This is a genomic window from Ruegeria sp. TASC047 (genome assembly GCF_059612445.1).
This window is the reverse complement of sequence record NZ_JBXWQP010000027.1, coordinates 1-53157: the sequence shown is the minus strand read 5'-3', so window position 1 is coordinate 53157 and position 53157 is coordinate 1. Positions and strand designations below refer to the sequence as shown.

At 60.9% G+C, this 53157-nt stretch carries 70 protein-coding genes; 39 read left to right on the top strand and 31 right to left on the bottom strand.

The window, feature by feature from the left end:
• Nucleotides 1-195: 195 nt before the first annotated feature.
• Nucleotides 196-996 (top strand): glycoside hydrolase family 25 protein, encoded by an 801-nt coding sequence (locus AC2FLO_RS06330; protein ID WP_496753834.1) that lies wholly within the window; start codon nt 196-198, stop codon nt 994-996.
• Between the two features lie 125 nt (nt 997-1121).
• Here AC2FLO_RS06330 and trmD read toward each other — a convergent pair whose 3' ends face one another.
• The 11 genes from trmD to ffh form a co-directional block, all read right to left on the bottom strand.
• Nucleotides 1122-1931: a tRNA (guanosine(37)-N1)-methyltransferase TrmD gene (trmD, locus tag AC2FLO_RS06325; protein WP_496753836.1), complete on the bottom strand. Its 810-nt coding sequence runs from the start codon at nt 1929-1931 to the stop codon at nt 1122-1124.
• A complete protein-coding gene (locus AC2FLO_RS06320; RefSeq protein WP_496753837.1) occupies nt 1928-2743 on the bottom strand; it encodes a hypothetical protein in 816 nt (271 codons plus the stop codon). The genes trmD and AC2FLO_RS06320 overlap by 4 nt, the downstream gene beginning before the upstream one ends.
• Nucleotides 2743-3246, bottom strand: coding sequence for a ribosome maturation factor RimM (gene rimM / locus AC2FLO_RS06315; RefSeq protein ID WP_496753838.1), 504 nt, complete (start codon nt 3244-3246; stop codon nt 2743-2745). The genes AC2FLO_RS06320 and rimM overlap by 1 nt, the downstream gene beginning before the upstream one ends.
• The gene (locus AC2FLO_RS06310; protein ID WP_209506115.1) at nt 3239-3388 is read right to left on the bottom strand and encodes a hypothetical protein; all 150 of its coding nucleotides are present in this window, start codon (nt 3386-3388) and stop codon (nt 3239-3241) included. The genes rimM and AC2FLO_RS06310 overlap by 8 nt, the downstream gene beginning before the upstream one ends.
• Nucleotides 3389-3394: 6 nt before the next feature.
• On the bottom strand, nt 3395-4030 hold the full coding sequence (gene bluB, locus AC2FLO_RS06305; protein ID WP_496753840.1) for a 5,6-dimethylbenzimidazole synthase: 636 nt from the start codon (nt 4028-4030) through the stop codon (nt 3395-3397).
• Between the two features lie 12 nt (nt 4031-4042).
• Nucleotides 4043-4432 (bottom strand): 30S ribosomal protein S16, encoded by a 390-nt coding sequence (rpsP, locus tag AC2FLO_RS06300; RefSeq protein ID WP_209506119.1) that lies wholly within the window; start codon nt 4430-4432, stop codon nt 4043-4045.
• Between the two features lie 122 nt (nt 4433-4554).
• Nucleotides 4555-4851, bottom strand: coding sequence for a chorismate mutase (locus AC2FLO_RS06295; RefSeq protein WP_209506121.1), 297 nt, complete (start codon nt 4849-4851; stop codon nt 4555-4557).
• Nucleotides 4848-5390, bottom strand: coding sequence for a GNAT family N-acetyltransferase (locus AC2FLO_RS06290; RefSeq protein WP_496753841.1), 543 nt, complete (start codon nt 5388-5390; stop codon nt 4848-4850). The genes AC2FLO_RS06295 and AC2FLO_RS06290 overlap by 4 nt, the downstream gene beginning before the upstream one ends.
• Complete coding sequence (locus tag AC2FLO_RS06285; protein WP_496753843.1) at nt 5387-5938, bottom strand: GNAT family N-acetyltransferase; 552 nt, start codon at nt 5936-5938, stop codon at nt 5387-5389. The genes AC2FLO_RS06290 and AC2FLO_RS06285 overlap by 4 nt, the downstream gene beginning before the upstream one ends.
• On the bottom strand, nt 5935-6447 hold the full coding sequence (locus AC2FLO_RS06280) for a GNAT family N-acetyltransferase (RefSeq protein ID WP_496806820.1): 513 nt from the start codon (nt 6445-6447) through the stop codon (nt 5935-5937). Before AC2FLO_RS06280 ends, AC2FLO_RS06285 begins: the two co-directional genes overlap by 4 nt.
• 41 nt (nt 6448-6488) lie before the next feature.
• Nucleotides 6489-7997: a signal recognition particle protein gene (gene ffh / locus AC2FLO_RS06275; RefSeq protein ID WP_209506127.1), complete on the bottom strand. Its 1509-nt coding sequence runs from the start codon at nt 7995-7997 to the stop codon at nt 6489-6491.
• Nucleotides 7998-8256: 259 nt separating this feature from the next.
• Between ffh and AC2FLO_RS06270 the strand changes: the two genes are divergently transcribed.
• Nucleotides 8257-9144, top strand: coding sequence for a sulfotransferase domain-containing protein (locus AC2FLO_RS06270; protein WP_496753846.1), 888 nt, complete (start codon nt 8257-8259; stop codon nt 9142-9144).
• A gap of 3 nt (nt 9145-9147) precedes the next feature.
• Here AC2FLO_RS06270 and AC2FLO_RS06265 read toward each other — a convergent pair whose 3' ends face one another.
• A complete protein-coding gene (locus tag AC2FLO_RS06265) occupies nt 9148-9663 on the bottom strand; it encodes a hypothetical protein (protein WP_496753848.1) in 516 nt (171 codons plus the stop codon).
• An 87-nt stretch (nt 9664-9750) separates the two neighbouring features.
• Here AC2FLO_RS06265 and AC2FLO_RS06260 point away from each other — a divergent pair, with 87 nt between their 5' ends.
• Entirely contained in the window at nt 9751-10281 is a 531-nt protein-coding gene (locus AC2FLO_RS06260; RefSeq protein ID WP_480586461.1) for a prolyl-tRNA synthetase associated domain-containing protein, read from the top strand.
• On the opposite strand, the gene AC2FLO_RS06255 is transcribed toward AC2FLO_RS06260, so the two are convergent.
• Nucleotides 10282-11019 carry an aspartate/glutamate racemase family protein gene (locus AC2FLO_RS06255; RefSeq protein WP_496753906.1) on the bottom strand — a complete coding sequence of 246 codons (738 nt, stop codon included), beginning with the start codon at nt 11017-11019 and terminating at the stop codon, nt 10282-10284.
• 72 nt (nt 11020-11091) lie between these two features.
• Nucleotides 11092-11673, bottom strand: a complete 582-nt coding sequence (locus tag AC2FLO_RS06250; protein WP_480487184.1) for an FMN-dependent NADH-azoreductase — start codon at nt 11671-11673, stop codon at nt 11092-11094.
• 119 nt (nt 11674-11792) lie between these two features.
• Between AC2FLO_RS06250 and AC2FLO_RS06245 the strand changes: the two genes are divergently transcribed.
• The 3 genes from AC2FLO_RS06245 to AC2FLO_RS06235 all read left to right on the top strand — a co-directional run bounded on the left by AC2FLO_RS06245 (nt 11793) and on the right by AC2FLO_RS06235 (nt 14121).
• Nucleotides 11793-12671 carry a LysR family transcriptional regulator gene (locus AC2FLO_RS06245; protein ID WP_209506137.1) on the top strand — a complete coding sequence of 293 codons (879 nt, stop codon included), beginning with the start codon at nt 11793-11795 and terminating at the stop codon, nt 12669-12671.
• Nucleotides 12668-13582 carry a DMT family transporter gene (locus AC2FLO_RS06240; protein ID WP_496753850.1) on the top strand — a complete coding sequence of 305 codons (915 nt, stop codon included), beginning with the start codon at nt 12668-12670 and terminating at the stop codon, nt 13580-13582. The genes AC2FLO_RS06245 and AC2FLO_RS06240 overlap by 4 nt, the downstream gene beginning before the upstream one ends.
• Before the next feature lie 125 nt (nt 13583-13707).
• Complete coding sequence (locus AC2FLO_RS06235) at nt 13708-14121, top strand: universal stress protein (RefSeq protein WP_267367733.1); 414 nt, start codon at nt 13708-13710, stop codon at nt 14119-14121.
• On the opposite strand, the gene AC2FLO_RS06230 is transcribed toward AC2FLO_RS06235, so the two are convergent.
• On the bottom strand, nt 14118-14453 hold the full coding sequence (locus tag AC2FLO_RS06230) for an ArsR/SmtB family transcription factor (RefSeq protein ID WP_480507349.1): 336 nt from the start codon (nt 14451-14453) through the stop codon (nt 14118-14120). The two genes, AC2FLO_RS06235 and AC2FLO_RS06230, sit on opposite strands and share 4 nt — an antisense overlap.
• Nucleotides 14454-14537: 84 nt before the next feature.
• Here AC2FLO_RS06230 and AC2FLO_RS06225 point away from each other — a divergent pair, with 84 nt between their 5' ends.
• From AC2FLO_RS06225 to AC2FLO_RS06195, 7 genes are all read left to right on the top strand, one after another.
• Entirely contained in the window at nt 14538-15449 is a 912-nt protein-coding gene (locus tag AC2FLO_RS06225) for a DMT family transporter (protein WP_480559643.1), read from the top strand.
• A gap of 184 nt (nt 15450-15633) precedes the next feature.
• Entirely contained in the window at nt 15634-15966 is a 333-nt protein-coding gene (locus tag AC2FLO_RS06220) for an AtpZ/AtpI family protein (protein ID WP_480483780.1), read from the top strand.
• A gap of 2 nt (nt 15967-15968) precedes the next feature.
• On the top strand, nt 15969-16757 hold the full coding sequence (locus AC2FLO_RS06215; protein ID WP_496753853.1) for a F0F1 ATP synthase subunit A: 789 nt from the start codon (nt 15969-15971) through the stop codon (nt 16755-16757).
• 48 nt (nt 16758-16805) lie between these two features.
• A complete protein-coding gene (locus AC2FLO_RS06210) occupies nt 16806-17030 on the top strand; it encodes a F0F1 ATP synthase subunit C (RefSeq protein ID WP_005981269.1) in 225 nt (74 codons plus the stop codon).
• An 86-nt stretch (nt 17031-17116) separates the two neighbouring features.
• Nucleotides 17117-17668, top strand: a complete 552-nt coding sequence (locus tag AC2FLO_RS06205) for a F0F1 ATP synthase subunit B' (protein ID WP_496753854.1) — start codon at nt 17117-17119, stop codon at nt 17666-17668.
• 5 nt (nt 17669-17673) lie between these two features.
• Nucleotides 17674-18234 (top strand): F0F1 ATP synthase subunit B, encoded by a 561-nt coding sequence (locus tag AC2FLO_RS06200; RefSeq protein ID WP_480586452.1) that lies wholly within the window; start codon nt 17674-17676, stop codon nt 18232-18234.
• Nucleotides 18235-18435: 201 nt separating this feature from the next.
• Nucleotides 18436-19269: a hypothetical protein gene (locus AC2FLO_RS06195; RefSeq protein ID WP_480586449.1), complete on the top strand. Its 834-nt coding sequence runs from the start codon at nt 18436-18438 to the stop codon at nt 19267-19269.
• 23 nt (nt 19270-19292) lie between these two features.
• Here AC2FLO_RS06195 and AC2FLO_RS06190 read toward each other — a convergent pair whose 3' ends face one another.
• Nucleotides 19293-20063 (bottom strand): FCD domain-containing protein, encoded by a 771-nt coding sequence (locus tag AC2FLO_RS06190; RefSeq protein WP_496753856.1) that lies wholly within the window; start codon nt 20061-20063, stop codon nt 19293-19295.
• Nucleotides 20064-20213: 150 nt separating this feature from the next.
• Between AC2FLO_RS06190 and AC2FLO_RS06185 the strand changes: the two genes are divergently transcribed.
• The 5 genes from AC2FLO_RS06185 (at nt 20214) to AC2FLO_RS06165 (ending at nt 26928) form a co-directional block, all read left to right on the top strand.
• Complete coding sequence (locus AC2FLO_RS06185; RefSeq protein WP_496753858.1) at nt 20214-21407, top strand: aminotransferase-like domain-containing protein; 1194 nt, start codon at nt 20214-20216, stop codon at nt 21405-21407.
• A 44-nt stretch (nt 21408-21451) separates the two neighbouring features.
• Nucleotides 21452-21859 (top strand): hypothetical protein, encoded by a 408-nt coding sequence (locus tag AC2FLO_RS06180; RefSeq protein ID WP_496753860.1) that lies wholly within the window; start codon nt 21452-21454, stop codon nt 21857-21859.
• Between the two features lie 140 nt (nt 21860-21999).
• Nucleotides 22000-25455 carry a chromosome segregation SMC family protein gene (locus tag AC2FLO_RS06175; protein WP_496753862.1) on the top strand — a complete coding sequence of 1152 codons (3456 nt, stop codon included), beginning with the start codon at nt 22000-22002 and terminating at the stop codon, nt 25453-25455.
• A gap of 53 nt (nt 25456-25508) precedes the next feature.
• Entirely contained in the window at nt 25509-25859 is a 351-nt protein-coding gene (locus tag AC2FLO_RS06170) for a hypothetical protein (RefSeq protein ID WP_480538723.1), read from the top strand.
• Nucleotides 25860-26241: 382 nt separating this feature from the next.
• Nucleotides 26242-26928: a hypothetical protein gene (locus AC2FLO_RS06165; protein WP_496806819.1), complete on the top strand. Its 687-nt coding sequence runs from the start codon at nt 26242-26244 to the stop codon at nt 26926-26928.
• 75 nt (nt 26929-27003) lie between these two features.
• Here the strand turns inward: AC2FLO_RS06165 and AC2FLO_RS06160 are convergent, their stop codons facing one another.
• From AC2FLO_RS06160 to cobD, 3 genes are read right to left on the bottom strand one after another with little or no spacing between them, the layout of a single operon-like run.
• Nucleotides 27004-28167 (bottom strand): lytic murein transglycosylase, encoded by a 1164-nt coding sequence (locus AC2FLO_RS06160; protein ID WP_496804413.1) that lies wholly within the window; start codon nt 28165-28167, stop codon nt 27004-27006.
• Nucleotides 28168-28178: 11 nt separating this feature from the next.
• Nucleotides 28179-29099 (bottom strand): adenosylcobinamide-phosphate synthase CbiB, encoded by a 921-nt coding sequence (gene cbiB, locus AC2FLO_RS06155; protein WP_496753867.1) that lies wholly within the window; start codon nt 29097-29099, stop codon nt 28179-28181.
• Nucleotides 29096-30061: a threonine-phosphate decarboxylase CobD gene (gene cobD / locus AC2FLO_RS06150; RefSeq protein ID WP_496753869.1), complete on the bottom strand. Its 966-nt coding sequence runs from the start codon at nt 30059-30061 to the stop codon at nt 29096-29098. The genes cbiB and cobD overlap by 4 nt, the downstream gene beginning before the upstream one ends.
• Before the next feature lie 185 nt (nt 30062-30246).
• On the opposite strand from cobD, the gene AC2FLO_RS06145 reads away from it, so the two are divergent.
• Nucleotides 30247-30609 carry a response regulator transcription factor gene (locus AC2FLO_RS06145; RefSeq protein ID WP_209506176.1) on the top strand — a complete coding sequence of 121 codons (363 nt, stop codon included), beginning with the start codon at nt 30247-30249 and terminating at the stop codon, nt 30607-30609.
• On the opposite strand, the gene AC2FLO_RS06140 is transcribed toward AC2FLO_RS06145, so the two are convergent.
• A complete protein-coding gene (locus tag AC2FLO_RS06140) occupies nt 30591-31580 on the bottom strand; it encodes a glutathione S-transferase family protein (RefSeq protein WP_496753871.1) in 990 nt (329 codons plus the stop codon). The two genes, AC2FLO_RS06145 and AC2FLO_RS06140, sit on opposite strands and share 19 nt — an antisense overlap.
• A 212-nt stretch (nt 31581-31792) precedes the next feature.
• Between AC2FLO_RS06140 and AC2FLO_RS06135 the strand changes: the two genes are divergently transcribed.
• Nucleotides 31793-32146: a hypothetical protein gene (locus tag AC2FLO_RS06135; RefSeq protein WP_496753873.1), complete on the top strand. Its 354-nt coding sequence runs from the start codon at nt 31793-31795 to the stop codon at nt 32144-32146.
• A gap of 151 nt (nt 32147-32297) precedes the next feature.
• Here the strand turns inward: AC2FLO_RS06135 and AC2FLO_RS06130 are convergent, their stop codons facing one another.
• Complete coding sequence (locus tag AC2FLO_RS06130) at nt 32298-33470, bottom strand: MalY/PatB family protein (protein ID WP_496811651.1); 1173 nt, start codon at nt 33468-33470, stop codon at nt 32298-32300.
• Between the two features lie 94 nt (nt 33471-33564).
• On the opposite strand from AC2FLO_RS06130, the gene def (AC2FLO_RS06125) reads away from it, so the two are divergent.
• The 5 genes from def (AC2FLO_RS06125) to AC2FLO_RS06105 are packed head-to-tail and all read left to right on the top strand — an operon-like array spanning nt 33565 to nt 36021.
• Nucleotides 33565-34083, top strand: coding sequence for a peptide deformylase (def, locus tag AC2FLO_RS06125; RefSeq protein WP_267364061.1), 519 nt, complete (start codon nt 33565-33567; stop codon nt 34081-34083).
• On the top strand, nt 34080-34574 hold the full coding sequence (gene def / locus AC2FLO_RS06120) for a peptide deformylase (RefSeq protein ID WP_496753876.1): 495 nt from the start codon (nt 34080-34082) through the stop codon (nt 34572-34574). Before def (AC2FLO_RS06125) ends, def (AC2FLO_RS06120) begins: the two co-directional genes overlap by 4 nt.
• A 53-nt stretch (nt 34575-34627) precedes the next feature.
• Nucleotides 34628-35536 carry a methionyl-tRNA formyltransferase gene (gene fmt, locus AC2FLO_RS06115; RefSeq protein ID WP_496753878.1) on the top strand — a complete coding sequence of 303 codons (909 nt, stop codon included), beginning with the start codon at nt 34628-34630 and terminating at the stop codon, nt 35534-35536.
• Between the two features lie 10 nt (nt 35537-35546).
• Complete coding sequence (locus tag AC2FLO_RS06110; protein ID WP_496753880.1) at nt 35547-35783, top strand: hypothetical protein; 237 nt, start codon at nt 35547-35549, stop codon at nt 35781-35783.
• Nucleotide 35784: 1 nt separating this feature from the next.
• On the top strand, nt 35785-36021 hold the full coding sequence (locus AC2FLO_RS06105; protein WP_267364067.1) for a GlsB/YeaQ/YmgE family stress response membrane protein: 237 nt from the start codon (nt 35785-35787) through the stop codon (nt 36019-36021).
• A gap of 60 nt (nt 36022-36081) precedes the next feature.
• Here the strand turns inward: AC2FLO_RS06105 and AC2FLO_RS06100 are convergent, their stop codons facing one another.
• From AC2FLO_RS06100 to AC2FLO_RS06070, 7 genes are all read right to left on the bottom strand, one after another.
• Nucleotides 36082-36684 (bottom strand): COG3904 family protein, encoded by a 603-nt coding sequence (locus tag AC2FLO_RS06100; RefSeq protein WP_496753882.1) that lies wholly within the window; start codon nt 36682-36684, stop codon nt 36082-36084.
• 65 nt (nt 36685-36749) lie between these two features.
• Complete coding sequence (locus tag AC2FLO_RS06095) at nt 36750-37373, bottom strand: trimeric intracellular cation channel family protein (RefSeq protein ID WP_496753883.1); 624 nt, start codon at nt 37371-37373, stop codon at nt 36750-36752.
• Complete coding sequence (rnhA, locus tag AC2FLO_RS06090; protein ID WP_480559673.1) at nt 37370-37837, bottom strand: ribonuclease HI; 468 nt, start codon at nt 37835-37837, stop codon at nt 37370-37372. The genes AC2FLO_RS06095 and rnhA overlap by 4 nt, the downstream gene beginning before the upstream one ends.
• A complete protein-coding gene (locus AC2FLO_RS06085) occupies nt 37830-38417 on the bottom strand; it encodes a class I SAM-dependent methyltransferase (protein WP_496753885.1) in 588 nt (195 codons plus the stop codon). The genes rnhA and AC2FLO_RS06085 overlap by 8 nt, the downstream gene beginning before the upstream one ends.
• The gene (locus AC2FLO_RS06080) at nt 38414-38866 is read right to left on the bottom strand and encodes a DUF3429 domain-containing protein (RefSeq protein ID WP_496753886.1); all 453 of its coding nucleotides are present in this window, start codon (nt 38864-38866) and stop codon (nt 38414-38416) included. Before AC2FLO_RS06080 ends, AC2FLO_RS06085 begins: the two co-directional genes overlap by 4 nt.
• Nucleotides 38863-39813: a 4-hydroxy-3-methylbut-2-enyl diphosphate reductase gene (gene ispH / locus AC2FLO_RS06075; protein ID WP_480483764.1), complete on the bottom strand. Its 951-nt coding sequence runs from the start codon at nt 39811-39813 to the stop codon at nt 38863-38865. Before ispH ends, AC2FLO_RS06080 begins: the two co-directional genes overlap by 4 nt.
• A gap of 189 nt (nt 39814-40002) precedes the next feature.
• A complete protein-coding gene (locus AC2FLO_RS06070) occupies nt 40003-40578 on the bottom strand; it encodes a LabA-like NYN domain-containing protein (protein ID WP_209506211.1) in 576 nt (191 codons plus the stop codon).
• A 141-nt stretch (nt 40579-40719) separates the two neighbouring features.
• Here AC2FLO_RS06070 and folK point away from each other — a divergent pair, with 141 nt between their 5' ends.
• The 7 genes from folK to AC2FLO_RS06035 all read left to right on the top strand — a co-directional run bounded on the left by folK (nt 40720) and on the right by AC2FLO_RS06035 (nt 46444).
• Nucleotides 40720-41289, top strand: a complete 570-nt coding sequence (gene folK / locus AC2FLO_RS06065) for a 2-amino-4-hydroxy-6-hydroxymethyldihydropteridine diphosphokinase (protein ID WP_496753888.1) — start codon at nt 40720-40722, stop codon at nt 41287-41289.
• A gap of 94 nt (nt 41290-41383) precedes the next feature.
• Entirely contained in the window at nt 41384-41737 is a 354-nt protein-coding gene (rpoZ, locus tag AC2FLO_RS06060) for a DNA-directed RNA polymerase subunit omega (RefSeq protein ID WP_209506215.1), read from the top strand.
• A gap of 26 nt (nt 41738-41763) precedes the next feature.
• On the top strand, nt 41764-43896 hold the full coding sequence (locus AC2FLO_RS06055) for a RelA/SpoT family protein (RefSeq protein WP_496753890.1): 2133 nt from the start codon (nt 41764-41766) through the stop codon (nt 43894-43896).
• A 16-nt stretch (nt 43897-43912) separates the two neighbouring features.
• Entirely contained in the window at nt 43913-44605 is a 693-nt protein-coding gene (locus tag AC2FLO_RS06050; protein ID WP_496753892.1) for a DUF2062 domain-containing protein, read from the top strand.
• On the top strand, nt 44605-45351 hold the full coding sequence (locus AC2FLO_RS06045; protein WP_480483761.1) for a pyridoxine 5'-phosphate synthase: 747 nt from the start codon (nt 44605-44607) through the stop codon (nt 45349-45351). Before AC2FLO_RS06050 ends, AC2FLO_RS06045 begins: the two co-directional genes overlap by 1 nt.
• Nucleotides 45348-45974 carry a LysE family translocator gene (locus AC2FLO_RS06040; RefSeq protein ID WP_496753894.1) on the top strand — a complete coding sequence of 209 codons (627 nt, stop codon included), beginning with the start codon at nt 45348-45350 and terminating at the stop codon, nt 45972-45974. The genes AC2FLO_RS06045 and AC2FLO_RS06040 overlap by 4 nt, the downstream gene beginning before the upstream one ends.
• Entirely contained in the window at nt 45971-46444 is a 474-nt protein-coding gene (locus tag AC2FLO_RS06035; protein WP_496753896.1) for a hypothetical protein, read from the top strand. Before AC2FLO_RS06040 ends, AC2FLO_RS06035 begins: the two co-directional genes overlap by 4 nt.
• 75 nt (nt 46445-46519) lie before the next feature.
• On the opposite strand, the gene AC2FLO_RS06030 is transcribed toward AC2FLO_RS06035, so the two are convergent.
• Entirely contained in the window at nt 46520-47368 is an 849-nt protein-coding gene (locus AC2FLO_RS06030; RefSeq protein ID WP_496753898.1) for a CE1 family esterase, read from the bottom strand.
• A 126-nt stretch (nt 47369-47494) separates the two neighbouring features.
• Here AC2FLO_RS06030 and acpS point away from each other — a divergent pair, with 126 nt between their 5' ends.
• The 4 genes from acpS to AC2FLO_RS06010 all read left to right on the top strand — a co-directional run bounded on the left by acpS (nt 47495) and on the right by AC2FLO_RS06010 (nt 50031).
• Nucleotides 47495-47914: a holo-ACP synthase gene (gene acpS, locus AC2FLO_RS06025; RefSeq protein ID WP_209506227.1), complete on the top strand. Its 420-nt coding sequence runs from the start codon at nt 47495-47497 to the stop codon at nt 47912-47914.
• A gap of 62 nt (nt 47915-47976) precedes the next feature.
• A complete protein-coding gene (gene lepB, locus AC2FLO_RS06020) occupies nt 47977-48816 on the top strand; it encodes a signal peptidase I (RefSeq protein WP_480870920.1) in 840 nt (279 codons plus the stop codon).
• A complete protein-coding gene (rnc, locus tag AC2FLO_RS06015) occupies nt 48813-49490 on the top strand; it encodes a ribonuclease III (protein WP_496753900.1) in 678 nt (225 codons plus the stop codon). The genes lepB and rnc overlap by 4 nt, the downstream gene beginning before the upstream one ends.
• Before the next feature lie 22 nt (nt 49491-49512).
• Nucleotides 49513-50031, top strand: a complete 519-nt coding sequence (locus tag AC2FLO_RS06010; RefSeq protein ID WP_480586384.1) for a GNAT family N-acetyltransferase — start codon at nt 49513-49515, stop codon at nt 50029-50031.
• Nucleotides 50032-50033: 2 nt separating this feature from the next.
• Here the strand turns inward: AC2FLO_RS06010 and AC2FLO_RS06005 are convergent, their stop codons facing one another.
• A complete protein-coding gene (locus AC2FLO_RS06005; protein WP_496753902.1) occupies nt 50034-51416 on the bottom strand; it encodes a multicopper oxidase family protein in 1383 nt (460 codons plus the stop codon).
• Here AC2FLO_RS06005 and AC2FLO_RS06000 point away from each other — a divergent pair.
• The 3 genes from AC2FLO_RS06000 to AC2FLO_RS05990 are packed head-to-tail and all read left to right on the top strand — an operon-like array spanning nt 51415 to nt 52811.
• Complete coding sequence (locus tag AC2FLO_RS06000; protein WP_480586378.1) at nt 51415-51543, top strand: hypothetical protein; 129 nt, start codon at nt 51415-51417, stop codon at nt 51541-51543. The genes AC2FLO_RS06005 and AC2FLO_RS06000 overlap by 2 nt on opposite strands.
• 33 nt (nt 51544-51576) lie before the next feature.
• Complete coding sequence (gene era / locus AC2FLO_RS05995) at nt 51577-52485, top strand: GTPase Era (protein ID WP_209506233.1); 909 nt, start codon at nt 51577-51579, stop codon at nt 52483-52485.
• Nucleotides 52482-52811 (top strand): DUF1491 family protein, encoded by a 330-nt coding sequence (locus AC2FLO_RS05990; RefSeq protein ID WP_209598772.1) that lies wholly within the window; start codon nt 52482-52484, stop codon nt 52809-52811. Before era ends, AC2FLO_RS05990 begins: the two co-directional genes overlap by 4 nt.
• Nucleotides 52812-52894: 83 nt before the next feature.
• On the opposite strand, the gene AC2FLO_RS05985 is transcribed toward AC2FLO_RS05990, so the two are convergent.
• Complete coding sequence (locus tag AC2FLO_RS05985) at nt 52895-53053, bottom strand: carbohydrate porin (protein ID WP_480586717.1); 159 nt, start codon at nt 53051-53053, stop codon at nt 52895-52897.
• Nucleotides 53054-53157: the final 104 nt, after the last annotated feature.

Genomic DNA, 53157 nt, shown 5'->3' with positions numbered 1-53157 from the left:
ACCGGAGTCGCGGAACGCGGCACCGGATTGCGGTCGTTTAAGGGTATTGCCGGCAGGGATCAAGGGAAAAACGCCCTGTCTTGCCCAAGGGGCCGGTAGGAATCCGCCAGCCTGAAAGTAAGGCGTTGCCATGCGGCCCAGATCAGGCATTCTGAGGCAAATAATATGAGCAGATATTTCAGACAGGACCCTATGATGCGATTGGCATTCATGCTGGCCATAACGGCCGTCGCGCTGATGTCTTGCGGGCGGGGCGGCCCGAAACCTCAGGCCGTCGAACCCGTTCCGGGCGTGGACAGGACAGCACCGCTTGTGATCTACCCCGATTTCGGCGACGCGGATCCCCATGACTGGGAAGGGCTTCACCCCGGACAATACCCGATCCATGGCCTTGACGTTTCACGCTGGCAGGGGCCGATTGACTGGCGCACGGCCCGGGCATCAGGCGTCAGCTTTGTTTTTTTGAAGGCGACCGAAGGCGGCGACGTGGCCGATCCCCTGTTCGATGATCACCGCCGCGGCGCACAGTCGGCCGGTGTGCCCTGGGGCGCCTATCACTATTACTATTTCTGCCGCTCGGCCCGGGAACAGGCCCGCTGGTTCATCCAGAACGTGCCCAAAGGGGCAGACCTGCCGCATGTGCTGGATATGGAATGGACACCGCATTCCAAGACTTGCACGCTGCGCCCCGATGGCGGAACCGTCCGCGCCGAGGCGCAGCGTTTTCTGGACATTCTCGAACGACATTATGGCCGCCGCCCGATCGTCTATACCACGGTGGATTTCTTTGAAGACACTGATATCGGGCGCTTGCCCAAGACCGAGTTCTGGCTGAGATCGGTTGCGGGCCACCCCCGCACTGTCTATCCCCGCGCGGTCTGGCGGTTCTGGCAATATACCGGCACCGGTCTGGTGCCGGGCGTTCAGGGTCGGGTAGACATCAATACCTTCAACGGCACGCCAGACGTCTGGGCCAGATGGAGGGCCGGGGGTTAGGTCTTAGGAGTAACGTAGGTTTCCATAGTGCCGCCGCCAACCAGATGGTCCAACCGGCGCTCCCGCTCTTCCCCAAAGGCGTTGCGCACACTAGACCTGCGGCAAGTGCGCAACAATCCGGCCTGTCACTCAGACGAATCCGATCGGGATTTTGCATAGTCGGCCCAGATATCCGGGCGCCGCTCGCGGGTAATGTCCTCAGCCATCTTGTGACGCCATTCGGCGATGCGGCCGTGGTGGCCCGACATCAGAACCTCTGGTATCGGGCGGCCTTTCCAATCCGCAGGGCGGGTGTACTGCGGATGCTCCAGCAGGCCCGAGGAAAAGCTTTCCTCTTCGGTCGAGGCCTGATTGCCCAGAACGCCGGGGATCAGGCGCACCGTGGCATCGATCAGGGCCTGTGCTGCAATTTCACCGCCGGTCATCACGAAATCCCCCAACGAGACCTCCTGCACACCGTAATGCTCCAGCACACGCTCATCCACGCCTTCGAACCGGCCACACAGCAGGGTCATGCCATCGCAGCGTGCAAGGGTCTGCATCATGCGCTGGTCCATGCGCCGCCCGCGCGGGCTGAGGTAAATCAGCGGCCAGTTGCCCTGAATGTCCGCCATGGTGTGCTCGATGGCTTCGCCCAACACATCGGGCCGCAAAACCATACCCGCGCCACCCCCGGCAGGCGTGTCATCCACGTTGCGATGTCTGCCGACGCCGAATTGCCGCAAATCCACGGTTTCCAGCTGCCACAACCCCTCCTGCAGGGCCTTGCCGGTCAGGCTTTCCCCCAGAACGCCCGGAAAGGCGGTTGGAAATAGGGTGATGATCTTGGCCTTCCAGACGCCGTGCAGGTCCGGGGTGGGTGTTATCAGCTCACGCGGTTTCAGCGTGGCCCGGATCGCCTTGCGACCATGGGATTTGCCGGGATTGTCAGTCATTTCTGGCGGGCCAGTTCATGTTGGGCGGTTCGAATCAGGGCCTTTTTCTGAGTGATCAATGCCGCTTCGTCCAGCGATGATCGATTCAGGGCCAGCAGTTCCCTCAGGACGTCGTCGGACAGCTGAGGACTTTCATGCGCGGGCTTCACAAGCTGCGCAGATTTCGCGGGTGGCAGGTCGAGAAATTCGGCAAATGGTGCGCCCAATCCAAGGTGGTGGCCCTTCAGCGCTTCCATCCACGCGGTCCGTACCGTGACAGTTGGCAACCGGTCCCTGATCCGGTCTGCCGTGTCCTGTGGCGATGGCATATGCGCAAGATCGGCGCAAAAGCCGTCCAGGTCCTGTACCATGCGCGACAGTTGCAGATCATGCGCCCAAAGGCTGCGCAACCACGCATCGCGATTGCGCAACGACAGGTAGACGGAGATGTCGGTTTCCTCGCCCATCAGACGGCGGCGCAGCACGCTGACGACCGTTTCCGCCAGTTCGGGTGCGGCCCCGTATCCTTCGATTTTGTTCCTGCTGGGGCGCAGGCCCAGAAAATTCTCCTCGCTCAGGATCAATCCCCGGCGTGCTCCGAAATCCAGACCGTCGAAAAAATTGTGCAACTGACCGCCAAAACCCGCCAGCGTGTCATCCAGACGATAGATCGAATGGCGCGTGGCCGCTTCGTTCAACCCAGCCTTCCGGGTCTTATACGGAAGGACCAGAGCGAAATGCGGCCAGATCAGCTCGCGGTTTTCGTGCAGAAAGGACTGTGCTGCCGCCATACCGGTTTTGTGAAAACCCATATGCAGCAGAACACGTCGCATCAGATCAGGCCTTCGGGCGGGTCGGCCACGATACGGCCCTGTTCCAGATCGACGGTTGGCACCACCTGCATCGTGAACGGCAGAAGAACCGTCGCCTTCAGGCCCGGTCCGTGTAGTTCCAGCAGGTCCGTGGCCCCATGGTTCTGCACGGATTTGACCTTGCCCAGAAGGGTGCCACCGGTGTCATAGACATCAAGCCCAATCAGGTCTGTGTGGTAGAACTCGTCATCGGGCAACGAGGGCAACTGATCGCGCCGCGCAAACAGGCGCAAACCGTTCAGTGCATCCGCCTGCTCCTTGGTTTCGACCCCGCCAAGACGGGCTGCAAAACCGTTCTTGATCGTACGCGTCAGAACCACCGGATAGCGTTCCTTGCCGGTTTCATCCGTCAGTGGCGAATACGTCTCGATATCTTCGGGAACGGCGCAGAAGCTTTTCAGGCGCACTTCACCGCGTACACCATAAGACCCCGCGACGCTGCCGACGCAGATCAGATCACTCATTGGCAGCCCCCGTCGTCAAACAGATCCCGTTTCTCCATTCGCCAAGCCCTTCGCAGGCTTCGCGCTGATTGTTGCGCTCAAAGAACACGCCCACAATAAAGGCGATCAGCAGCAGAATGGGAAGGCGTATCAATCCGAACATGCGGCCCTACCTTGTTTCGATCTTCAGGCTGTCGTCCCGGTTTTCCCAGCCAACCTGCTCAAGTTCGGGGGTGTCGGACACCTGTTCGGGCCATCCGACGCAGAAATACCCGATCAGACGCCAGTTGCCCGGCACATCCAGATCGCGCGCCATCTGTTCGGGGTCCAGAATGGATACCCAGCCCAGCCCCAGCCCCTCGGCCCGCAGGGCCAGCCAGAACAGGGTGATGGCAGAGACCACGGAATAGCGCCGCATCTCGGGCATCGAGCCCGCGCCAAGACCCATCCCCTTGTCGGTGCTGTCGTCGCAGAAGACGGCCAGTTGCACCGGCGCTTCCTGCATCCCCGACAGTTTCAGGCGGCTGTAAAGCCGCGCCCTGTCGCCGGAATAGCCCGCCAGGGCGTCATCATTGGCGATTTGGAAATTCCTTAGCGCCGCAGCCCGGGCCGCCGCGCTTTCGACGCGGATCACGCGCCACGGCTCGCTCAGCCCCACGGATGGGGCCAGCCGAAACGCGTCGAGGCAGCGCGCAAGCACTGGCTCGTCTACCGCGTCGCCGCGGAACCGGCGCACATCGCGCCGGAGCCGCAACAACAGATCGAACTGCGTGCGAAATGCGTCAGTAAAGGTCTGATCCCGCACGCTTCGGCCTGCTTATTCTTCTGCAGCCGCTTCTTCAGCCGGTGCAGCAGCCGCTTCGGCAGCTTCCGCAGCCTTTGCAGCTTTCTCTTCCGCGCGTTCCTGAGCTTTCTTGCCCGGGGTTCCCTTGTTGGGGTTGTTGCGCTCGGCCTTGTCACGGGTGCCGGCTGCTTCCAGCATACGCGCGATACGGTCGGTGGGCTGGGCGCCCTGATCCAGCCAGTGCTGAACGCGTTCCATATCCATTTTCACACGCTCTTCGCTGTCTTTCGGCAACAGCGGGTTGTAGGTGCCCAGTTTCTCGATGAAACGGCCGTCGCGCGGCATCCGGCTGTCAGCCGCTACGATGCGGTAAAACGGACGTTTTTTCGAGCCTGCGCGGGCGAGACGAATTTTCATTGCCATGGTGGTATCTCCTTTGAATGGCATCACGCCGGAGGCGTGTATTTGATTGGCCGGTGTCTTTTCCGGTTAATTCTGGTGTTTGTTGAACCTCTGGTTCACTTTCAACTTGTTGAACCTCTGGTTCACCCTTGGTGTTTCCTGTGGTGTCGGATGACTTCCTGAATGATGAAATTCAGAAAAGCCTTGGCGAAATCGGGGTCCAGATCGGCCTCTTTCGCCAGGTCTTCAAGCCGTGCGATCTGCGTGGCCTCACGCGAGGGATCGGACGGGGGAAGGTTGTGTTCGGCCTTGAGCTTGCCAACGGCCTGTGTGTGTTTGAACCGCTCGCCCAGCGTATAGACAAGGATCGCATCCAGCCGGTCGATGCTTTCGCGATGCTCTTTCAGCAATGCAGCCGCGCGTGTCACGGGGTTGTTCATTGGCCAGTCCTTTCGGCTGTCAAAACGTCAATCTTGGGGTGCCGCCACACCTGGCAGGACTGGCCCAGCAGTTCGGCATTGTCACGCTCCAGCGTTGCACCCAACCGCTCGGCCAAAGCGCGCGAACGGTCGTTTTCGTGGGCGATATACGAAATCACCCCGTTCAGGCCCTGATGCCGCGCCGCATAGGACCGGGCGGCAAGCGCCGCCTCGTAGGCAAAGCCTTTGCCTTCGAAATCTTCCATCACGGTCCAGCCCAGTTCAGGCTCGTCCCAGCCGGGGACGTCAATCAGGCCGACGCCGCCAGCGAACCGACCGCTGGATTTCTCGGTCAGGTGCCAAAGGCCAAATCCTTTCAACGCCCAGTGCCCAAGGCGTCTGGCCAACATGCCCCAGTTTTCCAGCGCGTCCCGGGGTCCGCCCACCATATGGCTGCGCTCGGTCGCAAAGAATGCGGTCAGCGCAGGCAGATCATCCAGATGCGGGGCACGCAGGATCAGGCGTTCGGTTTCAACGGTGGGGATGGTGAACGCGGTCATGCGTAGGCCTCCATCCCGCCATTCACCAGATCGGCAGGCGCGGGGTGCCGCCAAATCTCGGACTTGCCGAATTTGGGGTGGTCATAGTGATACTCGAACTGCGCGCCCAGCCGTTTCGCCACCGCCTTGCTGGCATGATTGTCCAGATCAATCAGCGAGATCGCCGTTTCCCACCCCAGAACATCATACGCATAAGACCGTGCGGCCAGTGCCGCCTCGGTCGCGTAACCCTTGCCGGTGGCATGGTTCATCAGTGCCCAGCCGATCTCGGGTTCGGGCCAGCCTTCGGGGTACCAAAGCCCGATCCGCCCGACATAAGTGCCCGAGGCTTTTTCCTCAGCGCTCCAGAACCCGTAACCGCGCAGGGACCAGTGGCCCAGCAGCGAAGCGATCAGTCGCCATACCTCATCCCGGCGCAGTGGCCCGCCGACGAATTTTGCCGCATCGCTGGCAAAGAACGCGGTATCGGCGTCCAGATCAGCCTCGGACGGCGCGCGCAGGATCAGGCGCTCGGTTTCGAGGGTCGGTATAGCCAAGCCAAGTGTCATGCCTGCACCTCGCTGTACCGCCAGACATACTGGGATGGACCAAAGGTGCTTTCGGCAGCGGAGTCGCGCGTCGCACCCAGACGCTGAGCCAAGGCGTTCGAACGTGTATTGGACTGCGAAACGTAGCTTACGAACCGGCCTGATCCGAGCAAGTCAAATCCGAAATCGCGCACGGCGCCACACGCTTCGGTCGCGTAGCCTTGCATGCGGGACTTGCTCTCGAACAAATAACCAAGCTCGGGCTCGTGATCGTCCCATTCGAGACCAAGAATGACGAAGCCAATGACCTGATCGTCGTCTTTTAACGTGACCGTAAACAGGCCATGTCCATGCAAAAGCCAGCCCGATGTGTAGTAGGAAAACTCGGTCCACGCCTCTTGTGCGCTATCATCAAAGCTTTCCTGACAGATTGATGTCCACACCTGCAGGTCATCCAGAGTGGGCGCACGCAGTACCAGCCGCCGGGTCTGAATGACCGGCAGGGCGGCGCGATATTGCCCTGCTGCCATCGCCGCCTTTCCGGACGGGGGCTGGGTGCAGCGTGCTGGTGTCACTTCTTCTTGCCAAACCCGCTCAGGCCCTGAGGCAGCCCCATGCCGCCGCCTAGGCCGGGCAGTCCGCCGGGCATTTTGCCGCCCATCGCCTTGGCCGCCTGTTCCAGTGCCTTGGGGTCCATGCCGGCTGCCATGTCTTCGGGGCTGGGGCCGCCTTTGCCGAACATGCCCTTCATGGCCTGTTTCAGCATCTTGCCTTTGCCCATCTTGCCCATCTTTTTCATCATGTCCGACATCTGCCGGTGCATCTTGAGCAGCTTGTTGAGGTCGCTGACTTCCATCCCCGAACCGGCTGCAATCCGTTTCTTGCGGCTGGCTTGCAGCAGCTGCGGGTTGGCGCGTTCGCGTTTGGTCATGGACTGGATCAAGGCGATCTGCTGGCGCAGGATCTTGTCGTCCAGACCCGCCTGATCCATTTGCTTGGCCATTTTACCCATGCCCGGCATCATGCCCATCATGCCCTGCATGCCGCCCATCTGGATCATCTGTTCCAGCTGCATCTTCAGGTCGTTCATGTTGAACTGACCTTTGACCATGCGCTTCATCATGCGCTCGGTCTGTTCCATCTCCATCGTTTCCTGGGCCTTTTCGACCAGGGCAACGATGTCGCCCATGCCCAGAATACGTCCGGCGATCCGGTCCGGCTCGAAGGTCTCCAGCGCGTCCATCTTCTCGCCCAGACCGACAAAGCGAATAGGCTTGCCAGTCACTGCGCGCATCGACAGCGCCGCACCACCGCGCCCGTCCCCGTCCATCCGGGTCAGGACCACGCCCGAGATGCCGACCTTGGCGTCGAATTCTTCGGCCACTTCAACGGCGACCTGACCGGTCAGGCCGTCAACCACCAGCAGGGTCTCGCGCGGGTCAACCGCATTGCGGACCTGCTCGACCTCGTCCATCAGCACTTCGTCGATATGCAGGCGACCGGCGGTATCCAGCATATAGACGTCATAGCCGCCCAATGTGGCTTGCTGCTTGGCGCGCTTGGCGATGTCGACGGGTTTCTGGCCCGGTACTATCGGCAGCGTATCAACGCCAACCTGCGCGCCCAGAACCGCCAGCTGGTCCATCGCCGCCGGGCGATAAACGTCGAGCGAGGCCATCAGGACCTTCTTGCCCTCTTTCTCTTTGAGGCGCTTGGCCAGTTTACCAGTGGTGGTGGTCTTACCCGAACCCTGCAAACCGACCATCAGGATCGGGGCAGGCGGGTTGTCGATCTTCAGCTTGCCGGGGTCTTCCTCACCACGCAGGGTATCGACCAGCGCGTCATGTACGATCTTGACGACCTGCTGACCGGGGGTGATCGACTTGGTCACCGCCTGACCGGTTGCTTGGTCCTGCACCTTCTTGACGAATTCACGCGCCACCGGCAGCGAGACGTCGGCCTCAAGCAGGGCAACACGGACCTCGCGCAGGGCGGTCTTGACGTCTTCTTCAGACAGGGCACCCTGTTTGGTCAGCCGGTCAAAGACGCCGGAAAGGCGTTCGGATAGATTTTCAAACATGCCTTCGGCCTCCTTAGCCGGTTATCTGGTGGCGCGTCCTAGATAGGATGCGTCGGTTAAATGCACAAACGCCCCCACGGGCGATACTCGCTGGTGGGGGGCGATCCCTGAACGACTCAAGGGACCGGAAGATCAAGACGCTTCCGGATGTTTGGCGGTCATCTACGCCTCTGGGCTCTGCGAGTCAAGGCAAACGCTTTGAGCATCTGGCCACTTGGTGTAGCGTCCAAAGGTCGGGGTCAGTTTTTGGAGATTGGTCATGAGTCAACCATTGCCGCAGCGCACCAGGGATTATGTCGGTGAAGTCACGAATACCGATATCTGGTCCGACTTCGCGCTCCGTCCCGACGACATCTTTGTCTGCACGCCTCCCAAATGCGGCACCACGTGGACGCAGACGCTGGTACGAATGCTGATCACCAAAACCGCGGATCCAGCCGTGTACAACAACGCGGTCTCACCCTGGCTGGATTGCGGTTTCAGAAATCGTGAGGAGCAGGACAGAATACTTGCCGCACAGACGCACAGGCGATGCATCAAGACCCACACGCCATTGGACGGGATCACCTATTCACCGGATGCGACCTATCTGGTGGTGCATCGTCATCCGGTTGACGTGCATTTCTCGCTGCGCCGCCATGTGGAAAACATGAAAGACGACTGGCTGGACTACCTGTTTCCCGATGATCTGTCCGAAGCCTTCGCGATGTTCCTCGACCGGCCCGCCTCGTCAAAGGGCACTGACGATCTGACACTGGCCTCATACGTCCACCATTACCGTTCATTCCGCGCGTTCCGGCATCTGCCAAACATCCATTTCCTACATTACGCCGAACTCAGCCGCGATTTGCCGGGACAGGTGGCGCGGATCGCAAACATCTTGGGGACCGAGATCGCGCCAGAAATGATCGACGATATCGCTGAGGCCGCAAGCTTTGGTTCGATGAAGGAAAACGCCCGGCGCGCTTCGCAGCAGCCCGGTTTCAAAAGCGCGTTTCAGGATTACGCGCAGTTCTTCTCGTCCGGGACCAGCAACAAATGGGAGGGCAAGCTGACCGCCGATGACATGGCCCGATACGACGCGCGCCTGTCCGAAATGGTGACACCGGCCGATCGGGCCTGGCTGGAGCATGGACAAGTCCTGTAATCGTCAGGCCTGTTCCTTCGTGTCTTCCTGCTGCGCGGGCAGCCATGCGTTGACCGCGTCAACCAGTTTATGCGCGCCGTGCCCGTTCGAGTACGCATCGACAATCGGATGACGCCCTTCGCTCATTCCCTTGTCCAGCACCAGAACCGGGCGATACAGCGTCGAACTGCTGCTGTCGCTGCGGAAAGTCGAGCTTTCAACTTCGGCATGAGACAGGCTGGACAGCTGATGCTCAACCGCTTCATAGCCAAAGACAGACTGCCTGCGGATCAGAATGCGGTTCTTTGTGCGGTCCAGAATGACCTGAACCCGCCGCACGAAAAAGCAGAACGCCCCGACACCTAGCCCGCCGCCGATTAGTGCAAAGAACAGCCCGAACCAGATATTCTCGCCGCCGTCACTTACCATGACCAGCCCTGCGCCGACAAAGGTCAGTATGAAAAAGACCAGCATGATCCCGATGAACCAGGGCGAGTCGGCAAGGATCAGTTGGGTCGGAGTGTTTCGTGTGACTTTCATGGCGGCACGCTAGCACCGTTTTCTGCTCTGCCCCAGCTTGAATTCGCCGCCATGTTGCGCGATGAGCGCTACAAACAGGAGGGCCCCATGGACGCATCATCCACATTTCAGGATACATTGCCGCTCAGTTCTGACGCGCTGTTGGCGCAGCTGGATGACTGGGGGCTGCCCTACCGCCTGCATACCCATGTTCCTTTGCGTACGGTCGAGGACTCCAAGGCCGTAGAAGGCCAGTTCATGGTGCCGGGCGAGAACGCGTTGCGGGTCAAGAACCTGTACCTGCGCGACAAGAAAAAGCGCAACTACTTGGTGACGCTGGAACAAAGCCGCGAGATTGACCTCAAGGCGCTGGGCGCAGAACTGGGTGTCGGCACCCTGTCTTTCGGTTCGGCAGACCGGCTGTTGCAGAACCTTGGTATTCGCCCCGGTGCGGTCAGCCCGCTGGCGATGATCAACGGTGTGCAGAACAATGTGCAATTCTTCATGGACGCCGCCGCCCAAGGGGCCGAGGTGATTTATATGCACCCGTTGGTCAATGACCGTACCGTTGTGATGAAACAATCCGACGTGATGGCGTTCTTCGATCGCATCGGTTGCACCATTACGTGGCTGCACTGATCACTCAAGCGCCAGTTTCAGCGCGGCGGCGACATGCGCGGCGGACGGGTTGATGAACAGGTGCCCATCGGCCTCGAATACCGGGTCATCTAGATACTTTGGAAAGGCCAGCGGCAGCTCGGTACAGGCCAGCAGAATGGCGGTTCCGGGACGGGCATGTTTGTTGCAAAAGGCCAGCAGTCTTGCGCGGGCCGCATCAGAGGCACCACCGTAGAAATCACTGTCGATCATCGCCTGCATCTGGGAAATCTCGGGGTCGGGCAGCCGCGCATTTGCGGTGATGCCCTCGGCCGCCAGACGATCCGCATAGTTGGTGGCCTGCATCGTCACGGTTGTTCCCAGCACCAATGCGTTTGTCACGCCTGTGCTGGCCGTGGCCTCTGCCGTTGCATCGAAAATGCTGAGGATGGGCATGGAAACACCCTGTCTGATCGCGTGCAGCCGCGCGTGCGGGGTGTTGGACGCTATGATACCAAAATCGCATCCTGCGCGCTCCAGCGTCAGCAGCGCGTCGCGAAACACCGCATCAAACGCCGCCCAGCTGGCTTCGTCCCCCGCGACACCTCGCAAGGCGCGGGTCTTGGCCTGTGTGACGGACTCGATGGTCATGGCAGGGATCGGCAAGGGCGCGCCGTGGCCGCGCGCCGCAAAGTGACGCCCGGCACCCTCGGCAATGGCACGGTAATAGTCCACGGTCGAGGCCCAACCCACACCGCCCAGAATTCCGATCTTTTTCATGCGCGCCATCCAGTCCGCCAGTTCCATCTGACCAGCAGACTGGACGTTTCAGGGCTCAATGACCAGAGGCGATCAGGCCGCCAATTCTGTCACCGCCTTTTTGGCGCTTTCCAGCGCGGCTTCGGGGTTCACCGCCATCTGATCCGCAGCGATGACCGCTACATCATGGATGCCGATAAAGCCCAGAACGTGACGCACATAGTTGGTGGCAAAGTCGATCTCTGATCCGACGGCAGTACCGCCCGACGCGATTGCCAGAATGGCGCGTTTACCCTCCAGCAACCCTTTTGGGCCGTTCTCCGAATAGGAAAAGGTCAGGCCCGCGCGGGCGACCAGGTCGATCCAGGCCTTGAACGCAGCGGGGACCGAGAAGTTGTAGATCGGCAGGCCGATAACGATGGTATCGGCCTCTTGCAATTCGGTCACCAGCGCGTCCGAAAGGGCCAGCCGGTCGCGCTGCAGGTCGTCGCGCTGCTCGGCCGGGGTAAAGTTGGCGGCGATCCAGTCTTCGGTCAGCAGGGGCAGGGGGGTAGCCAGGTCGCGGCGGATGATGCGGTCCGCACCCAACTGCCGGACGATGCTGTCAGACAGGTCGCGGGTGGTCGAAGCCACGCGGCGGGCAGAGGCGTCGATATGCAGGATGGTTTTAGCCATTTTCTGGGTCCTTAAGGTCAGGGTAATCTTGTTCTGATCCCAATATGGCTGTTGCGTTTGCGAACAAAACTCGGATACATCAACAGTTATTGTTGGAAATTGCACAGAACGGTGTGACGATGGACAATTGGGATGAGGTGAGGACCGCCTATCAGGTGGCGCGTATGGGAACCGTCAGCGGTGCGGCCGAGGTTCTGGGCGTGCACCACGCCACGGTGATCCGCCACATCGACGCGATCGAGGCCCGGTTGGGTGTCAAACTGTTCCAGCGCCATGCGCGGGGATACACCCCGACCGAAGCGGGCGACGATTTGCTGCGCGTGGCGCAGGCTACCGAAGACCAGTTCAACCAGCTTGTCGGCCGGATGAAGGGGCGCGGTGACGATGTATCGGGCGAACTGGTGGTGACGTCGCTGGGCTCCATCGCGCCATTGGTGGTGCCGACGCTGACCGAATTTCAAAAGATGCACCCCGAGCTGATCGTGCGCTACCTGACCGGAGACCGCCTGTTCCGGCTGGAATATGGCGAGGCGCATGTTGCAATCCGTGCGGGATCGGCCCCGGATCAGCCCGACAACGTTGTGCAACCTTTCCGGCAGGAAGAAGTCGGCCTCTATGCCAGCACCTCGTATATCGAACGGCACGGCAAACCTTCGGGCATCGAGGATTTCGGAAACCACCACTTCGTCAGCTCTGACGATGAAAGCAGCCGTGCGCCGTTCACCCGGTGGCTGCGCAACACGGTATCCGCCGACCGCATCACCTTTCGCTGCACCAACAATTTCTGTATGCGCGAGGCCGTTCTGGCCGGGGCCGGTATCGGCTTTATGGCCCGTTGGGAGGCCGCCCGTCATGACACTCTGGTCGAAGTGATCGACCCGCTTCCGGAATGGTTCGGCAACCTTTGGCTGGTGACCCATGTGGACCTGCACCGAACGACCAAGGTGCAAGCGTTCCTGAGTTTTCTGAAAGAAGCCTCCAAAGGCTGGTGTCCATGAACCCGCAGATGCGTGGCCATCTGGCCATGCTGGCCTTTTCGGCCCTAGTCGCAGGCAGCTTCTCGCTGGGGTCGATGATTGCCAACGAAATTGCCCCTGCTGCCTTGAATGCGGTGCGCTTTGCCATTGCGGCTGTGGTGATTGGTGTGGCGGCATTGGCGACAACCGGTCTGTCCCGCAGTGCCGCACAGGCGCCCTGGCGGTATCTGGTGCTGGGCGGGTTGTTCGCCACCTACTTTGTCCTGATGTTTTACGGGCTGCAAACCGCCCCGCCGGTCAGCGCTGCCGCGGTTTTCACCCTGACCCCCGTTGTCTCGGCCATTGCGGGCTGGGTCCTGCTGCGCCAGATCACCACGCCGCGCATGGCAATGGCCCTGACCATCGGTGCGATTGGGGCGCTATGGGTGATCTTTCGGGCCGACTGGCAGATGTTCCGCGCCTTCCAGATCGGCGGGGGCGAGATCATCTATTTCTGGGGATGTGTCGCGCACGCGATTTACACCCCCATGATCCGCAGGCTGAACCGCGGAGAACCTGCCGTCGTGTTCACGTTCGGAACGCTGGTTGCCGGGTGCCTGTTATTGGTCCTGTTCGGCTGGTCCGACCTGAAGGCGACCGATTGGGCAGCCCTTCCCGCCATTGTCTGGATCGGGTTGTTCTATATCTCATTCTTCGCAACAGCGGCCAGTTTCGTTCTGGTGCAATTCTCCTCGCTTCGGCTGCCGTCGGCCAAGGTCATGGCCTATACCTATCTGGTGCCAAGCTGGGTGATCCTGTGGGAAATCGCGCTGGGCAAACCTGTCCCGACGGGATTGATCCTGGGCGGTGTTGCGCTGACGGTCATTGCCCTGCTGATGCTGCTGAAAGAAGAGGCCCCGCGCCCCAGCCCTCAACGCCGGGCAGCTGAATAAGGCCGCTTCCGGTCTGAAACCGGTACGGATTGCCCATGAATTCCAAAGGCAAAATCTGTTGAGCCAGATCAAGGCAGGCCTTTGGTCTCAGGACTACCTTGGAAGGCGGACAAAAGGAGGAGATTATGTTCAAACATATCATGCTGCCAATTGACCGCCATCTGCCGCCCGAGGTTCGCAAGGCCGCAGATGTCGCCGCGCAGGTGGCAAAATGGCAGGGCGCCAAGATCACTCTGGTCAGTGTCAGCGGGGCCCATATGGGTGCATCCTCGGAAACCGAGGCCGAGATAGACAAGCAACTGGCCGACTTCACCGAACAGCTTGCATCAGAAGGCGCGGCCGAAGTTGCGGTGCGCAAGATACACTCGGTCGATGTTGCTGCCGAAGTGGACAGCGACCTGACCCGCGCAGCGGAAGAGATCGGTGCAGACCTGATTATCGTGGGCACCCATGCGCCCCGGATCACCGACTACATCTTTTCCAGCCACGCCGGATATCTGGCCAAACATGCCAGCATGTCGGTCTTTGTGGTGCGCTAGGTCTCGTCCGAGATCGGAAGCTCGACTTCCAGAAACCGTTCGAACGCATCCAGGTTGATGGGTTCGAACTGACCGAACCCCTGCATCCAGACCGAAGCGGTGCGCAGCGCGTCGGGTTCCAGCTTGCACCATTTCACCCGGCCGCGCTTTTCCTGTGATATCAGCCCGGCTTTGGTCAGGATGACCAGATGTTTCGAGATCGCCGCCAGCGACATCTCAAACGGCTCGGCCACATCCGTCACGGCCATATCGTCCTCCAGCAGCATCGCCAGAATGGCGCGGCGGGTGGGGTCGGCAAGGGCTGCAAACACGGTGTCGAGATCGTTGGACATGGGTCTTTCCTAATGGGCGAGAACCCGTTTGACAATTTCCCCCATCACGTCACTGTTCAGCGGCGATGCGCAAAGGGGGCGGCTATGGCGCTGAAATACTGGCTGGTGATCTGCGTCCTTGGCATCGGGTGGGGCATGTCTTTCATGTTCAACGCCATATTGCTGCGCGAACTTGGGCCGCTATCCGTATCGTTGGGACGCGTTGCATTTGGGGCGCTGGGCTGTTGGATCTATGTGATTGCAGCCCGCATGCCGGTTCACCTGACACTCCGGCGCGCCATCGGTCTGCTGGGATTCGGGGCGCTCAGCTATGCAGCACCATTTGCGTTCTATGCGCTTGGGCAGCAGCATATCGCGTCCGGCGTGGCAGGGATCGTGAATGCGACAACACCGGCCTTTGCCGTCATCGTTTCGCATTTCTGGCCGGGAAGCGAGCGTGCGACGCTGTTGAAATCCCTTGGTGTGTTGTGCGGCTTCATCGGGATTGTCGTGTTGTCCGTCCCGATTTTGCACAATGGCCAAACCTCTCAGTTCTGGGCGGTTTTGCTGACCCTGTGCGCGCCGATCTGTTACGCGTTTTCCGTCAACATTGCGCGGGCCTTCCGTGACATGCAGCCGGTGGTGCTGGTCGCCCTTGCCCTGACAGGAGCGACATTGGCGATTTTACCCCTGGCGCTTTGGCGTGAAGGCCTGCCGGTGATCGAGCACACTGAAACCTGGCTTTCGTTGCTGATGATCGGTTTTGTGCTGACCTCGGCCGCTTTCATTGCCTTCTACTGGTTGCTGCCCAGAGTCGGGCCAACCAACATTTCGACCGTCACGCTGATCGCGCCGGTTTCTGCCCTGATACTTGGAACCTGGGTTCTGGGGGAAACTCTGCAACCCGAACATTTGATGGGCATGGCGGCAATTTTTGCCGGGCTCTTGCTGATCGACGGACGTCTTGTTCGACACTTGTGGCCTCAGCGCACGCACAAAGATCAACCAAAAGGTTGAATATGGGTTTTTGGGTGATTGTTGCCGTTCAGGGCATGGGCAAGTAATTTGGCTGGACGAGTTAACCAGTAATAACAGTTTAAAAACAACACACTAACCTGCGTCATTTCACGCCATCAACGCCGTTGACTCTGCGCCTTTCGCGCCTTAGCACCATGCGCAAGACAGCGCGAGGATTCCGTCCGTGACCGATGACGACCAAAAGCAGCGTATGGCGCAGCTTGAGGCCAAGATCGACGCGGCGAAAAAGGCCAGACAACCGGCTGCCCGCGCTGACAGTGACATATCCGGGGGCGAGCTTGCCTGGAGGATGGTCATCGAAATGGTTTCCGGTCTGGGGATCGGATTTGGCATCGGATACGGGCTGGACAGCCTGCTCGGGACGATCCCGATCTTTCTGGTGTTGTTCACATTGCTGGGCCTTGTCGCGGGCGTGAAGGTTATGCTCCGCAGCGCGAAAGAGGTTCAAGATAAACAAGCGGCCCATATGCAGGCCGAAAAGGACGAGAGGGACTGAACGTGGCAAGCGAGACCACCGCAGCACACGGCGCCGAAGGCGCAGACCACGCAGCAGAAGCCAGCAGCCTGGTATTTCACCCGATGGACCAGTTCATCGTCAAGCCGCTGTTCGGCGACGGTTCTATTGCCTGGTACACACCCACCAACGTGACCCTGTGGCTGTTCCTGGCCATCGTGGCGATCTTTGGCCTGCTGGTTCTCAGCACGTCAAAGCGCGCCATCGTCCCGACTCGGATGCAGTCGATTGCGGAACTGGCCTATGGCTTCATCTACAAGATGCTGGAAGACATCTGCGGCAAGGACGGCGTCAAGTTCTTCCCCTACGTCATGACCCTGTTCATGTTCATTGTGACCGCGAACTTCCTGGGCCTGATCCCGACCTCGTTCACCACCACATCGCATTTCGCCGTGACCATCCCGCTGGCGCTGGCCGTGTTCCTGACCGTGACCATTCTGGGTTTTGTCAAGAACGGCGCCGCGTTCCTAGGTCTGTTCTGGGTCTCCAGCGCGCCGCTGGCGCTGCGCCCGATCCTGGCGATTATCGAGCTGATCTCGTACTTCGTGCGCCCCGTCAGCCACTCCATTCGTCTTGCCGGTAACGTCATGGCGGGCCACGCGGTGATCAAGGTGTTTGCGGGCTTTGCCGCAATTTCCCTGATTTCGCCCGTGTCGGTTCTGGCGATCACCGCAATGTACGGTCTCGAGGTCCTGGTGGCCTTCATTCAGGCCTACGTATTCACCATTCTGACCTGTGTTTATCTGAAAGATGCGCTGCATCCTTCGCACTAAGGTCCGATAACCCAACATCGAAACTTCCAATTCGTAAGGAGATACATCATGGAAGGCGATCTCGCACACATCGGCGCAGGCCTGGCAGCAATCGGTTCCGGCGCAGCCGCAATCGGGGTGGGCAACGTTGCAGGCAACTTCCTGGCCGGCGCCCTGCGCAACCCTTCGGCGGCTGCTTCGCAGACCGCAACCCTGTTCATCGGTATCGCATTCGCAGAAGCCCTGGGGATCTTCGCATTCCTGGTCTCGCTGCTGCTGATGTTCGCCGTCTAATCTGCGGAACCTGATCCTTACGCGCAGGTGGGTCCAAGCCATAGCGGCCCACCTGTTGTAAAGACAACGTTCCGACGGAGGACATCATGGCGACTGAACCCATTAGCGAAGAAGTAGTTGGCGCGTGCGTTGACTCGCATGGCTCTGCCATCGGGATGCCGCAGCTCTGCTTCGATTGGTTCCCCAACCAGATTTTCTGGCTGGTCATTACGCTGGTCGTCATCTTTCTGGTCCTGTCTCGCGTGGCTCTGCCCCGCATCGCGGCAATCCTGGCCGAGCGCCGGGGGACCATTACAAATGACCTGGCTGCGGCCGAAGATCTGAAGGCCAAAGCGGTCGAGGCCGAAGAGGCCTATAACAAGGCGCTGGCCGATGCCCGTGCCGAAGCGCAGCGTATCGCGGCCGAAGCACGCGCAGAAATCCAGACTGGTCTGGATGATGCGATTGCCAGAGCGGATGCGGAAATCGCTGCAAAGGCGGCTGAATCGGAAAAGGCAATTGCCGAAATCCGTGCCGGTGCGCTGGAAAGCATTCAAGTGGTCGCCAAGGATACGGCGGCTGAACTGGTCACCGCGCTGGGCGGCGAGGCGGATGCCAAAGCCATCGACAGTGCCATTGACGCGCAGATGAAAGGATAAGTGACATGCGGAACACTCTTGCCCTTATCCTGACCGTTGGTGCCGCCAGCCCCGCGCTGGCTGCAAGCGGCCCGTTCTTCTCGCTTGGCAACACAGACTTTGTCGTCCTTCTGGGCTTCATCGTTTTCATCGCGGTCCTGTTCTACTTCAAAGTGCCGGGCATGATCGGCGGAGCGCTGGACAACCGTGCCGAAGGCATCAAGGCCGAGCTGGACGAAGCCCGCGCCCTGCATGAAGAAGCACGCAGCCTGCTGGCCTCGTACGAGCGCAAGCAGCGTGAAGTGCAGGCACAGGCCGATGCGATTGTCGAGGCGGCCAAACAGGACGCGGTTCTGGCTGCGGACCAGGCGAAAGTCGATCTCGAAAAGTCGATCGAACGCCGTCTGGCTGCTGCGCAGGACCAGATTGCCTCGGCCGAAGCCTCGGCTGTGAAAGACGTGCGCGATCAGGCCGTTTCGGTTGCGATTGCCGCTGCCAGCTCGGTTCTGGCCAAGCAGATGACAGCCGCGCAGGCGAACAAGCTGATCGAGGCCTCGATCGCAGATGTGGGCGCCAAGCTGCACTGACGGGGACACCGACCGGTAAAAAACGCAGATGACCCGAGAGCATTGCGCTGTCGGGTCTTTTGTTTTGGTGACGGGGCTGATTGTATTGACCGCAACATCACCCGGATTCTGTACCCTTCTGAGGGTCTGAAGGTCCCCTTCGGGATCCACGGGTGCAAAAAGAACAGGGAAAGACGGGCCGTGGCAGGCGAAGACGTTTCGATGAATATTGTTGGAGTGGTCAGGAACGGCGGGGCCGCGCTGATCGAAAGCATCAACAGGATCGAAGACCTGACCACCCGCTTGCACCGCTATTCCGTGACCATCGCGACAAACGACAACACTGATCGCACAGATCGGGTTTTGTCCGAATTCGCGCGCCGCGACCCGAAAGTGGACCTTGTCCGCATGGACGGTCTGGCCTCCAGACTGCCAGACCGCGTCGAGCGGATTACGGCGGCCAGAAACGCTGTCCTCAACAGGCTGGAAGAACGCGACAGCGGTCACGACCTGACATTGGTGCTTGATCTGAACGGGCCGAATGTCTGTCTGGACGCTCAGACGGTTCTGACGGCTGCACAACGGTCCGTACCACGCTGGGAAGGTGTCTTTGCCAATTCCAAACCGGCTTATTACGATATTTATGCTCTGCGCTGTGCGGGCTGGTGTGACGAAGACGTCTGGCAAAGAATTCGGACAACGCGCAAGCCCCTGTTCGGGCGCCGTAAGTGGCGGAAAGTTCTGCTGAAATCAGCAGTTTTCGACCGCCAGTACCACATTCCGTCCGATATGCCCCTGATACCGGTCGACAGCGCCTTTGGCGGTGCAGGATTGTACAAGACCCGCGCCTTGCGTGGCCTGCGCTATTCCTGCCGGGATGAAAAAGGCGACCTCGTGTGCGAACATGTGATGCTGCACAAACACCTCAGGGACCGGGGCGCGCGGCTGTTCATCGACCCGGCCCTGACAACCATCGCCCCGAATGACGATCTGGGCGAAGGCAGCGGCGCACCTTTCCCGTCACACCTGATCCAGCCCGAGACCGGGGCCGCCTGATCCCTGAGGGCACTTGGAAAGCGCTAGGCCTGACGGGTTTCGTGCTGCAACCTTTGCTGCGCAACGGCCTCGTTCCGCTCGGCCTTCTGCTGATCGATCATGCAGCGTTCGACAAAGCTCAGATGCGTTTCGACGGCCTGACGTGCGGCTGCCGGATCGCGGGCCTGAAGGGCCGCGTTGATAGTGCTGTGCTGGTCCAGAATGGCCTCGCGGGTCGCGCGCTGCCGGAACATTGTTCGTCGGTTATAGAACACGCCTTGCACCAGTAGGTCATACATCGACCGCATCATATGCAGCATCACCACATTGTGGCTGGCTTCGATGATGGCCATATGAAACTCGGCATCCAGCTGCGCCTCTTGGTCCGCGGCGTTCCGGTTATGGGCCGCCCGCATCTTGTCATAGATCGCCTGAACAACCTTCAGGTCGCTTTCTGATCCCAGCCGCGCGGCCCGTTCCGCCGCCAGCCCCTCCATGTCGCGGCGAAAGGACAGGTAATCGAATACGGCCTCGTCATGGCTGCTGAACAACCGGATCAGCGCCGGCGAAAAGGCCGAGCCCAAAACCTCGGCCACATAGATCCCGGAGCCGGCTTTTGTTGTCAGCAACCCCTGTTCCTGAAGCTCGGACACCGCATCGCGCAGAGACGGGCGCGACACGCCCATCCGTTCGGCCAACTCACGCTCGGGCGGCAGGCGCTCCCCGGGGCGCAGGATGCCGCGCAGGATCAACAGCTCGATCTGGCGAACGACCGCAAGCGACAGTTTTTCCGTCTGAACTTTCTGAAAAGGCATGGTCCGTTCCGAAATTGGTCAACTCATTTGACCATGGACAAGGGGGCTGTTCAAGAATGCCCGGTCACATCCGCTGAAATATTAGGTCAGAAGTGTTGACTTTAATTTGAGAAAGCATAGGCTGCGCCGAAATGAGATCGGAGGAGCCTCATGTCCCATCACCCTTTGTTTGCCACCCGGGCTTCCCGGATGAAGGCGTCAGAAATCCGCGAGCTGCTGAAACTGCTCGATCAGCCCGGCATCATTTCCTTTGCCGGTGGCATTCCGGACCCCGCGCTTTTTCCCGCCGAGGCTTTCGCGCAGGCGTTTCAGCAGGCATTGGGGCCGGACATGCAGGCGCAGGCGCTGCAATATTCGGTCAGCGAAGGCTATGCCCCCCTGCGCTGGTGGTTGGTGCAGCACATGCGCGAGATCGGAGTGGAATGTGACATGGACAACGTCCTGATCACCTCGGGCTCGCAGCAGGCGCTGGATTATCTGGGCAAGCTGTTCCTGTCCCCCGGCGACACGGCCTTGGTCGGGTGGCCCACTTATCTGGGTGCTCTTGCCGCGTTCAACGCGTATGAGCCGCGCTTTGACCGGCTTAATGGCAACAAGGGGGCCGATGAATTCAAGGCTGCGGCAGGGGATGGCGCCGTGAAATTCGCCTATCTGTCGCCCGATTTTGCCAATCCGACAGGCGAAACCCTGACCCGCCCGGGTCGTGAGGCATTGCTGGACCTGACCGACGAACTGGACTGCGCGTTGATCGAAGACGGCGCCTATCAGGCACTGCGCTATGACGGTGATCCGATCCCGCCGATCCTGGCTTTGGAACAGGCACGAAAGGGGTCGATCGAAAACTGCCGGACGATCTATTGTGGCAGCTTCTCGAAAACCCTGTCACCGGGTCTGCGCATGGGGTGGGTGGTTGCGGCCAAGCCGATCATCTCGCAGATGGTTCTGCTGAAACAGGCGGCGGATCTGCATTCGGCGACCATCAACCAGATGGCCGTGCATCAGGTGGCGGAAGCGTGCTTTGACACCCATATCCCGAAAGTGCGCGACACTTACCGCGCGCGCCGTGATGCGATGCTGGATGCGCTGCAACAGCACATGCCCGACGGGGTGGCGTGGACGCGCCCCGAAGGCGGCATGTTCGTCTGGGTGACACTCCCCGCCGGGATCAGTGGGTCTGACCTGCTGGCGCATGCGCTGGATACGGTGAAAGTGGCCTTTGTGCCGGGGCAGGCGTTTTTCCCAGACGGCAGCGGGGCAAACACGATCCGGCTCAGCTTCTCGAACTCGGACGAGGCGACGATCCGCGAAGGTATCCGCCGGTTAGGCGAAGTTCTGCGCGCCTGACGTCCAGAAAGGTTCTGTTAACCAAATTGCTGCAACTCTGCGGCATGATCCGGTTTCTCGCTCCGTTCCTGCTGGCCGCCTGCGCCGCCGGGACCCCGCATTTCCGCGACGTTCCGGCCACCCGCGTGGCGGTGAACGGTAGTGTGTTCGACGTGCGCGTGCGCGGCGATCTGGCCGAGGCGGTGCGGATCAACGCGCAATACGCCCCGCGGCTTGGCCCTGTTCGGGATCGCGCCGCGCTGGCCATGGCGCAGGTTTCAGGCTGCCCGATCCTCGACGTGCTGGGCGACGCGGCTGTCGCGGTTGGTGTACTGGGGTGTGACCGCGAGGCGGGGGAACGGCTGCTGCTGACTGCCGTCTCGACGCCCCGATATGAATGTATCGACTATGGTATCTATGAAAATGTCGGGGACGACAGCGGCTATCAGGTCTTTGAATGCAGCCCATACTGACATACGCGTGTTCCTGCGCATTTCGGCAAGATGTTGTGGATAACTTGCACTGATCTCCCATATCCTGCGCAACTGCGTTGACTCGGACCCCATCCCTTGCGCAGACTTTCAATTCATAGGAATCACGGGACACGCGGCCATTGCGTTTCAGCAAGCTCAAACTGACCGGCTTCAAAAGCTTTGTTGATCCGACCGATCTGATCATCGCGGACGGGTTGACCGGTGTGGTGGGTCCGAACGGCTGTGGCAAGTCCAACCTTCTGGAAGCCTTGCGCTGGGTGATGGGGGAAAACCGCCCTAAATCCATGCGCGGCGGCGCGATGGAGGATGTGATCTTTGCCGGTGCCGCCACACGGCCCGCCCGCAATTTCGCCGAAGTTGTCCTGACCATGGACAATTCCGAACGTCTGGCGCCTGCGGGGTTCAACGACACCGATCAGCTTGAAATCGTGCGCCGGATCACCCGCGATGTCGGCAGCGCCTACAAGACCAACGGTAAGGATGTGCGCGCGCGCGATGTGCAGATGCTGTTCGCGGATGCCTCGACCGGTGCCCATTCCCCCGCGCTTGTGGGGCAGAACCGCATCGCCGAGCTGATCAGCGCCAAACCCCGCGCCCGCCGCCGCATTCTGGAAGAGGCCGCCGGGATCTCGGGGCTCTATCAACGCCGGCATGAGGCCGAGCTGAAGCTGAAAGCGACCGAGTCCAACCTGACCCGCGTCGATGACGTGCTCGAGCAGTTGGGCGGGCAGCTTGCGCAACTGGCCCGTCAGGCCCGTCAGGCCGCACGCTATCGCGAAATCGGCGAACAGCTGCGTCAGGCCGAGGGAATGCTGCTCTATCGCCGCTGGAAAGAGGCCGACATGGCCCGCCAGCAGGCCGAAGACAAGCTAAGGGACCGGATTTCCGAGGCCTCCCGCGCCGAGGCCGAAGCCCGCGCGGCCGCCGCGAAAAGGGCCGGGATCGAAGAAACCCTGCCGCCCCTGCGCGAGGAAGAGGCCATCGCCGCCGCTGTCCTGCAACGCCAGCAGGTGCAGCGCGATCAACTGACCGATCAGGAAACCCGCGCGCGCCAGACAATTGAAACGCTGACCAGCCGCATCCATCAGCTCGGCAAGGATATCGAACGGGAAACCGGCCTGAACCGCGATGCGGGCCAGATGATCGAAAGGCTGGAATGGGAAGCCCGCGGACTGGCCAAGGCCGCCGAAGGGCATGACGCGAAGGTGGCGGAAGCCGCAGAAATCGCCCGCGAAGCGGCTTCGATCCTTCAGGACCGCGAAGACCACCTGTCGCAGCAGACCGAGGATATGGCGCGTCTTGTCGCCCGTCACCAGTCAGCGCAGCGTCTGGTCGAAGACAGCCGCAAGACGCTGGCCCGCTCTGAGGGGGAAGAGGAAAAAGCCCGGCTGGCGGTGGATGAGGCCAAAACAGCCCTGACCCGTGCCAGCGAGGCGTTCGAAACCGCGCAGGAAAGCGAGGAAGAAGCCCGCGAAGCCGCCGAGGTCGCCGAAGAGGCGCTGGCCGCCGCGGATGAGCTGCGCAATGAAACGCAGGCCCGCGAAGCCGAGGCGCGCGCGCAACGGTCCGAGGCCGAAGGCGAATTGGGTGCAATCCGCGCCGAAACCACTGCGCTTGCCAAGCTGGTGGACCGCGACACGGCCGAGGGCGGGCAGGTGATGGACCTGCTGCGCGTGGAACCGGGTTTTGAGAAGGCGCTGGGTGCTGCGCTTGCCGATGACCTCCGTGCGCCGCTGGTCGAAGGTGACGGCCCGTCCGGCTGGGTTCAGGTGGCAGGGTATGACAGCGATCAGCCCTTGCCCGATGGGGTCGACCCGCTGGCGCTGCACGTGTCAGGGCCGGACAGGCTCAGCCGTCGCATCGCGCAGATCGGGCTGGTCGATGCGGATCAGGGCGCGCGGTTGCAGGCGTCGTTGAAGCCGGGCCAGCGTCTTGTGTCCCGCTCGGGCGACCTGTGGCGCTGGGACGGGTTCCGTGCCTGGGCCGAGGATGCGCCAAGTGCGGCGGCGCTGCGGCTGGAGCAGCTCAACAAGCTTGAGGCGCTGAAACAGGAACTGGCCCGCACCGAGGCGCAGGCCGACGGTGCCCGCGCCGCGCATGAAACCCTGTCGCGGCAACTGGCGGACGTGACCGAGGCCGACCGCCGTGCGCGCGAAGCCCGTCGTGCCGCTGATCAGCGCATGGCCGAAACCGCACGCCAGCTCAGCCGTGCCGAGGCGGATCGCAACCTTGCGCAGGGCAAGCTGGAAACACTGGCCCTTGCCGTGGATCGCCACAAAGAAGATGCCATGTCCGCCCGCGTGCAGCTGCGCGAGGCCGAGGCGGCGCTGAACGATCTGGGTGATCTCGCCAGCGCCCGCGCCGAGGTTGAGGACATCAAACAGACGGTCGAGGCGGCGCGGATCACCATGTTGACCCACCGCTCGACCCATGATGAGCTGCGCCGTGAAGGCGACGCCCGCACCCGTCGCACGCAGGAGGTCACCAAGGACCTGAGTGGCTGGCGGCACCGTCTGGAAACGGCTGAGAAGCGGATATCGGAACTGGCCGAGCGCAAGGAAAGTTCGGAAGAGGAACTGACCGAGGCCATGGCCGCCCCCGGCGAAATCGCCGAGGCGCGGGAAGAGTTGAACGAGTTGATCGAAGCCGCCGAAGCCCGTCGGGCCGACGCCGCCGACAAGCTGGCCGAAGCAGAAACACAGTTGCGCGAAGTGGTGACGGCCGAGCGTGAGGCGGAACGCCTGGCCTCGGAAGCTCGCGAAAACCGCGCCGCAGCCGAGGCGCGCAGTGACGCAGCAAAGGAAAGCGTGCTTGCGGCAGCAGAACGAATTGCCGAAGACCAGCAACTGACCCCGAACCAGCTGCTGAACCAGCTGGACGTAAACCCCGACCAGATGCCCGCCGCGGATGCGCTAGAGGCCGAAGTGAACCGCCACAAGCGCCAGCGTGACGCCATGGGCGCAGTGAACCTGCGGGCCGAGGAAGACAGCAAGGACGTTCAGGAAGAATTCGACACGCTCAGCAGTGAAAAGGCCGATCTGGAAGAGGCGATCAAAGCCCTGCGCAGCGGCATCTCCAGCCTCAACCGCGAAGGCCGCGAACGTCTGCTGACCGCTTTTGAACAGGTGAACTCGAACTTCGCGATGCTGTTCAAGCACCTCTTTGGCGGGGGCGAGGCCAATCTGGTCATGGTCGAAAGCGACGACCCGCTGGATGCGGGACTGGAAATCATGTGCCAGCCGCCGGGCAAGAAGCTCTCGACCCTCAGCCTGCTGTCGGGCGGCGAACAGACGCTGACCGCGACCGCGCTGATCTTTGGCGTTTTCCTGGCCAACCCGGCCCCGATCTGTGTGTTGGACGAGGTTGACGCGCCGCTGGACGATGCCAATGTCACCCGTTTTTGTGACCTGCTGGACGAGATGTGCCGCCAGACCGACACCCGTTTCCTGATCATCACCCACCACGCGGTGACCATGGCACGCATGGATCGTCTGTTCGGCGTCACCATGCAGGAACAGGGCGTCAGCCAGCTGGTTTCGGTCGACCTGAAAAAGGCCGAGCAGATGGTGGCCTGACCGCTCACCGCAACGTTATGATGATTGCAGGCATAACGCGCTACCTTGGCCTCATGACGCGTTTCCTGATCCCCGCCCTCATCGCCGCCACTTCGGTTGTCGCCGCTGAATGGCCCGTCAAATCCGGCGATGTCCCGCTGACAGTGGCCGAGCTTGACGCCCTCGCGGGCCAGACGCTGACCTTCTACGATGATGGTCAGGCCAAGTTTTCGGCGGGGGGCGCTTATTCCTATACCTACGCGGGCGGGGGGTCTGCATTCGGAACCTACTCCATCGCCGATGACGGTTCCGTCTGCATCGCGTATCGCAACGGGTTCAGCCGCTGCGACCTGTATGTCCACAGTGGCGAGCGGCTGATCCTGATCGATCAGAAAGGGGATAGGTACCCGGTGCGGCCCAAATAAAGAAGTCACAATTTGGGCCGGCCATGTTGGCAACGGACCAACCCGCGCAGCAATCTGAACCCGCGGCAGACGTCAACGGCCATGCCGGGAACAACGCAAATACACGCGCCCAATGAGGGGCCAGAACCAAACTGTGGGCACCTCGACACAACGCGCTGGCGCAAGGCAGGGTAAGTCGCGCCAAAACAGCAGCCGCGGTTGACGAGCCACACACCGCTTCGTTAGTGCAGCAGCGATCCCGTTTTGGCTTTGGGCAAGAGGTGCTGTTTTGGATTTTCAAGTTGCAAGTTTCTGGTTTGGTGCGCCGTTATCTTGCGTTGAAAGAGTATGCATTCAGTCCTTTCTGGATCATGGCTATGTCTTCCATCTGTACGTGCTGGATATGAACATAGATGTTCCCGACGGCGTTGTTGTTCATGACGCCCGCGAAATCTATGCGGATGAAACCACCGAAAACCTGACCGGTGGCCGGAGACGGATGGCGGTCTATTCAGACATCTTCCGGATCCACATGTTGCAAAAAACCGACTTTGTGTGGGTTGATCTGGATATCTACTGCGTCCGGCCGCTGGATGTTCCACCGGACTATCTGTTTGGTGTCGTCTGGCGCAACAAGGCGATGAACAATTGCGTCTTGCGCCTTCCCAAGACATCTCTGGCCTTGAAGCTGATCCTGAATTTCCTTGAGTCAGAAGTCCCGATCCCGTTTTGGTTGGGCAGTGATCGCATCGAAAAACTGGTCAAACGCTATGAGGCGGGCGAGACAATCACGCTCTACGATCTTCCGTGGACGACAACCGGCCCTAGTGTGACCCGCTGGGCGCTGGGGGTCACCGGTGAAATCGACCGAGGCCAGCATTGGCATTTGTATTGGCCGCGTCGCGGGTTTCTGGACCCGGTCGAGAACATTGAAGACTACGAACCCGATTGGGCCCGGTTTCACCACTTCCAGGGCGAAACCCGCAGTGGTATTCGCAGCAAATTCGGCGGTATTCCTCCAAAGGGAAGTTACATTGATATTGTCTGTCAAAGACATGGAATTGACCCCAAGAAATATCCGGTCACATAATCAGCGGCGACGGTGCCGATATCGTCAAATAATCTTGGGGGTTCGCGTCATACCACAGAAGTGCGGGCCGCTGGCTCAGAGTTTTTCCAGCAACTCCATCGTTGGCCACGCATCCGCAGGCAGGCCCAAACGGTTCTGTTCGGCCTGCGTTGCATCCCGCGTTCCGGCCCCCAGGATCCCGTCGATCTTGCCTACATCATATCCTTTGGCCTGAAGCTTGGTCTGCAACTGTTTCATCTGTGCGCCACTCAGGCCCTGCGTGGGATTGCCCGCATCATAAATCTGGCCGCCCTCAAGCCGTGTTCCGAAATAAGCGGCGGTCAGAACATAGACAAAGCTCTGGTTCCATTCGAAATAGACGTCGAAATTGGGGTAAGCCAGAAAGGCAGGCCCGTTGCGCCCCTGTGGCAGGATCAGCGAGGCGGGCAGGTTGGCCAAGGACCCGCCGCGCGCCTGAACGCCCATCGCCTGCCATTCCGCCACCGAACGCGGTTTGCCGGGGCCGGACAAGGACCAGTCCATCTGCGCGGGCACGGTGACCTCCTGCAACCAAGGCTCACCCGCGCGCCATCCCAGATGAGACAGCATTCTGGCCCCCGACATCAGCGCATCAGGGGCCGAGCTTTTCAGGCGGACATGCCCGTCACCGTCACCATCGACGCCGTTTTCCAGTATGTCACGCGGCAGCATCTGCACCATGCCGATCTCTCCGGCCCAAGCCCCGGTGGTGCGGGCCGGGTCGAAATCACCGTTCTGATACAGCTCGATGGCGGCGAAGATCTGCGGTCGGAACAGCTCCGGGCGGCGGCAGTCATGGGCCAGCGTCACCAAGGCGTTGCGGGTGTTGAAGTCGCCTTGAAACGATCCGTAATCGGTTTCAAATGCCCAGAAGGCCAGCAGCACCCCGCGGGAAATGCCATACTCGCGCTCGATCCGATCAAAGACCGCATCGTATTTGCGCGACATCGCTTGCCCGCGTTCGATCCGGTTTTGCGAAATCAGACGACGGGAAAACTCAATAAAGGGCTTCTGAAACACGCCCTGCGCCCGGTCAGCCTTCAGCACGGCGCTGTCCTGCTGCACCCCGTCAAAAAAACCGTTCACCGCTGATTTGTCCAAACCCTGCTGCACGGCTTCGGTCTTCAGCCCTTTGACAAAGGAGTTAAATCCACCTCCACATTGCGCCAGCGCAGGTGAGGTAAACAGGGCGGCGGCGATCAGGCCAGAGAGTATACGCATGAAAGGGTCCGTCAGAATATCAGTTCGGCCCCAACCCACACTGACACGAGCGCAAGCGCAAGCCCCCAAACCCGCCAGAGCATGTCACATGCGCGAAAAACTTCTGATGCACCGATCTCGCGCGGGGCGTCGCCATTGACCCAGGCCAGATCGCGCACCTGCCCGTCATAGCTGCGCGGCCCTGCCAGCGCGACATTCAGGGCGCGGGCCATGGCGGCTTCGGGCCAGCCAGCGTTGGGCGAGATATGACGCCGCGCATCCCGCACCATCTCAAACCAGCGCGACCATTGGCCGGACAGTGCCACGATCATCACGCAGGTCAGGCGGGCAGGGATCAGGTTCAGCAGGTCGTCGAACCGGGCCGCGGCCCAGCCAAAATCACGGTACGTTTCGGTGCGATAGCCGATCATGCTGTCGGCGGTGTTCACCGCCTTGTACACCAGCAACCCCGGAAGCCCGGCGACCAGAAACCAGAATGCAGGGGCAATGACCCCGTCGCTCAGGTTCTCTGCCGCGCTTTCGATGGCGGAACGCGCCACCTGTGCTTCGGTCATATCCTGCGTGTCGCGCGAGACGATCATAGCCACCTGCGCCCGCCCGTCTTCCAGCGAGGTTTGCAACCCGTCACCAACCGCGCGGACATGGGCAACCAGCGACTTTTGCGCCAGCAGAATCGCGCAGCCAAGAATTTCAACCACCGGCCCCAGCAGGGACAGACCCCACCCAAGGCCCCATGCGCCGCAGATCAGAAGGGCAAGCACCACCACCCCCTTCAACCGCCGACCGCGCCCGTAATTCAGGCGTTTGTCCAGCCATCCGATCAGGTTGCCGATCATCACCGCCGGGTGTTTGACGCGGGACCAGAGCCAGTCGGGCTCTCCCAGAGTGGCGTCCAGGCACATGGCGCAGACCAGCATCAGGGCAGGGCTCACAGCGCGGCCTCCAGCCTGTCCCACCCCTTTTCCGGTGGCAGACCCAGACGCAGAAAGGTTGTTGAATAAGGAAAGATACGGCTCCAGATATGGGCGCGGGCCAGCCGGTCCTGCCACTCCAAGGCGTCATCAAACCGATACAGACGAAACAGGCTGGTGCCACCGACGATATCTGCGCCCCTGGTCAGCATCAGCGTATCCAGCCGGGCCGCTTCATCCGCCAGCCGCGCGCGCGTGGCATCGGCCCAGTCATCGTCCGACAGGGCTTGCGTTCCAACCCGCAGGGCCGGGCCGGACACCGACCAGGGTCCGGTCAGGTCGCTCAGGCGGTTGATCAACTCAGGTCGCCCGATGGCAAACCCAAGCCGCATCCCGGCCAGCCCCCAGAACTTGCCAAAGCTCTTCAGCACGATCACGCCGGGACGTTCCGCTATATGGATCAACGATGCCTCTGGCGTGACATCGCAAAAGCTCTCGTCGATCACGGTCAGCGGGGCCGAGACATCGCGTTCCTGCCAGATGCGCCCGTCCGGGTTATTGGGATGCACGATCACGCGGGCGTCAACCGCGCCCTCAGGCTGAACACGCCACCCCTGCGCCGAAAAGGCGGCGGCGTGTTCGTTATAGGTGGGCGGCGTGATCTGGACACGCCCTGGCGCGGCCAGCGCAGGGATACGAGAGATGACAGCCGATGCACCGGGCGCCGGCAGGATTGCAGCCCCCTGCGGCACGTTCCAGAACCTGCGGGCCGCATCACTCAGCCGTTCAAAGGCACCGTGATCCGGCAATTCGGCCCAATCCCCGGCGGTCAGGCCCGCAACGGCGTAAGGATGCGGATTGATTCCGGTCGACAGATCGATCCAATCTGCACGCGCTCCGCCATACCTGACAATCGCCCTGTCCAGCCCCCCGCCGTGGTCGCGAACTGCGCGGGGGTCCAAGCCGTGATCAAGTGTACTCATCTGCTCTCTCTGCGGGGATTGACCGGTTTCGGGGTGCTTCAAGCGGATTTTTGCCATTTACACAAGCAAATCCGCCCGAACACGCAAGCGTGCGGCTGCTGTTAACACTTTGTTAAGGAAATAACGAGATCACGGACCACGGGGGTCGGCACCACTCACCATACCAAGTGCCGAGGTTGTTGCAAATGAAAGTTCTGATTGTTGAGAGTAACCCCGACCTTGGTCGGGTCTGGAAAAGACATCTGGAGCGGCAAGACGCCGAAGTCACGCTGGTTGACGCTCAGGAGGCCGCCATTCTGGCGCTCTATGGCACGGATTTTGATATCATCGTGCTGGATCTGGTTCTGGAAACCGGAAGCGCATTGGCTGTGGCCGATTTTGCCAGCTATCGCCGCCCCGAGGCGCGGGTGATTTTTGTCACCAACACCACCTTCTTTTCCGACGGGTCGATTTTTGCGCACAGTCCCAATGCCTGTGCCTATGTTCAAAGCGAAACGCCGCCAGAGGATCTGGCGGCGATGGTCGAACATTACGCCGCCGGGCGCTGATCGCGCCCATGCGGCTCCATGTAATCCAGCACCGGGTTCACCGGAATGATGCGGTGCGGATTGATGCTGTCATGGCTGTAGTGATAGTGGCGCACGATGTGATCCATGTTCACGGTCTCGGCGACACCGGGCCATTGATACAGCTCCCGCGTATAGGCCCATAGGTTTGGATAATCGATCAGGCGCTGCCTGTTGCACTTGAAATGCAGATGATAGACCGGGTCGAAGCGGATCAGGGTTGTGAACAACCGCCAATCGGCCTCGGTGATCCGGTCCCCCATCAGATACCGGTTCCGCGCCAAACGCCCTTCCAGCCAGTCCAGCGTGTCGAACAACGGGCCCACGGCGGCGTCGTAGGCCGCTTGGGAGGTGGCAAAGCCCGACTTGTAGACGCCGTTGTTGACGTCTGAATAGACTCGCGCATTGACCTCCTCGATCTCGTCCTGCATCGCCTCGGGCCAGTAATCGTCCGTATTGCCAGTGATGTCGTTGAAGGCCGAATTGAACATGCGGATGATTTCCGAACTTTCGTTCGAAACAATGGTCTCTTGCGCCTTGTCCCACAGGATCGGCACTGTGACGCGACCGGAATAGGACGGATCCGCCTTGGTATAGATCTGATGTGCATAGCTCAGCCCGTAAAGACGGTCACCCGTGGCACCGTGATCATCCGCCTCAAAGGTCCAGCCGTGATCCAGCATGTCGGGATGTACGACCGAAACCGGAACCAGATCGCTCAGCCCCTTCAACGCGCGAAAGATCAGGGTGCGATGCGCCCAGGGGCAGGCGTGGCTGACATACAGGTGATACCGCCCGGCTTCGGCCCGGAACCCGCTTTTGCCCGACGGTCCCGCGCGGCCATCAGCGGTCAGCCAGTTGCGAAACTGCGCCGCGCTGCGTTTGAATGCGCCACCCGTGGATTTGGTGTCATACCAGGTGTCTTGCCATTTTCCATCGACCAGCAGGCCCATATCTCATCCTCCGCATAGGCGTTTGGCCAAAGATAGGTCCAAGCCCCGCCTGTTCCTATGCATTTGCCCGCGCACAAGACCTGCATGCGCGCACAGGCAATGCTGGGATTTCTGTGCAACAAACCGCAGGCACAGCCCGTTGCGTGAACGCGTTCACTGGATTTTTACAACAGTTCCCGCACAATAGAGGTCATTAGCGGGGGAATGATTTAATGAGTACTTATGTTTCAAAGGAAATACGCGCCGAGTTGGACGCCGCCCGAATCGCCACATTGAAAAAGGCCAGTCGCCTTCGCGTCCAGATGGGCGACAATACCTATAAAATTCTCAAATTGTGGAAAGATGGTTTCACGGTTGAGGCGGAAACGACACCGCGTCTGCGCGGGTTGGTCGATATCTATGACGGGGCCAATCTTCTGTATCAATGCCTGATCATTGCCGATGAGGATGAAGGCGGCGAGATGCGGTATGAATTCAAACGCAGCACCGCCGCCCATGACAAGGCACCGCTGGATTTCTACCGCGCCCCGGATGCGCCCATCGCGTTGCTGGGCAACGAAGACTAAGCTCGGAGTTCTATCGTAGTACCGGGTTAGGTCGGGGTAACGCCCAACAGGCCGTTAGGCTGGCTATCGCTATGGATTTCGCCATTCAGGTCCGCGCCCGGACAACAGGCGCGGTCCATCGTGAGGCCAGTCAAACCAGACACCGCTTGGATTATTGCAGGTCGCCAAAGGCCCGTTTCAGCCGCGCGCAGGCGTCCTCGACCCGCGCTCGTTGCGTGGCCAGGTTGAACCGTTCAAACGTTTCTCCGCCAGTGCCAAAGCCCGGTCCTGACGAGGTTGCAATCCGCGCATCCTCGCGCAATCGGCGGACAAATTCAGCGTGATCCATGCCGGTGCCGGAAAAGTCGACCCAGGCCAGATAGGTCGCCTGCAAGGGCATCGACCACAGGCCCGGAATCTCGGCTATGGTCTGGTCGAACAGACGCCTGTTTCCGTCCAGATGCGCGATCTGGGCATCTGCCCATTCCGCGCCGGCCGGGCTGTAGGCGGCGTTGATCATCGCCACACCCAACGCACTGGGGCCATAATCCAGCGTTGTCAGCCGATGCTTCATCGCCTCGCGCAGTTTGGGGTCGGGAATGATCATGTTGCCGGTGCGCTGCCCGGCGATGTTAAAGGTCTTCGATGCCGCCGTCAGCGTTACCGTCCGTGGCCGCGCATCCGGGGCTGCCACATCCATCGGCACAAACTTGGCACCGGGATAGACCAGATCGTGGTGGATCTCGTCTGACACAAGGATCAACCCGTTGCGCTCGGCAAATGCGGCCACGGCGCGCAGTTCCTCCGGCGTCCAGACCCGGCCCGACGGGTTCTGCGGCGAACACCACAGCAACATCTTCTCGGACCCGTCCAGCCGCGACTGCGCGTCTTCCAGATCAATCCCGTAGCTGTCGCCGTCACGCACCAGCGGGCATTCCACAATCCGGCGGCCCGCCTTGTTCACCTTATGGGCAAACTCATGGTAGACAGGGGTGAAGGTCACGATGCGATCGCCTGGCTCGGTCCAGACATCCAGTGACAGGGCAATAGCATTGCCCAGGCCCTGGGTGGTCAGAACCCAGTCCGTGTCAATGTCCCAGTCGTGCCGGGTTTTCATCCACCACTGGACCGAGGCCAGATACTCCGGGTGCGCCCAGGAATACCCGAACACGCCGTGATCTGCGGCCTTGCGCACCGCGTCGATCACGCAGGGGGCCGTCGGGTAATCGGAATCGGCTGTCCACATGGCCAGCCCGTCCTCGGGCGAGACACCGTACAGCATCTCCATCTTGTCCCATTTGGTACTGTTGGTGCCCCGGCGGTCGATCAGGTCGTTGAAAGTCATGTCAGCTCCATTCTGATGGTCGAAAGCTAACCGCAATTCAGGCAGGTGCAAGGGGGGCGTTGCGGCGCGGGGCACGATGCCCTAAATCAGCCTCATGAAACGTAACATCCTGATCTATCCCGACCCCCGTCTCAAGAAGGTCTGCGCCCCGGTGGCCGACCTCACGGACGACCTGCGCGCGCTGGCCGATGACATGCTGGAAACGATGTATGACGCCCCCGGTGTTGGCCTTGCCGCGCCACAGATCGGCGTGCTGGATCGCTTGATCGTGCTGGATTGCGTCAAGGAAGAAGGCGAGGCGCCGCGACCCCTGATCATGTTCAACCCGCAGGTCATCGCGTCCTCGGAAGAAACCAATGTCTACGAGGAAGGCTGTCTGTCGATCCCTGATCAATACGCCGAGGTGACGCGCCCCAAAGTGGTCGATGTGACTTGGATGGACCGCGACGGAAACCTGCAACAGGAAACCTTTGACGGGCTCTGGGCCACCTGCGTTCAGCACGAGATCGATCATTTGGACGGCAAGCTGTTCATCGACTATCTCAAGCCGCTGAAACGGCAGATGATCACCCGCAAGATGCAAAAGCTCAAACGCGAACGGGCCCGTGCATGACCGTTCGTACCTGCCCGCCATGGCCTGACAAACGCCTGCGCACCAAGGCGGATGAGGTGCCCGAGATCACCGATGAGATCCGCGCCATCTGGGACGACATGATCGACACGATGGAGGCGATGCCCGGCGTCGGTCTTGCCGCGCCACAGATCGGGGTGATGCTGCGGCTGGCCGTTGTTGACGGTTCTGCCGAACGGGGCCGGGCCGTGCGTCTGGCAAACCCGGAAATCCTGCACAGTTCGATCGAGCTGCGCGAACATGAAGAGGCCAGCCCGAACCTGCCCGGCGTCTCGGCCACAATCAAACGCCCGCGCGCGGTGACCGTGAAGTTCCTGAACGAACATGGCATGCTGGACCGCCGCGATTTCGTCGGGATCGACGCGACCAGCGTGCAGCATCAGATCGACCACCTGAACGGGCGGATGTTTTTCGACCGGCTCAGCAAGGTCAAACGTGACATGCTGCTGCGCAAGGCCCGCAAACAAACCTGACGTCCGTAGGCCGGGCTTCAGCCCGGCACCCGTCCCAACTGCCGGAGCCAACGATGCGCATCATATTCATGGGAACCCCTGATTTTTCGGTCCCGGTGCTGGACGCACTCGTCAAGGCCGGGCACGACATCGCCGCCGTCTACTGTCAGCCCCCGCGCCCCGCCGGGCGTGGCAAGAAAGACCGCCCGACGCCGGTTCACGCCCGGGCCGAGGCGCTGGGCCTGCCCGTTCGCCACCCAACCTCTCTGAAATCCGCTGACGAACAGACCGCATTTGCCGCGCTGAACGCCGATATCGCCGTCGTCGTCGCGTATGGCCTGATCCTGCCGCAACCCATTCTGGACGCGCCGCGACACGGCTGCCTGAACATCCACGCCAGCCTGCTGCCGCGCTGGCGCGGTGCCGCCCCGATCCACCGGGCGATCATGTCCGGCGATGCCGAAACCGGGATCTGTATCATGCAGATGGAGGCCGGTCTGGACACCGGCCCGGTCCTGTTGCGACAGGCAACCGCGATTGAGGTTGAAGAAACCACCGCGCATCTGCATGACCGGCTCTCGGCCATGGGGGCCGCGCTGATCGTCGAGGCGCTGGCCAAGCTGCCGGACCTGATACAGGAACCGCAGCCCGAGGATGGCGTGACCTATGCCGCCAAGATCGACAAGTCCGAGGCCCGCATCGACTGGACCCGCCCGGCGGTCGAGGTCGACAGGCAAATCCGCGGGCTGTCACCCTTTCCCGGCGCATGGACCGAAATGAATGGCGAACGCATCAAGCTGCTGGCATCGCGGCTGGCAGACGGGCAGGGCGCAGCCGGTGAAGTTCTGAAAAACGACCTGCACGTGGCCTGCGGTCAGGGCGCGGTCGAACTGCTGCGCTTGCAACGGGCGGGCAAAGGCGCGCAGGATAGGGAAACCTTCCTGCGGGGCTGGCCCATTCCCACCGGCACCCGCCTGACCTAGGAGAAGCCCGATGTTCATGGTGATGATGGGGATCGTCGTGATTGCCGGGATCGTCGGATATCTGTCCGAACAGACCGGATTCACCCATAACGGCTATCTTCAGTCGATCATCATCTGCGTGGGCGGGGCGTTCCTGTTCTACTTCATCCGCATCATGTTCGGTATCAGTTTTGGCCCTCCGGGTCTGGATGCGGTGATCTCGTCTATCGGCGCCCTGATCATCGTGCCGACGCATTGGAGGAAGTGACATGCCCATCGTCGCCCTGATCATCATCGGCGCTGCCGCGGGGTTCCTCGCCACCCGCCTGATGCGGATCGAGGCGGACATTCCAACCACCATGCTGATCGGCGTCATAGGGGCTCTGATCGGTGGGTTCGTTCTGCGGTTTCTGATAACCGTCATGGGCTGGATGTCGGGTTTTGTGGGTGCGGTTCTGGGCGCATTGCTGGTGATCTGGATCTGGCAGACCTACCTGCGCCGCTGATGTATTCTTGGGCCGCGCATTCCGTCCCGGAAACCTTCACTCGACAGATAGCGCAGCAGATCAGCGCTCGTCGCACTCCAGCGCCGAGCCAAGCGCCGGGGCAGCTTTCGTCGTCATATCGAACCGGTTCGCCTCGGCGGCGGTCATCCAGTGGATGCTGTCGGCCGGGGCCGCATACAGTGTGTACCAGTAAAACGCCTCATCCACGCCGATGTCCCTGAAATAATCCAGATAGCGGTCATGTTCCGGGTCATCCTTGGGCAGCTCCGTGGCCACCAGCCCCGATCCGGCCCAGCTGTGCACGCCCACGCAGGCTCCCGGCTGCAAAACGCGGCGGCGTCCGGCCAGGAACAGATCGGTGCCGCCGCTGGCAACCAGACCGTCCGACGGCACGACGGTATCGAACCCGGCCCTGCGCACCTCGCGGCTGAAGATGACATTGGCGTCGTCATCCACCGACCCCTCGATATATTGCAGCACCAGCGTGCGCGCTTCGGGGTTTTCGGCGGTGACGTCTTCAAAAGCGGACAGCGTCGTTTCGTCAATCGTACCCGAGGCGATGATCCGGTCACCCTCGGCAACAAAGCGGACAGGTGCATAATATGTGCCGCATGAGGCCAGCAAAGCCAGTGAGACCGCTATCGATGTAAGTCTGAACGACAATTTGGCCTCCGGGCTGCGTGTTTCAAACAGCTATCAGCCCGCCCCGGTCGCGTCCACCGACAGGTTCAGTTGCGGGGCGGGCGGCTTTTGTAGACGGGCAACTGCCAGCCAAACACCAGCGACCCGGCCCGCAAGGCCCAGCACACAAAGGCGCACAGGCCCAGCACAAAGGCGGGCCCCAGCCCCAGCCTGACCGCAAGTACCGCCGTCAACGCCCCCATAAACGCGCACGAGACGTAAAGTTCGCCCTGTTTCAGCACCAGCGGCACCTCGTTGCAGACCACGTCGCGCATCAGCCCGCCCAGACACCCTGTCGTTACACCCATCAGCACGACGATGATACCGGGCTGATCCAGTGACAGCGCGGCACCGGTTCCGGCGGCAACGGCGACCGACAGCGCGAAACTGTCCAGCCAGACCAGCCAGTTATAGCGGCTTTCCACCAGATGCGCGGTAAAGAACACAAACACCGCCGCCGCGACGGCGATCAGGATGTAATCCGGCTGGCCGACCCAGAAGATCGGGTGCCGGTCCAGCAGCAGGTCGCGTACCGTGCCGCCGCCAACTGCGGTCAGGCAGGCCATGAAGGCAAAACCCACCAGATCCAGCTGCGCCCGGCTGGCCACCAGCGCCCCGGTCAGCGCAAAGATCAGAACCGAGGCATAATCCAGCAGCGTCAGCGCACTCACGCCTGCGCCTTTTTCGGCTTGAAGGGCGCCATGCCTGCGCGGGCCAGTTCATCGGCCTTTTCGTTTTCGGGATGGCCCGCATGGCCTTTGACCCATTCCCATGTCACGTCGTGGCGATCCTGCGCCTCGTCCAGACGCTGCCACAGATCGACATTCTTGACCGGCTTCTTGTTCGAGGTTTTCCAGCCGTTCCGCTTCCAGCCGAATATCCAGCCGGTGACGCCGTTCTTCACATAAGCGCTGTCGGTGACAATGGTGATCTTCGACGGGCGCTCCAGCGTCTCCAGCGCGCTGATGGCAGCCAGCAACTCCATCCGGTTGTTGGTGGTCTCGGCCTCGCCGCCGTTCAGTTCCCGCTCTTTCAGAACGCTGTCGCCGTTCATAGCGCGCAGCAGCACACCCCAGCCACCGGGGCCAGGATTGCCGGAACAGGCGCCATCTGTATAGGCAAACAACTCAGGCATGGGCGAACACCAGAATAAACCCGTCGTACGACCCGGCCAGACCCTTGCCCATCCCTTCGACCGTGCGGTCAATCGTGAACCCGGCCTGGGTCAGCGCCTCTCTTATCTCGGCTTCCGAGTAATAGGTGTAATAGCGGTCCAGATCGTCACGATGCTCGCCCGTGCCCAGCTTCATGCCCAGAAACAGCTGGCCGCCGGGCTTCAGGGCCGTGTGGATCGCTTTCAGGTGACGCGGAAAATCCGCACGCGGCGCGTGCAGCAGGGAAAAACTGGCGTAAACTCCATCATATTCGGCGGTTTCGGTAACATCGTCGAACGTACCCAGATGCGCGTCCACCCCGTTCCGGCGGGCATGTTCGACAAAGGCGGGGGTGGCATCCAGCGCCCGCACCTTCAGCCCCTGACGCATCAGGAAACCGCTGTCCGATCCGGGGCCTGACCCCAGATCCAGCACATAGCCGCCCGCACCGACCGCATCGACAAAATCCTGACGGGTCTTGAGCTGTTCGGCTGGCAGAGGAATGGCCAGATATTCGTTTACTCTGTTCGTATAGGCATCAATCGTGCGTTTGTCGCTCACAGGTACACTCCTACGGCTAGGCTGGCCAGAACGACTGCGGTCAGCAGGATACGCAGCTGCATCCACCAGACCGGCGTCAGCCGCCAGTATGAAAACAGGGCGTCCAGCAGCAGCAAGCCAGTGAACCCGTAGATCAGATTGGTGCCCGCAGTGACCGGCCCGCCACCCGTCATGGCAAAGGCCCACAGCGCAGGCAGGACCGACAGCCCATAACACAGCGCAGCCTTGCTGCCCGAGGTCTTGGTGGCAAAGCCCCACAGCACACCTGACATAAAGCTCAGGATGACCGAGCCATAGAACAGCTGCACATAAGGGCCAACAAAGCGTGGGCCAAAGTTGCGCGCGCCCCAGGCGTTCAGATCACCGTTCAGATAGGTCAGCGCGCCCCAGACAAACGGGACCAGTCCCGCCAGCCCCAGATAGAGCGGCGCCTTCGGCACGCCGGTCACGCCGGTTGCCTCAACACGCGCGGCACTTTGAATTCGACGTTTTCGGTTGCGGTCTCGACCGGCTCGACAGTGACATCGTAATGGTCGCGGAAGGCGTCGATCACCTCGTTCACCAGCAATTCCGGGGCCGATGCGCCTGCGGTCACCGCAACGCTTTTGATGCCCTGCAAAGCGCGCCAGTCGATTTCGGTCGCGCGCTGGACCAGCTGCGCGTATTTGCACCCCTCGCGCGATGCAACCTCGACCAGACGGCGGGAATTGGACGAGTTCGGAGCCCCCACAACCAGCAGCGCATCGGCCTTGGGGGCCACGGCCTTCACGGCCTCCTGCCGGTTGGTCGTGGCATAGCAAATGTCTTCCTTATGCGGGCCGACAATGGCCGGGAACCGGGCCTGAAGGGCTGCGATGATGTCCTTGGTATCATCCACCGACAGGGTGGTCTGGGTGACAAAGGCCAGCGCGTCGGGGTCGCGCACCTGCACGGCGGCCACATCCTCGACCGTTTCGACCAGCAGCACATCACCCTCGGGCAGCTGTCCCATGGTGCCAACGGTTTCGGGATGGCCCTTGTGGCCGATCATGATCATCTGCAATCCCGCATCCGCATGGCGCTGCGCCTCGACATGAACCTTCGACACCAGCGGACAGGTGGCATCCACATAGATCATCTCACGCTGCGCGGCTTCGGCTGGTACCGATTTCGGCACACCATGGGCGGAAAAGATCACCGGGCGGTCATCGGGGCATTCATGCAGTTCTTCGACAAACACAGCCCCTTGGGCCCGCAACCCGTCGACCACGAATTTGTTATGCACGATCTCGTGGCGCACATAGACCGGTGCCCCCCATTTCTGCAGGGCCATTTCAACGATCTTGATGGCGCGGTCCACACCGGCGCAGAACCCGCGGGGGGCGGCCAGATAAAGTGTCAGTGGCGGCTTGGTCATTCGGCTGTCTCCTTAGGGCACAGGTAAGTCTTTTCCCGGCCTTGGTCCAGACAGGACATTGTCATTCATCTGACACGAATCGTTGTTAGTCAGAGGATGTTTCAGCACCAATCCTTAGTTAAAGAAGCGCGGCCAGGACTCCGGTCCTGACCGCGCGAATTTTTCCCATCAACAGGCAGTGGTGCCGGATCAGCTGCCGCCTGCAACCGCGACGCTGCGATGCTCTGCCGGCATTTCACGCGGCGGGCGACCGATCACGTCACGCAGATCTTCCAACTCGATGAAGTTGTCGGCCTGACGTCGCAGCTCGTCCGAAATCATCGGCGGCTGGCTGCGGATCGTTGACACGACAGACACGCGAACGCCCTGACGTTGCAGGCTGGCGATCAGCGGGCGGAAATCCCCGTCACCCGAGAACAGCACGATATGATCCACACGCGGTGCCAGTTCCATGGCATCGACTGTCAGCTCGATATCCATGTTTCCTTTGACTTTCCGACGCCCCATGCTGTCGGTGTATTCCTTGGCCGGTTTTGTGACCATGGTGAAGCCATTGTAATGAAGCCAGTCAACCAATGGGCGGATCGGTGAATACTCGTCGTTTTCAAGCAGCGCTGTATAGTAGAAAGCCCGAAGCAACTTGCCACGGCGCATGAATTCCTGCCGCAGAAGTTTGTAGTCTATGTCAAAACCGAGTGCTTTTGCCGCGGCATAAAGATTCGAGCCGTCGATGAACAGCGCTAGCCGTTCGTCCTTATAAAACATAAATTGGTCCTTCCAGTATAATCCAGACTGCGCCGCGTTACGTGAGTGGGTGTTTTACAAATTGACGCAATCTGGTGAGCTTATAAATAGAAGTTTTGTCGCTTATCGCAAGTATGCAATGTGTCGAATATAGGGTAGCATATGTACAATTCTTTGCCAAATGCGGTTGTGGCATTGGGCGCGAATCTCGATCTGAGAGGAAATGGGCCCGCTGTAACGCTACAGCGCGCAATTGACGCACTTTCGCAACAGGGCGTAGTGATTCGCTCTGTCAGCCGGTTTTTTGCGACGCCCTGCTTCCCCGCTGGCGCTGGTCCGGACTACGTGAATGCGGCTGTGCTGATCGAAACCGACAAATCCGCGGCCCAGCTTTTGCGCGTGCTGCACGAGGTTGAACACCAGTTCGGTCGTGAACGGGTGCAGCGCTGGGGAATGCGGACGCTGGATCTGGATCTTGTATGCTATAGCGATCAGATTCTGCCTGACCGCGCCTTGTTCGACCGCTGGCTGACCCTGCCGCCCGAGGCACAGCGGCATGAGGCACCGGAACAGCTGATCCTGCCGCATCCGCGCCTTCAGGACCGCGCTTTTGTGCTTGTGCCGATGGCGGATATTGTGCCCGACTGGCGCCACCCCGTGCTTGATCGCACGGTTTCCCAGATGGTCGACGACCTGCCCCCGTCCGAGGTTGCGGCGGTTACGCCGCTGTGATCCCTGCAAATGCAGCATTTCCTGCTTGTCAAGGCGCGGAATCGCGCTTAGATAAACCCCTTCCTGACATGGACTCAGAAACGGAGAGCGCCCAATGGCCCGCGTGACGGTTGAAGATTGCGTAGACAAGGTTCCAAACCGGTTCGAACTGGTAATGCTGGCCGCCCATCGGGCGCGCGAGATTTCTGCCGGTGCCGCGATTACCGTTGACCGCGACAACGACAAGAACCCTGTCGTGTCCCTGCGCGAAATCGCCGACGAGACCCAAGGCGCTGACGCCCTGCGCGAACGCCTGATCGAGGCCAACCAGACCCAGATCGAGGTTGATGAGCCGGAAGAAGATCAGATGGCGCTGCTGATGGGTGCCGAGTCGGACAAGCCTGCGATGGACGACATGTCCGAAGAAAAGCTCCTGCGCGCTCTGATGGAGGCTCAAGGGCAGGGGTAAGCTCCAAAGACGAAGGTGCGGACCGGATGATTTCTGCTGACGATCTGATTGCGCTGGTCCGCAACTACAATCCCAAGACGAATGCTGAACGTATCGCGCTGGCCTATGAGTTTGGCCAGCAGATGCACGAAGGGCAAGTCCGCCACTCTGGCGAGCCCTACTTTACCCACCCTGTTGCCGTTGCCGCCATCCTGACCGAACAGCGTCTGGATGATGCGACGATCATCACCGCATTGCTGCATGACACGATCGAAGACACCAAGGCCAATTACGGCAAGGTGTCCGATCTGTTTGGGGATGAGGTCGCCAAGCTGGTCGACGGCGTCACCAAGCTGACCAACCTGCAACTGTCCAGCCGCGAAACCAAGCAGGCCGAGAATTTCCGCAAGCTGTTCATGGCCATGTCCAAGGACCTGCGGGTCATTCTGGTCAAGCTGGCCGACCGTCTGCACAACATGCGCACCATCAAGGCGATGCGGCCCGAAAAGCAGGTTCAGAAAGCGCGCGAGACGATGGATATCTACGCGCCGCTTGCGGGCCGCATGGGGATGCAATGGATGCGCGAGGAGCTCGAAGACCTCGCGTTCCGCGTCCTGAACCCCGAAGGCCGCCAGTCGATCATCCGTCGCTTTATCACGCTGCAACGTGAAACCGGCGATGTGATCCACCGCATCACCGGTGACATGCGTCACGAGCTGGAAAAGGCGGGCATCGAAGCCGAAGTCTTTGGCCGCGCCAAGAAACCCTATTCGATCTGGCGCAAGATGCAGGAAAAGGATCAGGGCTTCTCGCGCCTCTCGGATATCTACGGGTTCCGCATCATCACCCAGACGGAAGAAGACTGCTATCGCACGCTTGGGGCCATCCATCAGCGCTGGCGCGCGGTGCCGGGTCGGTTCAAGGACTATATCAGCCAGCCGAAATCGAATGGTTACCGCTCGATTCACACCACCGTTTCGGGCCGCGACGGCAAACGGGTCGAAGTTCAGATCCGCACCCGCCAGATGCACGATGTGGCAGAAACCGGCGTTGCGGCGCACTGGTCCTACCGGGACGGGGTGCGCACGGAAAACCCCTTTGCCGTCGACCCGGCGAAGTGGATATCCAACCTGACCGAGCAATTCGACAACGAGGACGATCACGAAGATTTCCTCGAAGCCGTCAAGCTCGAGATGTATTCGGACCAGGTCTTCTGCTTCACCCCCAAGGGCGACGTGGTGAAACTGCCGCGCGGTGCGACCCCGATCGATTTCGCCTATGCCATCCACACCCGGATCGGCCATGCCTGTGTGGGGGCCAAGGTCGATGGCATTCGCGTGCCGCTCTGGACGCGGATGAAGAACGGCCAGTCGGTCGATATCATCACCGCTGACGGGCAGACACCGCAGGTCACATGGCTTGAGATCGCCGTCACCGGCAAGGCCCGTACCGCCATCCGCCGCGCCCTGCGCGAGGTGGATCGCGAACGGTTCATCAAGCTGGGCAAGGAACTGGCGCGCTCGGGCTTTGACCATGTGGGGCGCAAGGCCACCGACAAGGCGCTTGATACCGCCGCCAAGCACCTGCGCCTGAAAGACCGGCATGAATTGCTGGCCCGTCTGGGCAGTGCCGAACTAACCGCTCATGAGGTGGTTCAGGCCGTCTATCCCGAACTGGCTCAGGATGACGGCGACGCCATTCCGCTGCGGCGCGCCGTGATCGGTCTTGAACCCGGCCAGAAATTCGACCGCGCGCCCTGCTGTCAGCCGCTGCCGGGCGAACGGATCGTCGGCATCACCTACCGGGGCAAGGGTGTTGTGGTGCACGCCATCGACTGCGACAAGCTCAGCCAATATGAAAGCGAACCGGAACGCTGGGTCGATCTGCACTGGCATTCGGGTACGCACCCGGCCGTCTATGGGGCGACACTGGATCTGACCATCGGCAACGATGCCGGGGTTCTGGGGCGCATTTGCACATTGATCGGCGAGAAAAAGGCCAATATCTCGAACCTGGAATTTGTGGACCGCAAACCGGATTTTTACCGCCTGCTGATCAATGTCGAACTGCGCGACCTTGAACAGTTGCATTCGCTGATGCTGATGCTTGAGGCTGAAAGCGATGTTGCAGCGGTCGAGCGTTATCGGGACCGGACCAAAACCGCGACCGCGGCTGGCTGAGAAGGGGTGATCACGGGTGGTATTCAAGCGCCGAGACCGACGCTCTCCTGTTCAGGTCGCATCGGAACTCGTCTATCCGCGTGGCGGATGGACCCGCGCCTTCCACTATGTCAAACACCGTGTCCGCCGCCTGCCGGATTCCCCTGACCGGATCGCCCGCGGCATCGGGGCGGGCGTTTTCGCATCCTTCACGCCGTTTTACGGGCTGCACTTTCTGGTTGCGGCAATTGGTGCGCGGCTGATCAAGGGAAATATTCTGGCCGCGCTCAGCGGCACGTTCTTTGGCAACCCCCTGACCTATGTCCCGATTGGGGTGATCTGCCTGCAAACCGGGCATTTCCTACTGGGCACCGAATATGAAGAAGGCGACACGCAGGGGCTGATGGGCAAATTTGCCGACGCCATCGGTGACCTCAAGGACAACCTTCTTGCGCTCTTTACTGATCGCGTGGCCGACTGGCACGGGCTGGGGCAGTTCTACGATGACGTTTTCTATCCCTACATGATTGGCGGCATCATCCCCGGTATCGTGGCGGGCATCATCTGCTACTACCTCAGCCTGCCGCTGATCCTGACCTACCAGCAGCGCCGCCGCGCGAAGATCAAGGCAAAGTTTGAAGAAATCAAACGTCTGGCCGGAGAAACAACTGCCAGTCCCGCGCCAAGATCGCTAAGGTCGGGGCGAAAATCTGCAAAAGGAACCAAATGATGTCCGAAAGCCGTCTGCGTCTGGGTGTGAATATCGATCATGTCGCCACCGTGCGCAACGCGCGCGGCGGGGCCTATCCTGACCCGCTGCGCGCCGCCAAGCTGGCAGAAGAAGCCGGCGCCGACGGCATCACCGCGCATCTGCGCGAAGACCGCCGCCATATCTCGGACGCCGATATCGACGGCCTGATGGAGGTTCTGTCGGTGCCTCTGAACTTTGAAATGGCCGCCACCGAAGAGATGCAGAAAATCGCCCTGCGCCACAAGCCGCACGCCGTCTGTATCGTTCCCGAAAAGCGCGAGGAACGCACAACCGAAGGCGGGCTCGAAGTCGCGCGCGAGGAAAACAAGCTGGCCCATTTCATCGCCCCCCTGCGCGAGGCCGGGTGCCGCGTGTCAATCTTCATCGCCGCGGATCAGCGCCAGATCGAGGCCGCGCACCGTATCGGTGCCGAGGTGATCGAGTTGCACACCGGCGCCTATTGCGACGCCCACGCCGAAGGCCGCATGGACGCCGCCGCGCGCGAGCTTGAATCGCTGCGCCAGATGTCCACCTTTGCCCATTCTCTGGGGCTCGAGGTCCATGCAGGCCATGGCCTGACCTACGACTCCGTAAAGCCGGTTGCCGCCTTCCCTGAGGTCATGGAACTGAACATCGGGCATTTCCTGATTGGCGAGGCAATCTTTCTGGGTCTCACCCCCGCCATTCGGGAAATGCGCCGTCTGATGGACGAGGCACGCGCGTGATCACCCCCGGCTTTATCGCCATCTGGTTCGCCTGGCTGATGGCCGGGGGCTCGCCGGGCCCGGCCACGATGGGCATTGCCGGAACCGCCATGAACGAAGGCCGCACCGCCGGGCTGGCCTTTGCCCTTGGCATCTGCGCCGGATCGGCCGCTTGGGGCATTGCCGCAGCGCTGGGCCTGTCGGCGGTCATGCTGGCCAATGTCTGGCTGTTCGAGGTGATCCGCTATGTCGGCGTGGCCTATCTGGGCTGGCTGGCGCTGAAGGCCCTGAAACGCGCGATGACCTCGGATGAGGAGGTCGCCCTGGGCAAACCGGTCACCGGCACGCTGCCCACGATCTTTGCCAAAGGTGCGGCGATCCACCTGACCAACCCCAAGGCAATCCTCAGCTGGGGGTCGATCTATGCCATCGTCGCGCCAAGCGATGCCAGCCTACCGATGCTGCTGGGCTATTTCGCCATGCTGTACGCAGGATCACTGATGATCTTCGTCGGCTATGCGTTTTTGTTCTCATCCGCCCGCATGGTCCGCACCTACCGTCGCGCCCGCCGCTGGTTCGATTTCGCCTTCGCCGGGTTCTTCGGGGTGGCGAGTTACAAGATCCTGACGGTGCGGTTGGGGTGATCAACCTTTGGACATCCGAGCAAAAAACCTTGTTGTTTAACCGGGTTTGGTACGTGGTTTGTTTCGTTGTTAGTATGATGCTGTCGGTTTCGTCGGGCTTTGCCCGGGAAAAACTGGGCCTCGAAGGTGTGTTTTTCTTTCCGGTCGATTTCTTTGTGACCCCCAGCTTTATGGCAGCAGTGGTTCTCACACATCCATGGTCAAAGAGGTTTTCTGAAACAACCGCAAACGCCACATTGTGGTACAACGCAGCCTACATGGTTGGTCTTTCAGTGGCGGTGTTGTGGGCTATGCAACTCGCAGCATTGTTTTACCACTTCAGGTATTGGCACCAATTTGATTTTTCGGCTTTCGCTTTTAGAAACAGTGCTCTGCTGTTTTGGGCAGCGGTTTCTATAGGCATCTGCCGAGCCGTGCTATCGCAATCGATACAGGCAAAACGAACGCTTTTTGGCGGTGAAAGAAGCTGACACAACTGATCCTCGGTATCGGTACAGACCTGGCAAACGCACGCAAATTGATTTCCGCAAAATCCGGTGGAAGCGCTAGGGCGCGTTCGAGATTTCCAGAAACCAATCCGCCACGGTATCACCCCAACCGGGCTGCCTGCCGTGGCCATGTGGCCCAAGCGCCAGGGTGACAGAGCCGTCCTGACACTTGCTCCACTTCTTTCGCCAAGATGCGCCCTCTGTTGCAACGCTGTTTGCCATCTGCCCGCATCCATTGGTTCTGGTCAGAATTTCAATGGATTTCAAAACGCTGCCCTGTTCGAAATCATAGTCCCCAAAGGTCACAAAACGCCCCTCCAGCGGGACGGTGCGGTCTGCAAATCCGTGGGAATGATGCATGTGAACCGGGCCGCTGCACCGCCGCCACATTGGCTCCCAAAAGGCCCCTGATGCCGAGGCATAGGCAAAGGCAAAGGAATGGTCCGTGCAGGCCTTGTCCCAAACCAGTGATCCGCCGCGTGAATACCCCGCCAGCAAAATGCGATCTGCGTTCAGGTCGAAACGGGCAATGGCGTCTTCCTTGATCTGCTCCAGCGCGGCCAGATCATCCCGCGGCCAGCGATAACCATCATGCACCCCCCAATCCAGCGCCTTGGGGTTGCCAATGTCGACCTGACCGTTCGGCGCGATAAAGGCGATGCCGCGGTCGGTAAAGGCCGCCGCGAGGCCGGAAAGATTCACAGCTGAATTCGCCGTTGCCCCATAGCCATGCAGATAGATAACAGCTGGCGGCTCGGGCGCGGCCTCGGGCAGAACCACCCGATAGGACAACTCTCCTACCTGACAGGGGGTTTCCTCGGTTCCGCAATCCTGTGCAAAAGCGGGGGAAACGGTGCTTGCGACAATGCCAGCCACCGCGATTGCCATGAACGGAATTTTTAACATTGCGTCCCCCGTACCAACGTAAAAATTGAACATTCCGGTAAAGTATATCACGGAATGCGGCAACCAACCGCTTGCGCGTGGTCATCAATTGCCGTTGATTGGCCCGACCAGAGAAATGAGAGCCACATGATCCTCGGCATCGGCACAGACCTTGCAAATATCGACCGCATTCAGGGCACGCTTGACCGTTTCGGCGACCGGTTCCGCAACCGTGTCTTTACCGACACCGAACAGCGCAAGGCCGAACGCCGTGCGGATACCGCAGGTACTTATGCCAAGCGCTGGGCCGCGAAAGAGGCCTGTTCCAAGGCGCTCGGCACCGGCCTGCGCATGGGCATTTCGTGGAAGGACATGGCCGTCACCAACCTGCGCACCGGGCAGCCGGTGATGCATGTCACCGGCTGGGCTGCCGAACGCCTGAACGAACTGACCCCCGCAGGGCACGAGGCGATCATCCACGTCACGCTGACCGATGACCACCCCTGGGCACAGGCCTTTGTCGTGATCGAGGCGCGTCCCCTGCAAGATCACGTCACACAGCCTTGACTTGACCCCATCCCCCCCGCATGTAGCAGCGAAGCCAAGCACAGAGAACTGGAGAGAGCAGTATGGCCGACGAAGCCAAAACCGGAAGCGGCGTCTGGGAAACGATCAAGACCATCGTCTATGCCCTGCTGATCGCGGGCGTGTTCCGGACACTCTTCTTTCAACCGTTCTGGATTCCCTCCGGTTCGATGAAGCAGACGCTGCTGATCGGCGATTTCCTCTTCGTCAACAAGATGGCCTACGGCTATTCCTACGCCTCATGCCCCAGCCTGATCATTCCCAGTGTAGGCCTGAATATCGACGCCGAAGATCTCTGCGGCTGGATGCAGGGTGATGACGACAGCCGCATCTGGGGCGGCGACCCCGTGCGCGGCGATGTCATCGTCTTCCGCCACCCGGTCAGCGGGCGCGATTATATCAAGCGCCTGATCGGCCTGCCGGGCGACCGCATTCAGGTCCGCGAGGGGCAGATCATCCTCAACGGCACACCGGTTCCGCAACAGCCTGACGGCATATTCACCGAAATCGCCGAACCGCAGGGCCCGCAACGCCTGCGCCCGCGCTGCGAAAACGGCCCCGTTGGCGTTGGCGGCGCCTGTGAAAAGTCACGCCTGATTGAAACCCTGCCCAACGGCGTCACCTATGACGTGCTGAATATCGGCAATCAGGGCTCGGACAATACCGGCATCTATACCGTGCCCGAAGGCCACTATTTCTTCATGGGCGACAACCGCGACAACTCGGCTGACAGCCGCCTGCCGCAATCCGCTGGCGGGGTTGGCTATGTGCCCTACGAAAACCTGATCGGTCGCGCCGACCGGATCATGTTCTCGTCCGCCGGCCGGTCTATGCTGTTCTTCTGGACCTGGCGCGGGGATCGCTTCTTCAAGGCGGTCAATTGAAGCTCTCAGCCGAGATAAAGGCGTTTCAGCAGCGTTTGGGGTATGAATTTGCCAACCCCGAGTTTCTGGTGCGTGCGCTGACCCACGGCTCGGTCTCATCGTCGACCCGGCCCGACAATCAGCGGTTGGAGTTTCTGGGCGACCGCGTACTGGGCCTTGTCATGGCCACCGCGCTGCTTGAGGCCGACAAGAAAGCCTCCGAAGGCCAGCTTGCGCCCCGGTTCAACGCGCTCGTCCGGAAAGAGGCCTGCGCAGATGTCGCCCGCCAAATCGATCTGGGCGCGGTGCTGAAACTGGGCCGGTCCGAGATGCTCTCGGGTGGGCGCCGCAAACAGGCGCTGCTGGGCGACGCGATGGAGGCGGTAATTGCTGCCATCTACCGCGACGCCGGGTTCGAAGCCGCCCGCGATGTCATCCTCGCCCTCTGGGGCGACCGCATCCACAAGGTCGAGGCCGACGCCCGTGACGCCAAAACAGCGCTTCAGGAATGGGCACAGGCGCGCGGCCAGAAACCACCCAGCTATGTCGAGGTCAAACGCAGCGGCCCCGACCACGCCCCCGTCTTCACCATCGCCGCCCGCCTTCAGGACGGAACCGAGGCACAAGCCACCGCAGGCTCCAAGCGCCAGGCCGAACAGGCGGCCGCCAAGGCGTTGCTGGGGCAATTGGTTTGATCTGTAGCGCGGATCCCGGCACATGAAGATCAGACCGGCACAAAAGTCGGACGCCGCTAGCCTTGCGGCACTCTCGATCGAAGTCTGGGTCGGCACCTATTTGCGGCGTGGCGTGAACTCCTTCTTTGCCGAGTTCGCTCTGTCCGAGTTCACAGCGGCCCGGTTCGAATCCCTTCTGGAAGATGGGAAAGACCTTTTGATGGTCTCTGAAAACGAAGATGGGATCGACGGTTACATTCGGCTGGCTGAAGAACGCGTTGCACCTCTTGATGGGCTGTCTGATCTAGAGATTGTGACGTTTTACGTCCAGCCTCGCCATCACGGAAAAGGCATCGGTTCAGCACTATTGGACGTTGCGGTCGACTATACGCGGGACAAAGGCCGGAATGCGATCTGGCTGACGACCAATTCCGAGAACAAGCCCGCAATCGATTTCTATCTGGCCAAGGGGTTCCGACAAGTCGGTGTCACAGATTTTCGCATCGGGGACCAAGCCTATCCCAACCATGTTTTGGCGCTGAACATGCCAGAGCGTCGCTAAGATCACTCCACCCGGATGAACCCGGTCAGCCCGGTTTTCTGATGTTCGATCACATGGCAATGAAACGCCCAGTCGCCAGGGTTGTCCGCCACCAGTGCGATATCCGCCACCTCATCCTTCAACAGCAGCATCGTGTCGGTCATCAGCGGTGGCAGGGTGCGCAGATTGGATCGCAGCGGCACGAAGGCCAGCCCGTGCAGGTGGATCGGATGCAGGTTGGGCGACTCGTTGCGCAGCCGCAGGACATAACTTTTGCCCTGTTCCAGAACCGCCAGCGGCCCGGTGCCCTGCGCTGCATCACCCGGCCAGGGTTTGCGGTTGATCGACCAGAAACTATACCCCAGCGTGCCGCAGAACCCGTCATTCGGGGCACCGCCTTTGGGGGTCCAGCCAAAGACGAACTCATGCAATTCCGCACGGTCCGGATCGGGGCGCGCAACGGGATTTGCACGCAGCGGGCGCAGCTCTCTCAGATCACGCGCCGCTGATGTGCCGGTCGCCCGCAAGCGCGCCATGGCGCGGTGCGGCTGGCCGGGAAACTTGGCCATCAGCTCCGCCGACTGTCCTTCGCCCTCGGGTATCCGGACGGCAAAATCCACTCGCTGACCGGGGCCCAGCAACAGCGGTTCGTCCGCCGTTGGCACCGGCAGATCGATCTCGACCGGATGCCCGTCCCAGGCGATGATCCGGGTCTCGGCCCCCTCGGGATGCAGCTTATAGATGCGGGTCGTGTCCGTGTTGACCACCCGCAGCCGCACCAGACTGCCCGCCGCGTGCTCATAAACTGCCGTGCTCTGCCAGTTGGCGGTCTGCACCGTACCAAACGTGCCCGCCCGCGCCGCACCCCGCGCCGTATAGGCCGGCAGGAACGCGTCATCCTCGTCCAGACGGAAATCCCGCAGATTGATCACCTGTTCGCTGTCGAACCCCGGCTCTTCCGGCTCGGCAATCACCATCACGCCGGTCAGCCCGCGCGCCATCTGCTCCATCGTCATGCAATGGGGGTGATACCAGTAGGTCCCCGCATCCGGTGGCGTGAACTCATAGGTGAAACTTTCACCCTCGCCGATGGGCATCTGGGTCAGGTAGGGTACCCCGTCCATCTCGTTTCGAATACGCAGCCCGTGCCAGTGCATCGAAGTGTAATCCGGCAAGGTGTTGCGCACGCTCAGCCGCATAGGCTCGCCCTGCCGCCCATGCAGAACCGGCGGCGGCGCATCGGGCGACAGGCTGACCATCCCCGTGGTCAGCCCTTCGCGCAGCCGGTAACTGGCAGGCTGCAGCACCAGTTCCTGTGCTGCATCACCTGCTGCCAGCGACCATCCGCCCAACCCAAACGCGCCAGCGGCGGCACCGCTTCCAAGAAGAAACTCGCGACGTTTCATGACAACCTCACTGAAAGGATTTGCTGCCGGGCTGGAACTGGCTGGGCATCTGAGCCTGTCCTGCCACCGCAAACGCAGGGCCGCAATGCGACAAATCCCTCTGGCCCGCCGCCCCTTTCTGCTATAGGGGGGCGCAGTTGCAGACAGGATTGCCAGACATATGACCACACGCGCCGGATTTATCGCCCTGATCGGAGAGCCCAACGCAGGCAAATCCACCCTCCTGAACCGCATGGTCGGGGCCAAGGTCTCGATCGTGACCCATAAGGTGCAGACCACGCGTGCGCGTATCCGCGGCGTTGCGATGGAAGGTGACGCGCAACTGGTCTTTGTGGACACGCCGGGCCTGTTCAAACCGCGCCGCCGTCTGGACCGTGCCATGGTCGCCGCCGCCTGGGGCGGGGCCGCCGATGCCGATATCGTCGTGCTGATGGTCGAGGCGCATCGCGGCATCACCGAAGGGGTCGAACGCATCCTCGAAGGGCTGGCCGAGATCGGGCAGGGCCGCACCATCGCGCTGGCCATCAACAAGATCGACAAGGTGCCGTCCGAGAAACTGCTGGCCCTGACCAGCGACCTGAACGCGCGCTACCCCTTCGCCGAAACCTTCATGATCTCGGCCGAAAAAGGCCACGGCGTCGACGACCTGCGCAAATGGCTGGCGGGCGAATTGCCCGAAGGCCCGTGGCTTTATCCCGAAGATCAGATCGCCGATCTGCCCCTGCGCATGATCGCCGCTGAAATGACGCGCGAGAAGCTGACCCTGCGCCTGCATCAGGAACTGCCCTACCAACTGACGGTCGAGACCGAGACCTGGGAAGAACGCAAGGACGGCTCGGCCAGAATCGATCAGGTCATCTATGTCATGCGCGACGGCCACAAGGGCATCGTTCTGGGCAAGAAGGGCGAGACGATCAAGGCCGTCAGTCAGGCCGCGCGGGCGGAACTGGAAGAGTTCCTAGACCGCAAGATCCACCTGTTCCTGCAAGTGAAAGTCCGGCCCAACTGGCTTGAGGAATCCGAGCGCTATTCGGAAATGGGTCTGGATTTCAAAGACGGCAACGCATGACCCGCCTGACCGCCGATTTCTGGGTGCACGCCTATCTGGCGCGGCTCCGGTTTCAGGAAATCCCCGCCTTTGTTGTGGCCCATGGCGATGACACCGCGGGCGCGGTTCTGGTCAAGCTCAACACGCTCGACGGGCAGGCCACCGCCTTTCAGCGCAGCTTTGATCTGATGAGCGGCGAACGCACATGGGTCGAACTTTCCTCCGGCCCCGAGGGCGACGTGGATCACGCCATCCAGCGCCAGCGCAGCTTTGACCCCGACCTCTGGGTGATCGAGGTTGAAGACCGGCAAGGCCGGCACCTGCTGGGCGAAGAGGGGCTGGAGTAGCGGGCCAGATGCATGTCGGCTTTGAACCCAAAGCGGGCGCTCCTCGCCCAACGAAATGGCCACCCCAACAGTCGTATCCGCTGCTAGAAGACAACCCTAGCACGCAGACCAACGATCGTGATGCTAGACCGTCCGGGATTAAGCAGCGGATTGTTGATGAACTGGATCGGCGGTGTGATCTGGAGGCTAGGCGAAATCGAGAAGCGATAGAATGCTTCCAGCGTTGTCTGGCTGCCGGGAATGCCATTCGCTTCGGCCCAGTTCAGCCCTAGGGTCAGGACTCATAGCCAATAGATGACGGTGGCCGCCAGTGCGATGGCTGATAGGAAGACCTTTGGGCACCTGT

Coding starts and splice junctions, on each gene's coding strand:
- rpsP (WP_209506119.1), bottom strand. CDS start 4,432: ATGGCAATGAAAATTCGTCTCGCCCGCGCAGGCTCGAAAAAACGTCCG.
- acpS (WP_209506227.1), top strand. CDS start 47,495: ATGATCCTCGGCATCGGCACAGACCTTGCAAATATCGACCGCATTCAG.
- AC2FLO_RS06285 (WP_496753843.1), bottom strand. CDS start 5,938: ATGACACTTGGCTTGGCTATACCGACCCTCGAAACCGAGCGCCTGATC.
- AC2FLO_RS06055 (WP_496753890.1), top strand. CDS start 41,764: ATGATTTCTGCTGACGATCTGATTGCGCTGGTCCGCAACTACAATCCC.
- AC2FLO_RS06180 (WP_496753860.1), top strand. CDS start 21,452: ATGATCCGGTTTCTCGCTCCGTTCCTGCTGGCCGCCTGCGCCGCCGGG.
- AC2FLO_RS06235 (WP_267367733.1), top strand. CDS start 13,708: ATGTTCAAACATATCATGCTGCCAATTGACCGCCATCTGCCGCCCGAG.
- lepB (WP_480870920.1), top strand. CDS start 47,977: ATGGCCGACGAAGCCAAAACCGGAAGCGGCGTCTGGGAAACGATCAAG.
- AC2FLO_RS06310 (WP_209506115.1), bottom strand. CDS start 3,388: ATGTTCGGATTGATACGCCTTCCCATTCTGCTGCTGATCGCCTTTATT.
- AC2FLO_RS06205 (WP_496753854.1), top strand. CDS start 17,117: ATGGCGACTGAACCCATTAGCGAAGAAGTAGTTGGCGCGTGCGTTGAC.
- AC2FLO_RS06005 (WP_496753902.1), bottom strand. CDS start 51,416: ATGAAACGTCGCGAGTTTCTTCTTGGAAGCGGTGCCGCCGCTGGCGCG.
- AC2FLO_RS06230 (WP_480507349.1), bottom strand. CDS start 14,453: ATGTCCAACGATCTCGACACCGTGTTTGCAGCCCTTGCCGACCCCACC.
- AC2FLO_RS06160 (WP_496804413.1), bottom strand. CDS start 28,167: ATGCGTATACTCTCTGGCCTGATCGCCGCCGCCCTGTTTACCTCACCT.
- AC2FLO_RS06185 (WP_496753858.1), top strand. CDS start 20,214: ATGTCCCATCACCCTTTGTTTGCCACCCGGGCTTCCCGGATGAAGGCG.
- AC2FLO_RS06140 (WP_496753871.1), bottom strand. CDS start 31,580: ATGGGCCTGCTGGTCGATGGAAAATGGCAAGACACCTGGTATGACACC.
- AC2FLO_RS06240 (WP_496753850.1), top strand. CDS start 12,668: ATGAACCCGCAGATGCGTGGCCATCTGGCCATGCTGGCCTTTTCGGCC.
- AC2FLO_RS06130 (WP_496811651.1), bottom strand. CDS start 33,470: ATGACTTTCAACGACCTGATCGACCGCCGGGGCACCAACAGTACCAAA.
- ffh (WP_209506127.1), bottom strand. CDS start 7,997: ATGTTTGAAAATCTATCCGAACGCCTTTCCGGCGTCTTTGACCGGCTG.
- AC2FLO_RS06320 (WP_496753837.1), bottom strand. CDS start 2,743: ATGCGACGTGTTCTGCTGCATATGGGTTTTCACAAAACCGGTATGGCG.
- AC2FLO_RS05990 (WP_209598772.1), top strand. CDS start 52,482: ATGACCCGCCTGACCGCCGATTTCTGGGTGCACGCCTATCTGGCGCGG.
- def (WP_267364061.1), top strand. CDS start 33,565: ATGAAACGTAACATCCTGATCTATCCCGACCCCCGTCTCAAGAAGGTC.
- fmt (WP_496753878.1), top strand. CDS start 34,628: ATGCGCATCATATTCATGGGAACCCCTGATTTTTCGGTCCCGGTGCTG.
- AC2FLO_RS06070 (WP_209506211.1), bottom strand. CDS start 40,578: ATGTTTTATAAGGACGAACGGCTAGCGCTGTTCATCGACGGCTCGAAT.
- AC2FLO_RS06330 (WP_496753834.1), top strand. CDS start 196: ATGCGATTGGCATTCATGCTGGCCATAACGGCCGTCGCGCTGATGTCT.
- AC2FLO_RS06270 (WP_496753846.1), top strand. CDS start 8,257: ATGAGTCAACCATTGCCGCAGCGCACCAGGGATTATGTCGGTGAAGTC.
- AC2FLO_RS06280 (WP_496806820.1), bottom strand. CDS start 6,447: ATGGCAGCAGGGCAATATCGCGCCGCCCTGCCGGTCATTCAGACCCGG.
- folK (WP_496753888.1), top strand. CDS start 40,720: ATGTACAATTCTTTGCCAAATGCGGTTGTGGCATTGGGCGCGAATCTC.
- AC2FLO_RS06195 (WP_480586449.1), top strand. CDS start 18,436: ATGAATATTGTTGGAGTGGTCAGGAACGGCGGGGCCGCGCTGATCGAA.
- AC2FLO_RS06245 (WP_209506137.1), top strand. CDS start 11,793: ATGGACAATTGGGATGAGGTGAGGACCGCCTATCAGGTGGCGCGTATG.
- AC2FLO_RS06170 (WP_480538723.1), top strand. CDS start 25,509: ATGACGCGTTTCCTGATCCCCGCCCTCATCGCCGCCACTTCGGTTGTC.
- trmD (WP_496753836.1), bottom strand. CDS start 1,931: ATGACTGACAATCCCGGCAAATCCCATGGTCGCAAGGCGATCCGGGCC.
- AC2FLO_RS06210 (WP_005981269.1), top strand. CDS start 16,806: ATGGAAGGCGATCTCGCACACATCGGCGCAGGCCTGGCAGCAATCGGT.
- era (WP_209506233.1), top strand. CDS start 51,577: ATGACCACACGCGCCGGATTTATCGCCCTGATCGGAGAGCCCAACGCA.
- AC2FLO_RS06290 (WP_496753841.1), bottom strand. CDS start 5,390: ATGACCGCGTTCACCATCCCCACCGTTGAAACCGAACGCCTGATCCTG.
- AC2FLO_RS06105 (WP_267364067.1), top strand. CDS start 35,785: ATGCCCATCGTCGCCCTGATCATCATCGGCGCTGCCGCGGGGTTCCTC.
- AC2FLO_RS06030 (WP_496753898.1), bottom strand. CDS start 47,368: ATGTTAAAAATTCCGTTCATGGCAATCGCGGTGGCTGGCATTGTCGCA.
- AC2FLO_RS06135 (WP_496753873.1), top strand. CDS start 31,793: ATGAGTACTTATGTTTCAAAGGAAATACGCGCCGAGTTGGACGCCGCC.
- cobD (WP_496753869.1), bottom strand. CDS start 30,061: ATGAGTACACTTGATCACGGCTTGGACCCCCGCGCAGTTCGCGACCAC.
- AC2FLO_RS06250 (WP_480487184.1), bottom strand. CDS start 11,673: ATGGCTAAAACCATCCTGCATATCGACGCCTCTGCCCGCCGCGTGGCT.
- AC2FLO_RS06000 (WP_480586378.1), top strand. CDS start 51,415: ATGACAACCTCACTGAAAGGATTTGCTGCCGGGCTGGAACTGGCTGGG.
- ispH (WP_480483764.1), bottom strand. CDS start 39,813: ATGACCAAGCCGCCACTGACACTTTATCTGGCCGCCCCCCGCGGGTTC.
- AC2FLO_RS06225 (WP_480559643.1), top strand. CDS start 14,538: ATGGCGCTGAAATACTGGCTGGTGATCTGCGTCCTTGGCATCGGGTGG.
- AC2FLO_RS06265 (WP_496753848.1), bottom strand. CDS start 9,663: ATGAAAGTCACACGAAACACTCCGACCCAACTGATCCTTGCCGACTCG.
- rpoZ (WP_209506215.1), top strand. CDS start 41,384: ATGGCCCGCGTGACGGTTGAAGATTGCGTAGACAAGGTTCCAAACCGG.
- AC2FLO_RS06260 (WP_480586461.1), top strand. CDS start 9,751: ATGGACGCATCATCCACATTTCAGGATACATTGCCGCTCAGTTCTGAC.
- rimM (WP_496753838.1), bottom strand. CDS start 3,246: ATGAGTGATCTGATCTGCGTCGGCAGCGTCGCGGGGTCTTATGGTGTA.
- AC2FLO_RS06045 (WP_480483761.1), top strand. CDS start 44,605: ATGTCCGAAAGCCGTCTGCGTCTGGGTGTGAATATCGATCATGTCGCC.
- def (WP_496753876.1), top strand. CDS start 34,080: ATGACCGTTCGTACCTGCCCGCCATGGCCTGACAAACGCCTGCGCACC.
- AC2FLO_RS06110 (WP_496753880.1), top strand. CDS start 35,547: ATGTTCATGGTGATGATGGGGATCGTCGTGATTGCCGGGATCGTCGGA.
- AC2FLO_RS06190 (WP_496753856.1), bottom strand. CDS start 20,063: ATGCCTTTTCAGAAAGTTCAGACGGAAAAACTGTCGCTTGCGGTCGTT.
- AC2FLO_RS06145 (WP_209506176.1), top strand. CDS start 30,247: ATGAAAGTTCTGATTGTTGAGAGTAACCCCGACCTTGGTCGGGTCTGG.
- AC2FLO_RS06200 (WP_480586452.1), top strand. CDS start 17,674: ATGCGGAACACTCTTGCCCTTATCCTGACCGTTGGTGCCGCCAGCCCC.
- rnhA (WP_480559673.1), bottom strand. CDS start 37,837: ATGCCTGAGTTGTTTGCCTATACAGATGGCGCCTGTTCCGGCAATCCT.
- AC2FLO_RS06295 (WP_209506121.1), bottom strand. CDS start 4,851: ATGAACAACCCCGTGACACGCGCGGCTGCATTGCTGAAAGAGCATCGC.
- AC2FLO_RS06165 (WP_496806819.1), top strand. CDS start 26,242: ATGAACATAGATGTTCCCGACGGCGTTGTTGTTCATGACGCCCGCGAA.
- AC2FLO_RS06255 (WP_496753906.1), bottom strand. CDS start 11,019: ATGAAAAAGATCGGAATTCTGGGCGGTGTGGGTTGGGCCTCGACCGTG.
- AC2FLO_RS06010 (WP_480586384.1), top strand. CDS start 49,513: ATGAAGATCAGACCGGCACAAAAGTCGGACGCCGCTAGCCTTGCGGCA.